Here is a 49451-nt window from a genome sequence, read left to right as displayed (position 1 = left end):
ACCAGTATTTAGATGGATAACTGCGAGAGGTCAGCTGTTCAGAAGTATACCATGGATGCAATATGCTGACGAACAGCCCTATCATAATAAATTATTCCGAATTTTTAAAGACCTAGCACTACCGAGCGCTGCATGGCCTTGAAGACATCACTGCAGCGCTCGCTCGGTCTCGGCAAAAAAAAATTAAACGATCACGGGCTCTCGAGCTACTGGGGTGAACATTTTCCCGAGACTGATCACCCTCGGCACAACCTGCTCGGCGAGACCAAGATCAAGCAGCATCAGATGGTCATCCCTATGATGAATGATCCCGTCGAGCAGTGCAACCAGCTCGGCATGGCGCTGTGCTGTGAGACGGCATTGAAAGATCGACAGCTGGAGCCATTCACCGTAGCCGTTCATCAGATTGTAGACCCGCCGCCATCGTTTCTGATCAGCGATGTCATAGGCGACTATATAAAGATGTTCGGTGTGCATGGCTACCTCGTGGTGAAATTGGGATACTCGGCAATCTCCCCCAGAAGATGCCGCGCCAAGAGCCTGGACTGCAATTCCAGCAACCTGCGGTAACTCAGCTTGTAACCGAACAAGGGATGGGTGACTTCCTGGCTCATGCGTCGTTCAAATGTTCCGATGAAACGCTTCCGGCCATCCTCGGTAAGCGCGACGCTGCCGGCGGCGCTGATGAAATCGGTAGGCCGCACCTCCCCATTGTTGATGGCCTGGATCACGCTCGAATCCGCGATGAGCGGCCGAAACGGCTCCATGATATCGAGGGCAAGCGCGGGACGGCCGTAGCGTGGCTGATGATAGAAACCCCGATACGCATCGAAGCCCACGGCTGTCAACACCATGGTCCATGCACGAACCAGTAGTGCATAGGCATAGGAAAGCAAAGCATTCACAGGATCGGTCGGCGGCCGCCTATTGCGGGTCGTGAAGTCAAATCGCATCGACACATTATCATGCCGGCTCAGCATTGCGGAGAAATGACCAAAATAGCGGGCAGCGGCCTGTCCTTCCGCACCCAGCAACTCGGGAAGATTCGCCGCCCGCTGAGCTCGGCGCAAATCATGAGGAAAACCGTCCATCACGTGCTCGGCACCCTCCTCGCGCTTCCAGTTGCGTCGCAATAATGTACGCTGATTCTGAATCTTGGCCATGACCAGGCCCTTGGCGATGCGCAGACATACGCTGTCGTCGAAGCTTGCACGGTACTGAGCAGTTCGGATTTCGACATTCTTGTGGCCCGTGCCAAAACTGTGACCCAGGAACCAACCGCCAAAGGAGTGCCACGAAATCGGGATACCACGTGCCATCAGCTCATGCAGCGTCGGCGTGGTGACATAGATGTTTCCCATCAGCACGAGTTGGGATACATCGATCAACCGTGCCGTCTGCATGGCCTTGTCCTCAACCGATATTTCGAGCACCTCACCCTTTTTCGCCACTTTTGCACCACGTGCCTGTACATAAACCGGCAGCGCCTCACTGCGAGCCACGGCCAGAGGACGCGGTGCCGTGTCCTCCTTCTTGAGAAAATTCACCTCATCCGGCAGGCAGATGCCGACCAGTGAGCAGCGAGGACATTTGGGACTGTCCTGGAGCGGGGGCGGGATACGTCCTCCCGCTGCGATAAGCCGCAACCCATCGATGGCATTTCTCGTCAGTGCGCGCAGTTCCTCGCAAAAAGCCACGCGTACCCGTTCGCGACTCTCAGCAAAATAAAGCATGCCCTCATCGCACTGATAGCCATGCTCTTCCAATATCAGACCCTGCACGCATAGTTGAACGCGTTCCGGATCATAGGCCCCTTGAGCCACATGAGGGCGCTTGCCGCGCTTGTAGTCGACGGGAGTAACGACATTGCCGTCTCCTTCCACCAGATCCATTCTCGCGATCAGTCCAAGCCGGTTCGACGAAAGCGTAATCGAGCGTGCATGCACGCGCTCCCCTGCCTCGACATCGGCTGGGTTCGGCAAATCACCCCCCGGCTTGTCAACCCGACGATGCGCATGCCGCCCTTCAACAGTATCCGACGACTCCGACCATTCCCCCTGAACCCATTCCAGATATGCCAGCCGGGGACAATACTGGTACTCGTTGACCATGCGCGCGGGCAACAACGGCAGATCGCCGGACAGCTCCGGAAACGGCAGCGGCAACTCCCTTTGTGGCTCATCCATAAATAATTCCGGTCTGACAATATACGTCTATGTCATACTAAGTTTTATCCCCTGTCCCTGCCAAGCGTTGCAAAGAAATTGATCGTAGACGGAATATTGATGAATACCGGGATCGTCCGCATACTCCGCATCAGCTCACTGTCTCATTGAATGTGAACAGCATGTTACTGATCCCTGTAGATCACCAACGCCTGTCCAGCCTGGTCATCGTTCAACGGTTGATGCAACGCTCGATATCTGTCCACGCTATCCGCACATGCCCGCACTTTAACCATCTCCACTTTCAATTCGCGATAGCGATGAATTCAGTCTCCCTACCCGTACCGCTTCAACGCCGCATCGAGGCTTTCCACCACTGCCAGGCGCAGAGAGGCGGGTGAGACCACCTCAACTTCCGGGCCATGCTTGAGGATATCCATGACGAGCTCGCGATCGTCCCGGTACGGAATCCTGAGTTCATAGCTTCCATCGGTCAGGAACTGGCCGGCCTGCCGCGGATGCCACCGCTCGTCGGCCACCCACCGCGCGCGCCCGGGAGAGAAACGCAGGATGGCGGTCTTGACTGCCCTGCCGCCGAAAATGCCGTAGGCACTCGCGTAGTGCTCGTCCAGCTGCTCGTCGGCGACATCATGCGCAGGTTCCCCGGTTTCCGACACATGTGCGATGCGGTCGACGGCGAAACAGCGTAGGCCGTTGCGCAGATGACACCAGGCGTCGAGGTACCAGTTGTCCCGATAATGCGTCAGGCGCTGCGGCGATATCGTACGTTCGGTCGTCCGATCGCGTTCGCGACCGTGATAGCGCATCTGCAGCATCCTGCGCTGCAAGGTCGCGCTGGCCGCGACATGGAACCATGATCCCGCCGGTCGCGCCGCCATCCCGAGGATTCGGATGCGCTGGACAGCCTCGTTCAGACCGAGACGGTGATGATCGAGCAATGCCTGGATGCGATGCGACAAGGGCGCCAGGTGCTCGCGCAGGAGACCTGAATCGAGGTTCTCGAACAAATGCCCGAATACCAGCAGAGCCTGCAGTTCCCTCGAATTGAACCAGAGGCCCGGCAGTTCATACGTACCGCCATCGGCATTCTGCTGGTAATAATAGCCCCCCAGTTCTCCATGCCATTCGATGGGCGCATTGAGGTAGTCCTTCATCGCCCGGATCAGGCGATAAACCGTGGGCTCCGTGCATTCAAGCTGCAACAGCAATTCCGCCCGCGTGACCGGAGTACGCCGGTTGCGCAGGATGCCGTGCAGCTTGTAGATTCGATCGAACTTGTCCAAGGCTGGGGCCAAGCCTGAGCCGACGTAAAATGAGTTTACCCTGGAGGTTTTTATATAATGCTGAGTATATTCTCATCAGTTTGTGCTGAATGTCAACAATATTTGCTTGCCTTTGAAGCAGCTGTCAGTCGGCCGAGCCGATATTCCAGCGTATTGGAGCCCCAGCATGGGACCATCCCGATCACGGATGGTGCCCATGCGAAGGCTCTGGTCTTTCGTCCGGCAACAATTATTCTCTGAATGGGATGCCGCGGGCATCGAAATGTCATCGACATTGAAAGTTGCCAGGGCGACAACCATCGGGCTGGATCGCGATCATGGCATGTCGCAATGGGCGGCATCCGTATCTGATTCATTGCCGGATACCGCTCCATTTCCGCACCGCGCAGAACGGGCCGTGAAAAATTCAATGCGATGCCTGGCCCTATTTCTGATCTGCTCGGTGCCCCTCGAAGGATGAATGCTACGGTTGTTGCAGGCCCCCCACCGGAAACCCACGCACCGGGTGCGCCTGATCTCCCGTATGCTGCTACACCGCCCTCCCCGCCTCCCTGGCGAGGCGCTGTGCCTCGCGCATCGCGCCCAGGAGGCCGACCTTCGGATTCGTCACGACGTGCACGGGGATCTCCTCCATCAGTCCGGAAAACCGTCCCTTGTCGCGAAACGCCTCGATGAACCCCCCCTCCCGCAACTGTCCGACTATCCGGGGAGCGATGCCCCCAGCCACATAGACTCCCCCACGGCTCAGCGCCGCCAGTGCCAGGTTCCCGGCATAGGCCCCATATATCCGGACGAACAGATCCAGCGCCTCCAGCGCAAGCGGATGGCGGTGATTGAGCGCAAGGTCGGTCACCTGTGCCGGCCCCTGGTGAGTCCCGTCACCCGCCTGGGCGATCATCGACGCGTCGGTTCCATGACGATCGACGATGAAATCGAAGATATTGACCAGCCCCGGCCCCGACAGCAGCCGCTCGACCGACACGTGCCCGAATCTTGCTCGCAGGTACTGCAGCAGCTCATCCTGCAGGGCGTTGCCGGGAGCGAAATCCATGTGTCCTGCCTCGCTGGACAGCGGCACGTGGCGATCCCCCTGCCACACCAGCCACGCTCCTCCCATGCCGGTACCCGCTCCGAGTACCACGCCCGTCCCCCGCGCCTCCGGCCTGCCGGGCTGCAAGGTCGCCAGATCATCCGCGGAGAGAATCCCGATGCCCAGAGCCACCGCCTTGAAGTCATTGATGAGACTGACGGCGGGAATCGAGAATTCGCTTGAGATGGCGGCACCGTCCATCACCCACGGCAAATTGGTGAGGCGCACCTGTTGCCGCGCGATCGGCCCCGCCACGGCGAAACAGGCCGAGACGGGGACGTCCGGCAGCCCTGTCGAAGCCACTTCTCTCAGAAAATCCGCAAGCATGCGGGAAAAATCCGGGTAATCGCGGCTCGGATAGCGCCGTTCACAGCACACCCGGATACCGCCTTCGACGGACTGCGCCGCCTGCAGCAGAACCTTGGTGCCGCCGATATCGGCACCGATGAAATATGCGCCCATCCGCTCCTCCTCTCAGGTTCGATCCGGCACGCCCTTGATCCAGCGCAGTGCCGGATCCTGGCGATAGAACAGCGCCAGTTGCGTATAGACCACCGGAAAATGCAGCTTTACCGCCAGCGGAATCTCGAAGAACGCCTCGCTCAGGACGGCAAAGAACTCCGCAGGGCTCTCGGCCGCGTAGGGATCGATGCCGGCACCCACGGCGGAATGGGCGCCCGCTTCGGGCGCGTCCCTTTCGATCGCCTCCACTTCCTCGCAGAAATCCGTGTACGCCCGACCGAAAGACTCGCTCCAGGCCTGTTGGCTCATGCCGGTATGCAACGGGGGACACCCGTTGGCGTCGCCGTTGAGCATGTCGAGCTTGTGAGCGAACTCGTGTATGACTACGTTGTAGCCGCGCCCCGATGCGGCTGCATCCTCCCATGACAGGATGACCGGTCCTCCCAGCCACGACTCGCCCGACGCCGGTTCGCTCTCATGATGCACCACCCCCGCTTCATCTGTATACTCGTAGGTACGGAGGAATTCGCCGGGATATACAATAACTTCAACCCAATCGTCATAGTAGTCCAGATCGAGATTCAGGATCAGGATGCACGCCTGCACCGCGATGAGTACGTGCATCTCCTCCGTGACGACCAGCGCGTGCGCCCCGCTTATCTGCTTGGCATGGAGAAACAGCGTGGCGCACTCGCGCAAACGCTTCAGTTCGACATGATTCAGGCCTCGTAGAAAATCCAGGCGACTGATCACCCTCTTCCACAGATCATCCGGAATCGACTGGTTTTCTAGGATACGGGCACGGTACCAGTTCTTGAAATTCCATGACATCAGCATATTCCAGACAGTGCCCCGACGCGCATGAGACATCCGGCTCCCGCCGAGGCTTGTGAAGCAACCCTCACCGTGGCTCGTCGGTGGGCTGTTCCGCCAGATCTCCCGAATCCACCTCGACCGCGTCGATGCGCGCAAAGCGCTGGCTGATCCGGCGGCTGGAAATATGTACCTCCTCCACGTCGTGGTTGGCCTGGCGGATGTGGTCGGCCAGTTTCTTCATGCGCTCGTCGAAGCGCACGAAGTCCCTGCCGAGCTTGGAAAGCTCGTGCTTGATGACATGCACCTGCTCACGGGTCTCGAGATCCTTGAGCACTGCGCGCGCAGTATTCAGCACTGCCATGAGCGTCGTCGGTGAAACGATCCAGACCTGCTTCTGCATGGCGTAGTCCACGACATCCGCGTGATAGGCGTGAATCTCGGCGAATACCGCCTCTGCGGGCACGAACATCACCGCGCCCTCGCATGTCTCCGGTGGCAGGATGTATTTCCCGGCGATCGCATCCACGTGCCTTTTCACGTCGAGCTTGAACTGCCTTTGCGCGGATTGCCGTCCGGCCTCGTCAGTATCCCGATCGAACATGCGGTGAAAGTTCTCCAGGGGAAATTTCGAATCCACGGCCACCATCCCGGTGGGTGGCGGCAGTTTCAGGACACAGTCTGCGCGGTAGCCGTTGGAGAGGGTATGCTGCATGGCATAGGCTGCCGTCGGCAGAATATTGCGTACCAGGGTCTCCAGCTGGACCTCGCCGAACGCGCCGCGGGAACGCTTGTCGCCCAGCAATTCCTGCAAGCTCACCACGTTGGTGGTCAGACTGTCTATCTTTTTCTGCGCCTCGTCGATGGCTGCCAGCCGCGCCATGACGCTGGTAAAGGTTTCGTTGGTCTTCCTGAAGCCCTCGTCGAGGCGATCGGTGACGCGCCCGCCGATCTGGTCCAGTCGCGTTTCCACGGTACCGCGCAACTGTTCGGTCGTCCTTGCGAGGGTCTCCGACAGACGGTCGCCCTGATGCGCGAACCCCTCGTGCATGTCCTTGAGCATATCGCGATGCTTCTCCTCGAGCATCGCTGCCTGGCGACCCAGCAGTTCCCGCACCAGCGTGGAGAGCATGCCAAGTCTGACCACCAGGAAAGCCATGGTGACGAGGAGCGTGGCAGCGGCAGCGATGATCAGCAGGTTATCGGACATGGCATTCCAAGGGAAAAGGGAAGGGAAGAAGTCTGGTGCCCCAAGGTCGGCGGGCCGGCACAACCGGAGGGGATCGAAGGACACCCCCGCTCACGCACGCCCATTCGTCAGGTGATGCCACCGTCACTGCTGGCGTACGCCCCAGGGATCGTAGCGCTCGTTGTTCAACTGGTGCCGCCTCCACTTGCTTCGATGCTGGGCCGCCCCCCCGTGGCCTGCGGCTTCGTCATCCCTGCTGTACTTCTGCTCCATCCTGTCCTTGCGGCTTGTCCGCCAGGTCTTGTTCGTTCTCTGCGGCTTTGATTTCTCGGTGGCGCCCTCCTGTTCCCAGGGCCTCGCCTCCCAGGGCTTCGCCTCCTGGTTCGGTTTCTTGCCCTTCAACCCCAGCCCGGGATCGTCCGCCTGTTGCGGCTCCGGGTTCCCTGCAGCCTCACGTTTCGAAAAGATATCCTGGTAGGCCAGAGCGACCCCCTGCCACCCCACCAGGGCGCAGGCGAAAAATGCTATCGAAAAGATTCTCATGAGACCCCCTGATGGAATGAATGGCATTCCCGTTCATCCTGGCAGGCACGCCGGTACGGGAATCATACGGTAACTTATAATCCTACGGCACCATGATGGCAAGCAGTCTATCGGATCGGACGCTCACGGCGCTCATTCGTCCAGGTATCCAATCCCGCCGACAGCCAGTACGGGATACATGCAGCGACCCTGCCGAACCTATGCGCGAACAGCGGCCGCAGAATTGTGGCGCAGTGCCTGGAGACGCGCCAGGCCGAAATGGATGAACGTCAAGCCCGCCAGCACCGGGGCAAACAGATTGAAGAAGGGGATGAACTGTACCAGACCCGTTACCAATCCCAGGCTCCAGAGCGATGAACGGCACGCCGAGAACAAGACCCGCATCTCCTCGCGATCCGCATGCTCCGCCAGCGCATCATAGCGGAACAGGCGCTGGTTCAGATAGGCAGCCGCGACGAAGGGAATGATCATTCCGGCACCGACCAGCCATAGCGGAATGGCGGCCAGCCAGATGACGATGAATACGGCGACGGCAACCATGGCATTGAGGAGGCTGCCCATCAATCCGCCTCCGCGCGCGCGGACGAGCGACGGATAGTCGCGCGCCGCCACCAGGCGTACCAGGGCGGGCATGGCGAACAGTGCGGTCATCACCAGCGCCGTCACGAACACCAGCGGCACGAAGAGCAACAGGTGGGCGACTCCCTGGAGACCATGGGCCATCCAGCGCGGTTCCACGCCTTCGAGCCAGTCCTGAATGCCGATCGCAGCAAGGCCCTCCGCGATCCACCCTGAGAAGGTTCCCCAGAACGCCACGCCCAGGATCAGCCATAGCGTCGCCGCCGCAAGTATCGGCCATACGACGATCCACAGCACCTGAAACCGGAACAGATCCCGGAAGGCGCGCACCAACGCGTCGAGTACCGAGGCCATGGATGATCCTCCTTCTCCGGATGAATCCCATCGAACGTTCGCTACCATACGGCATACGCACCGCATGTCCTGCACACCGTCTTCGAAAAGCAGGATCGTGCCTCATGCGCCCGGCGTCCCTATTCCCGTCGCCAGGTCGTACCCTGGGGGCCGTCCTCGAGGACGATGCCAGCCTCAAGCAATTCCCCGCGGATACGATCTGCCTCCCCATAATCCCTGTTCGTCCGCGCGACGAGACGCTGCTGGATCAGGCGCTCGACATCGGCCGAGTCGAGGACGGCATCTTCCCTGCCCATCGTATCCTGGAAGTGTTCCCGCGTATCCCGCTGCAGCAGTCCCAGCACGCCGCCCAGCGCCCGCAGCAGTCCCGCATCCCCCGGCGACCCGTCGCGGTTGATGCCGCTGGCGAGATCGAACAGCACCGCGATGGCCTCAGGCGTGTTGAAATCATCATCCATCGCCTCTCTGAAGCGCCGCGCCGAAGCCTGGCTCCAGTCGACGATCTCGGAAGAGCCGGTCGCCGTACTGTCCTTCAGAGCAGTGTACAGGCGATCGAGCGCGCGTCGCGCGTCATCGAGATGCTGATCCGAATAATTAAGCGGGCTGCGGTAGTGCGCACGCAGGATGAAGAAGCGTACCACCTCCGGCTGATAACGGCGCAGGATTTCACGTACCGTAAAAAAATTGCCGAGTGACTTGGACATCTTCTCGTCGTTGATGCGCACGAAACCGTTGTGCATCCAGTAGTTGGCGAAAGGATGGTCATTCGCACCCTCGCTTTGCGCAATCTCGTTCTCGTGGTGAGGAAACTGCAGGTCCTGCCCACCGCCGTGGATGTCGAAATGCCGGCCCAGGTAGTGCCCGCTCATCGCAGAGCACTCGATATGCCAGCCGGGGCGTCCGGCCCCCCACGGCGAATCCCACTGCGGCTCGCCCGGCTTGGCGGCCTTCCACAACACGAAGTCCAGCGGGTCGCCCTTGTAGGGATCCACGCATACCCGCTCCCCGGCCCGGAGATCCTCCAGCGATTTCCCGGAGAGCTTCCCATAACCTGGAAACCGGTGCACAGCGTAATAAACGTCGCCATTCCCCGCAGTGTAGGCCAGCCCTTTATCCAGCAGCGTACGGATCAGGACGATCATCCGATCCACGTGCAGGGTGGCACGCGGCTCCAGACTGGGAGGCAGGACACCGAGCGCCGCACTGTCCTCATCCATCGCCCGAATGAAGCGGCCGGTCAACACCTCGATGGATTCGCCGTTTTCCTGTGCACGCCGGATGATCTTGTCGTCGATGTCGGTAATGTTGCGGACGTATGTCACCTCGTAGCCGCTCGCCCGCAGCCAGCGCACCACCATATCGAATACAACCATCATGCGTGCATGCCCGAGATGGCAGTAATCGTAGACCGTCATGCCGCAGACGTACATCCCGACGCTCCCCGGGACCAGAGGAACGAAGAGCTGTTTCTCCCTTGCGAGCGAATTATGAATCCGGAGCATGGGGCAAGATTGTGAAACGCACAGGCTTCTTGGTAGAATCGGCAGGCATTCTGACGAAGATCGGATACTCTGGCAGCCAGTCGGACGCGAGGAATCGAAGTGGGAGGACGGGTTGGGCAAAAACGAATGACGGCGACTTCACGTGCTCAAGTGCCAATGGCAGGCATATTCGCTGAAAAATGACGCAGCATGGATTCCTGATGCCTTGCAGCCGATTTCCCCCCAGGCTGGTCAGGCTGCGGGACTGGCCCAACACAAAACCGAGGCAGTATAGCACAATGAAATCGCCAAATTTTCGCCGGGTCGATATGCTCCTGGCTGCCTGTGCCGCTGCTCTGCTGATGACGACCGCCACTGCCTTTGCCGATGAAAACGAAGAAGTCTCCAGGCTTTTCCGACAGGGCAATCTGGCCAAGGCACTGGAACGGGCCGACGCCTACCTTGCCAAGCACTCCAAGGATGCCCAGATGCGATTCCAGAAGGGATTGATCCTGACCGAGCAGAACAAGGTGGCGGACGCCAGCCGGGTGTTCGCCTCGCTGGCGGAAGACTACCCTGATATGCCTGAACCCTACAATAACCTCGCCGTACTGTATGCCAGCCAGGGCCAGTACGAGAAGGCCAGGAGCGCGCTGGAAGCGGCTCTGCGCACGCATCCCAGCTACTCCACCGCGCACCAGAACCTTGGCGGCATCTACGCCACGATGGCCAGTCAGGCGTATGACAAGGCCCTGCAACTCGACAAGGGCAAGGCGGTGGCGCAGACCCGGCTCTCGATGATCAGGAATTGGGGCGTGCAGGACCATCCCCGGGAAACCCAGCTTGCCCTCGCAGTCCCGGTGCCACCGGCACCCGATCCAGGCAAGGCCGCTGACAGGACACCAGCAAGGTCTGCAGAAAAATCGCTGGAAAATACCCCGTCGAAAACCGCCGCAAGAACGCCCGAGCACCCAGCCCCCGCCAATCCCTTTGCAGCCGTGAAACCAGCTTCCGCCCCACGAAACGACTCCAGCGACGTTCTCGGAGCGATCGACGCCTGGGCGAAGGCATGGTCGAGCAAGGATGTCGAAGCCTACCTCGGGTTCTATGCCGGCAGCTTCCGCCCGCCCAAGGGCGTGTCGCGCGCCGCATGGGAAAAGGGTCGCCGCGAGCGTATAGAAAAACCGAAATCCATACGCCTGGACATCACTCACGTCAAGGTCAGCTCGGTGGATGCAACCCATGCGCGGGTCAGTTTCCGGCAATCGTATTATTCCGATATCGTCAGAAGCACCACGGGCAAGACCCTTGAAATGGTCAAATCAGGAGACAGATGGCTGATCCATCAGGAGCAGATCGGACGATGAACGGACGACGGCTGGTCTTTCCCGGGCGAGATCGCGCACTGGGCAGAAACCTGACGGGAGCAGCCCTGCTGTCGGCGTGCTGCCTTGCATCGACGAGCGCATCCAGTGCGGATGACAGCCTGATTCTTTCCGAATTGTCCAGGGCCAATCCGGAGGCAATGCTCGTCAGGAGTCTGCAGGAAATTGCCGAGAACCGCATGGATGCCGCCCTGGACAGCATCGAGCAACTGCTCAGGATCACTCCCAATTTCCGGCTGGCGCAACTCGTCAAGGGTGACCTGCTGATGGCGCGTGCACGCGCCATCAGCGACCTTGGCGATGGCAATGGGATATCCCGGCAAAGCATCGTGGACCTGCGTGAGGAAGCCCGTGCCAGGGTGCAGCGTCATCGCGAGACCGTCCCGCGCAACATGGTGCCCAGGTATCTGCTGCAGATGCCGCCGGAACAGAAGTATGCCATCATCGCCGACACCCGCAGGTCCCGGCTCTATGCGTATCAGAATGTTGGGGGAGAACCCCGCTACCTTGCCGACTACTATATCAGCAGCGGCAAGAACGGATCGCAGAAGCTGAAGGAGGGGGACAAGAAGACTCCGGTCGGCGTGTACTTCATCACGGCCAATCTGCCGCGCGAAAAGCTTACCGACTTCTATGGTAACGGTGCATTCCCGATCGACTACCCCAACGAATGGGACAAGCGCCACGGACGCAACGGATATGGTATCTGGCTGCATGGAACCCCCTCGAATACCTACAGTCGACCCCCTCGTGCCAGCGATGGATGCGTGGTACTCTCCAACCAGGACCTCGATACGGTAAGCAAGCTGCTGCAGGTCGGCATCACCCCCGTCATCATCAGTGACGAGACGGAGTGGAGCACCTCCGGCGACACAGCCGCACTTCGCTCCGTGCTGGCACAGCAGTTGGAAAGCTGGCGGCGAGACTGGGAAAGCGGGAATATCGACTCCTATGTCCGGCACTATGGACAGGATTTCTCCAGCGGCAGCCAGGGGCTTGCCGAATGGATCCAGCACAAGCGTCAGGTCGGTGCGACCAAGAACTGGATCAGGGTGAGCATCGAAAACGTCGGGATGTACCGCTATCCCGGAAGGGACGATCTGGTGGTGATCGACTTTGACCAGGAGTACGCCAGCAATAACCTCTCCAACAGGATGAAGAAACGTCAGTACTGGATGAGGGAAAAGAACGAGGGTGGTTCATGGAAGATCATCTATGAAAACGCCGCCTAGCGATCATTGATAAACTTTTTTCCTCTGCTTCCATGAAGAATCCCATGCCATCCGCCAGACTTCTCTTCTTCACGCTGCTTTCCTTCTGCGTTCCGGCGACGACCCATGCCGCGGACCCCCAGATCGAGATCAGGACCAGCCTGGGTACGATCGTGCTGGAACTCTATCCCGACAAGGCTCCCAGGACAGTTGAGAATTTCCTGGGCTACGTGCGAGAGGGCCATTACGCAGGCACCCTGTTCCATCGGGTCATCCCCGGATTCATGATCCAGGGCGGCGGGTATGACAAGACCCTGAAAGAGAAGCCGGAAAAAGGACCCATCCGGAACGAGGCGGCGAACGGACTGAGAAACGAGACCGGCACCATCGCCATGGCCAGGACCTCGGATCCGCACTCCGCGACTGCCCAGTTCTTCATCAACGTCGCCGATAATACCTTCCTCGACCATACCGCACCAACGCCCAGAGGCTACGGCTACACCGTATTCGGGAGGGTGACCCAAGGTATGGAGATCGTCAACCGCATCGCCGCGACGCCGACGGGTTCGGCGGGTCCGTTCGCCGGCGATGTTCCCGTCACCCCGGTCGTCATCGAAGCGGCCAAGCTCCTGCCGGCCGCCACGACGAATACCACCACCCGATAAGGACCATCATGATCAGACTGCACACCAGCCATGGCATCATCTCGATCGACCTCGACGCCGAGAAGGCACCCCTGACCGCCCAGAACTTCATCGACTACGCCAGCAGCGGACACTATGACAACACGATATTTCACCGTGTGATCGATGGATTCATGATCCAGGGCGGCGGCTTCGAGCCGGGCATGAAACAAAAACAGACGCGCATGCCGATACAGAACGAGGCTGCAAACGGCCTCAAGAACAAAAGATATACCATCGCCATGGCCCGCACTTCCGACGTGCACTCGGCGTCGGCGCAATTCTTCATCAATGTCGCCGATAATCATTTTCTCGACCATACTTCTCCCACCCCACAAGGTTTCGGCTATTGCGTGTTCGGCGAGGTCGTCGAAGGCAGGGAGGTGGTGGATCAGATCCGACAGGTCCGTACAGGCAGCCGCAGCGGTCATCAGGACGTGCCTCTGGAAGACGTGGTGATAGAGCGGGCGGAAGTCGTCCGGTAGGATGCCCGACGACAGGCAGCAAATGCACGCATATCTTTCCTCGAGCCCATTCCTTTTCCCTGTCGCTGCGATGCCAATCCGGCGATCCGCACCCATTTTCCGGGGGTGGACGGCCATGGCCTGCTTCGCCGCATTGGCGATCCTGGCCGGTTGCGCCACGACGACCGCAGGTGGCGCGGTCGGTGCAAGCCGCTCCCAGCTGATGCTGATCTCATCGGAACAACTGGAGCAGACTGCCGCCCAGGGCTATGCCAGGATGAAGACGGATGCGGTGGACAAGGGTACGCTGAACCGGGATGAGGCGATGCTGCGGCGCCTGCAGGCGATCTCCCGCAGGATCGAGCCGCAGACCGGCATATTCCGGCGTGATGCGCCGGCGTGGAAATGGGAAGTCAACATCATCGAAAGCAACGAGCTCAACGCTTTCTGCATGCCGGGTGGAAAGATCATGTTCTATTCCGGCCTGGTCAACCGCCTGAAACTGACAGACGACGAAATTGCAGTCGTGATGGGCCACGAGATCGCCCACGCACTGCGCGAACATTCGCGCGAACAGATATCCCAGGCGATCACGGCGCAGGCGGCGATGCAGGTCGGGTCGGCAATGCTGGGTCTTGGGCGCAATGCGGCCCAGCTTGCCGGCATTGGCTACCAGACACTGATCGCCACTCACTTCAGCCGCACCGACGAGGCAGAGGCCGATCGTATCGGCCTGGAATTGACTGCCCGCGCGGGCTACGATCCGCAGGCCGGCGTCACCCTGTGGCGGAAAATGATGGGTGCCGGCTCCGGATCGCGCCCGCCCGAATTCCTCAGCAGCCATCCGACCGACTCCACCCGCATCCAGCAGATCGAATCACTCCTGCCTGTCGTCATGCCGCTCTACCGGGCTGCCCGGCCGGGCTAACCGACGGCCTCTTCCACGCGCAGCACCTGGAGATGATCAGACCCGAGGCGACTTGAATACGGAGGCGTCGAGCTGATATCTCTGCAGAAGCTTGTAGAATTCTGTCCGATTGCGCTTTGCAAGCCGTGCCGCCTGGGTCACGTTGCCATCCGTGATCTTCAACACACGCACCAGATAGTCTCTTTCGAATCCCCGGCGCGCATCCTCGAATGAGACCAGTTGCTCCTCCTCCTTGTGGATCGCGTCATACATGAGTACCGGCGAGACCAGCGGAGCGGTGCTCAGAGCCACGCACTGCTCCACGACGTTCATGAGCTGGCGCACGTTGCCGGGCCATGAGGCACTGACCATCATCTCCATCGCCTCCGGAGAGAAGCCGTTGATGCTCTTTTCGTACTTCCGGGAGAACGTGGCGAGAAAGTGATTCGCCAGCAGGGGGATATCCTCGCGCCGCTGCGATAGGGCGGGAATGGTCAGCGCGACGACATCCAACCGGTAGTAGAGGTCTTCACGAAAGCTCCCGTTGACGATCTCCGACTTCAGATCCCGATGGGTAGCCGAAATGATGCGCACATCCACCGGGATGGTATGCGTGGCGCCCACCGGACGGACCTGCCGCTCCTGGAGCACGCGCAGCAGCTTGACCTGGAGCAGCAGCGGCATGTCCCCGATCTCGTCCAGGAACAGCGTTCCCTTTTCCGCCAGCTGCAGCAACCCCTTGTGATCCCGTACGGCGCCCGTGAATGCTCCCTTGACGTGGCCGAACAATTCCGATTCGAGCAGCTGCTCCGGGATCGCCGCGCAGTTGATCGCCACGAACGGATGGTGGCGACGCTTGGAAGCCTCATGTATGGCATGCGCCAGCAGTTCCTTGCCCACCCCGCTCTCGCCGTAGATCAGCACGCTCGCGTCGCCATCCGCCACCAGCCTGGCCTTGGTGAGCAGGTCTTCCATGACGGCGCTGCGCGTGACGATGGTGTCGGACCACGCAGGCCCGTCCTCGCCCGCACCGCCGTTGCCGGGAACGCACCTGAGCGCCTGGCTGACGTGGGTCAGCAGCGTCTTGCTGTCGAAAGGCTTGGCGAGGTAGCCGAATACGCCGCGCTGGACTGCTGCCACGGCATCGGGAATGGTGCCATGCGCGGTCAGTATGATCACCGGCAGAGCCGGCAACGCGCGGTGCACCTGCTCGAACAGCGCCATGCCGTCCATGCCGCTCATCTTCATGTCGCTGATGATGAGCTGGGGACGCGTCACATCCAGGTAGTTGAGCGCTGCCTCCGCACTGTGAGCCACGTCCGTCCTGTAACCCGCCGCCGTCAGGCGGATGGTGAGGAGTTCCAGCAGGTCTGCATCGTCATCGACGACAAGGATTCTGGGGCGGATATCAGGCATGTGTCATACTCGGAGATACGGCAGTCATTGGCATCGCTTCATCCCGGGATTGGGTAGAAACCTGGAAAACGACGGAATAGATGCAGGGTGCGATTCGGAGGATCGCCGCCACGGCCGCAACCGCCAGCCCGCTCCCCGCCCGCAAGTCAAGGCGCCCTGAGGATAAGATTCCTTTCCATGCTCTTGATGGCCTCGATCTGCTTCTGCAGGATTTCCGCCCGCTTCTGCTCTTCCTTCAATTTCAACGACAATTCCTCTACGCTGCCGCCCAGCTTCTGTTGCTCCGCAAGCAGGGCCAAAAGCAGGTTCCTGAAACTCTGCAGGCCCGTCACCGGTCCGTTGCCGCGCTGCCAGTCGTTGAGCAGCTGCAATGCCGCGACAGGATCGCGCGAGGCGGTATTGGGCAGGATCAGCAGCACGATCAGCCTGGCCCGGTTCATGTCGCTCCTGTTGAGCGTAAAGTTCTGCCTGACCTTTTCATGAACGCGCGCAAGCTCCCCTGGCGGCAATCTGCGCACGGCGTCGTAGTACTGCATCAGATCCTCCAGCTGACCCGCCACGATCAGATCCAGCGGCAGAGGATCCGCTGCCGGATCCGGTGCCGCATCAAGCGGCACCGCCGAGACCGGCTGCGGGGTCTTGGAAACCTTGGGGGGAATGGAGCAGGCAGCCAGCGCCACCACGATTGTCGTCGCCAACAGGCGAGCCAGTATCACACGGTTCATGCGACCCTCTCGGAATCGCGAACCGGCAGGATGAATCGAAAATGCGCACCCGGGCCGGCATGCTGCAGCAGTTCCATGGTGCCTCCATGTGCATGCGCATATTCGCGCGCGATGGAGAGTCCGAGCCCGGTCCCCCGAACATGACCGTCGAATGCCTGTTGCCCTTGATAAAAAGGTTCGAATACGTTCTTGCGATCCATCTCGGCAACGCCCGTTCCTTCATCCCGGATGTCGAACTGCACCATCTCGCCGACCCGCTCCGCCCGGATATGGATCTGCCCGCCTGGTGGAGAGAATTTGACCGCATTCGACAACAGGTTGTCCATGATCACCTTGATCTTCTGCCGCTCACAGTCCAGGAGGATATCTGGACAGCATATATTCATTTGCAGGCCCTTGTTCATGATGGCAAGATTCTGATCCTGCAATACCTCCTCGAGGATTTGTGCCAGATTCATGCGCTGCTTCACCAGTGCCGCTTTCTCTGTCTGCAATGCGCTGTAGTTCAGCAGGTCCTCGATACGCCGCTGCAATTGTACGCTGTTGCTGTACAGAATTCTGGCTATCCGCTGCTGTTCCCCGGTCAACTCCCCCGCGATACCCTCCGCCAGCAGATCGGCGCCTTCGCGCATGGCGGTCAGGGGCGTCTTGAGCTCATGGGAAACATGCTGCAGAAACCGGGTCTTCTGTTCTTCGAGCTTGAGCAACCGATGGCGCAGCCAGTCCAGGCGTTCTCCCAGGTACCGCAGATCCTGCGGGCCATTCACCCGAATGGACTTGGACAATCCTCCCTCTCCCATGGTTCGGATCGCTTCGTCGATCTGGCGCATCGGATGCGCGATCCACAGCGAAAAAACGAATGCCAGCAGGATCGCGAAAGGAATCAGTGCAAACAGCTGCCATACGACCGTGATGCGGGCATTCGTCGCCATGTCCTGCATCTCTCCCACCTCGCGCTCGATCAGCGTATACCCTGCCGCCGAGAAGACTCTTGCGGCATCCCTGAGAGGAACGAACTTTCCCACCAAGGCGAGCAGTTCCTCCGGAGAATTACTCATCAGGGAGATTTCCTGAAGAATCGAGGCTTCCAATCCCTGCATCTCTTCCAGCAATCGCTTCTGCTCGGCATGCAGGGAGAGTTCAAGGAGATCGGCGACGGCGCTTCCGAACTTCTCGTGTGCGCGGAAGTAGTTTTCCAGCAGGGAGGTATCGCCAAGAATGTGCGTCTGCCTCACGGCGCGCTCCATGGCGGCGATCTCATCCGCAAGGACACGGCTGCCATGGGCGATCTGCGCTGCCCGATAGACGGCCTTTCGACTTTGGTCCGCCATGCGGTCGATGGAAAACGCACTGTCGACGAGCGCAATGATGGGGGGAAGTCCCACCAGTGCGAATCCGAGCAGGATCAGCTTCAGAAAATTCTTGGGCTTGTCCTGCAGCCGCGACCGCGAGGCGATGCCGGTGTCGCCATCTTCCCGCATGGTATCCCCATGAGCGACCATTTCTATCCTTTCTCCCGCACATCCGCCAAAAAAGAATCCTCGCGGACTGTCGGGCAAGCATGCGCCGGGCGGTTCCGGATCGGTTTCGCCAGACCGCTAGGGTTTCAACGGGAGATAGGGCTTGCAATAGTGTTTGTAGGGAAACTCCGGATTCCGGCGCGAGTTCATGAAAACGTCTCCCCCGTTCTTGACGCACTCCCTCATTGCATTGTTGAGGCTTGCATAGTGGGCATCCGGCTCCGTCTCCTTTGAAACCGGGGTGACGCTCTCGCGAATCCTGACACATGCGCCCACTTCCTGCGCTGCATCCGGACTGTCCTTCAGCGGCGGCAGGGGGCACAACTTACAGGGATTGCCCGGACACAGGCATCCGCTGCAAGCCGCCTGGGCCGGAGCGGCGGCCCACCCCGGCAGGGAGATCACCATGCACCACGCCATCCACCGTACCGTTCCGATCAATCGGGCCCGCACGCCGCTTCGCCTACCCGCCCGTTCCGGCATCATTTCTCCAGCAGGTGCCGCACGTTCTCCGGCGGACGGCACAGCACCGCCTCCTCGCCGCGCACCACGATCGGACGCTGGATCAGATCCGGATTGGCCACCATGATGCGCAGCAACTCGTCATCCGGTGGCTGACGCTCGTCAAGCCCCAGGCTGCGCGCCAAAGGCTCGTCCACGCGCAGTATGTCGCGCACCGACAAGCCCAGCTTGACGATCAGTTCGCGCAACGCCTCGACGGTCAGGGGCGTCCCGTAGTAGTCGACGGCATCGAATGCCTTTCCGCTGTCCTGAAGCAATCCCAGCGTGGCGCGACATTTGCTGCAGCCGGGCTTGTAGTAGATCGTGATGTTCTTCTCGGTCATGCAAGGTTCCTCGTCTTCACTCTTTATTCCCGCGCCGTACGGCAGATGTACGACGCTGCCGGCGCGTGGCATTCGTCCTCGAACGGTCCGCCACGGAGGACAGCCGGTCTCGTCAGGCATTACTTTAACAAATACTGGCGCACCCGTGGCGAAACGCGCCGCAAAAACGGTGCGGGTGGGGATCGCGACGCTCCGGTTGCGCGCTCGCCTTCCAGCAACGCGCTATCCGTGTCCCACGCCGCGGGTCTGCGCCCCTGTCGTCTCGTACGTGCCGCATACCTGCAACACATGGCGTGTCATGCTGAGTGCGAGTTCACGCTCACCCAGGAATACCGTACTTCCGCTCTCTCTGCTCAGCAACCCGGCCTCTTCCTCGTTGTGGGCACGCACCGTGACCTCGACCGAAGGATTCAGCATGTGCGCGATCTCGATCATGCGGCGGGATCGCAGCGTATCGGGAACCGCTATCACGAGTACCCTGGCGCGCGCGATGTGGGCCTGTATCAGTACCGCAGGATCGGCCGCGTCTCCCGCCACCGCATGGATGCCATGCCTGCGCAACCCCTCGACCATCTCACGATTCTGATCCACCACCACGAGCGCCAGACCCTGTCCGGTAAGGGTCTCGCCTATATGCCGGCCGACTCTGCCGTATCCCACGAGTACCACGTGGCTGGTCACGTAGCTCGAGGCCACCGATCCCGGCAGCTCCGCCAGGGGGTCGCCGGAACGCTCCAGAACACGAGCCACCCGGGAGCGTGAGCGTATCCATTCCTGCGCAGGTTCGATGATCCGGAACACCAGGGGATTGAGCGTGATCGAGATGAAGGCTCCCGCCAGGATCAGGCTCTGCGCCTCGACCGGCAACAGTCCAAGTGACACCCCGAGCGCAGCGAGAATGAACGAGAACTCGCCGATCTGGGCAAGGCTCGCCGATACCGTCAGTGCGGTATTGAGCGGGTAGCGGAACGCCAGCACCAGCAGGAAGGCTGCCAGCGACTTGCCGATGATGATGATGGCCAACGTCGCGATCACAGCGAAAGGCTGGTCGATAAAAACGTTCGGATCGAACAGCATGCCAACCGACACGAAGAACAGCACGGAAAAGGCATCCCTTAGCGGCAATGACTCCTGCGCGGCACGATGGCTCAGGTCGGACTCGCGCATGACCATGCCGGCGAAGAACGCGCCCAGTGCGAACGAAACACCGAAGAGCATCGCTGAACCATAGGCGATACCGATGGCCACCGCAATCACGCTCAGGATGAAAAGTTCGGTCGAGTGGGTGCTTGCCACATGCCACAGCAGCCAGGGAAACACCCGCTTCCCCACGATCAGCATGAGTGCGATGAATATCGCCACCTTGCCGAAGGTGATCAGCAGCGGCATCAGCCATTCCGCGCCGATGGGATGCGCCGCACTTTCGGCAGGCGCATCCAGCCAGCCAGCGAGTGGCGGCAGGAGCACGAGGACCATGACCATGGCGAGATCCTCGACCACCAGCCAGCCCACCGCGATCGACCCGTTGACGGACTTCAGCACCCCGCGCTGCTCCAGCGCCCGCAGCAGCACAACCGTGCTTGCGGTGGAGAGCGCCACACCGAATACAATCGCCGCCCCCGGATCCCACCCCCAGGCCGTGGCGACCGCCGCGCCCAGGGCGGTGGCCACGCCTATCTGGACGATCGCTCCCGGCAGCGCAATCCGGCGCACCGCGAGGAGATCATTCAGCGAAAAATGCAGGCCCACCCCGAACATCAGCAGGATGACGCCAATTTCGGCCAGTTGCGCGGAGAGTTCCATATCCGCCACGAAACCTGGCGTATTGGAACCCAGGATGACGCCTGCGACCAGATAGCCCACCAGCACCGGAAGCTTGAAGCGGTTGGCGAGCAGGCCCAGGAGCAGGGCAAGACCCAGGCTCACGGCGATCGTGGTGATCAGGGTGACGCTGTGGGGCATGGGCGTGCCGTCCGTCTGGGCAGTAAGAAGTTTGCCCTGCTGACGCGCTTCTGCTATGGAATCGCGGCGCGAGCGCCCTCAGCGAGGCAGAGGGTCACCCGGATGGACGATTCCGTCACCATGAGCGATGAAAACAGGGAATGCTCAGTGAACAAGATACCTCATAAACGGATGGGACAAAAAGGCAAATTTTCCGCTCCGGCATCCCGGGGACGCGATCAGGCTGCGCGCCGGGAGGATGCCCGCAGGCGCCAGCCGAGCAGTCCCAGGCCGGCAAGCATCATGGCCCAGGTATCCGCCTCCGGGATGGGTGACACTTCCCAGCCGATGTCCTGCAACGCCGCAAAGTCGAGTTCGGTAAAATGCTTGCGCTGTCCGGCAGCGATGGTGGGATCCAGCGCCGCTTCCTGGCCCAGGTAGCTGAGCCCGTCCCGCCAGTGGTCGTTGTCGCCGGCCAGGGGGGGAGGGTTGCCCAGGAGGGCGGTCGCGGCAGCCCCGGTGAAGACACCGTTGGAAACCAGATTCCCGTACGAATCGGCGGTACCGAAGCCCAGGATGTGACCCAGTTCATGCACCGCCACGGAAAACAGGTCGAATCCGGAGAAGGTCTCGTCCGTCGCGGGATCGGGATCGAAGTACCAGTTGGCGGCGCTGTCGAACGCGAGCGATCCGCCCCATGGCCCGAAGTCGGTCCGCCCGGCGAGCGGGCCGAGCGCCCCCGTCTGCCCCCTGCTCAGCACATTGTCCCTGAATTCGATACTGTTGACGCGATCGATGCCCACCCCGCCCGGACCGCCGGTGGCGATGGCACTGCCGGCGATCGCGCGGGCGCCGGTGAACACCACGATCTGGTTCTCGGCGACGCTGAATTCGCGAAGGGTTTCCAGGACGCCGCTGTCCGGCCGGAAGAACGTGGCGCTGAAGCTGTTCGATCCGGACGACAGGACCGCACTCAGGCTGTCCTCCAGGCGGCTCTCGAAGGTCGCGGCGGCGGCGTTGAGAATGTCCTGGCGATGGCTGTTGGCGCCGGTGAAGAAACCGGTGTCGTACCGGTAGTCGAAATGGATGTCGATGGCAGCCGAAACGGATGGGCTGGCGGCGAGCAACACACTGATGAGTACAGGAGTTGTGAATTTCATTTCACGTGCCTCTTGAGGGTTGAACTGCTCGGTGGGAGGGGTGGGTTACAGCGCTTGGAGTGGATCAATATACTTCAGGTCGAACTCCTTTGCAATCGCCGGATGGGTCATCGCCCCAGCGTGTGTATTGAGGCCGTGGCGCAGCACCGGGTCGCGGCGCAGAGCATCGAGCCCCTCATTGGCGAGATGCAGCGCATAGGGCGCCGTCTGAGCGTTCAGCGCAAAGGTGCTGGTGCGCGGCACCGCACTGGGCATGTTGGCGACACCGTAGTGCAGCACGCCGTCGACCTCGTAGGTCGGATCGCTGTGGGTGGTCGCACGCGTGGTCTCGACGCATCCTCCCTGATCCACCGCGACATCGACGATCACGGCGCCCCTACGCATGTTCGGCAGCATCCCGGCCGTCACCAGCCAGGGGGTGCGCCCGCCGGGTATCAGCACGGCGCCGATCACCAGATCGGCGCTGCAGACCATCTCCTCGATGTTGGATTCGTCGCTGATGCGCGTCTGCAGCCGCCCATGGTAGATGTCGTCCAGGTACTTGAGGCGGTCATGGCTGATGTCGAGAACGGTGACCTGCGCACCTGAGCCGACCGCGACCCGGGCCGCATTGGTGCCCACGATGCCCGCGCCCAGGATCGCGACGTTGGCCGGCGCCACGCCGGGCACGCCGCCCATCAGGACACCGCGGCCGCCGTAGGTCTTCTGCAGGTAGGTCGCGCCGATCTGGGTCGCCATGCGTCCGGCGACCTCGCTCATGGGCGTCAGCAGCGGCAGCTGCCCGCCATCGGTCTGGACCGTCTCGTAGGCGACGCCGGTCACGCCGCGCTCCAGCAGTGCCAGGGTAAGCGCCCGATCCGAGGCGAGATGCAGATAAGTGAAAAGAATCAACCCCGGATGCAGATATGCGTACTCGGCTGCGGTCGGTTCCTTGACCTTGACCACCATCTGCGCCGCCCAGGCATCCTCGGCGCGGGAGACGATGGTGGCTCCAGCGCCGAGATACTCCTCATCCGCGAGATAGCTGCCGTTCCCTGCCCCGCTTTCCACCAGCACCCGGTGTCCATGGCGCGTCAGGGTCTTCACGGCGCTGGGCGTCATACCCACCCGGTTCTCGTGATCCTTGGTTTCCCTGGGCAATCCGATCAGCATGCCGGCGCAACAAAAAGAAAGGGGTTCCTGAATATGGCCTGCCGGAATTCTACAGCGCCTTCACCATGTCCTCGACGACCTTCTTGGCATCACCGAACACCATCATGGTCTTGTCCATGTAGAACAGGTCGTTGTCGAGCCCCGCGTAGCCCGCCGCCATGCTGCGCTTGACCACCATCACGGTGCGCGCCTTGTGGGCATCCAGGATGGGCATGCCGTATATCGGGCTGCCCGGTACGTTCGCCGCCGGATTCACCACATCGTTGGCACCAAGCACCAGCACCACGTCGGTATTGGAGAAATCGCTGTTGATCTCGTCCATCTCCAGCACCTGCTCGTAGGGTATTTCCGCTTCGGCGAGCAGCACGTTCATGTGCCCGGGCATGCGGCCCGCCACCGGATGGATGGCGAAGCGCGCGTTGACGCCCTTCTCCTGCAGCTTGTGCGCCAGTTCCTTGACGGAATGCTGCGCCCGCGCCACCGCCAGGCCATAGCCCGGCACGATGATGACGCTGTCGGCATTGCCCATCAGGAATGCCGCATCGTCGGCGCTACCGCTGCGATAGGTCTTCTGCGCACCATCCCCCGCCGCGGCTGCCGCACCGCCGTCGCTGCCGAATCCGCCCAGTATGACCGAGAGGAACGGGCGATTCATGGCCTTGCACATGATGTACGACAGGATCGCTCCGGAACTGCCCACCAGCGATCCTGCGATGATGAGCATGGGATTGCCAAGCGAGAAGCCGATGCCGGCCGCGGCCCAGCCCGAATAGGAGTTGAGCATCGAGATCACCACCGGCATGTCGGCGCCGCCGATGGGTATGATGATGAGAAAGCCCAGCACGAAGGCAATGGCGGTCATGGTGGCGAAGGCTGTCCAGTTGGTGGTCTCGCTGAAGAAGAACCACAGGCCGAACCCTACCATGACGATCGCAAGCAGCAGGTTGACGATGTGCTGCCCCCCGAATATGATGGGCGCGCCGCTCATGCGGCCGGACAGCTTCAGGAACGCGATCACGGACCCCGACCAGGTCATGGCGCCGATGAAGGTACCGAGAAACAACTCGAGCTTGCTGCCCATGGGCAGCACTGCGGGCAACCCGAACGAGACCGGATTGTTGACCGCGGCGATGGCGATGAACACCGCCGCCAAGCCTACCAGCGAGTGCATGAAGGCGACCAGCTCCGGCATCGCCGTCATCTGCACGCGCTGCGCGACTACGGCGCCGATGGCGCCGCCCAGCGCGATACAGGCGAGAATCAGCGCCCAGTTCTGGGTGATCGTCAGCGTGGTGGCGACGGCGATGCCCATGCCCACCATGCCGAACAGATTCCCGCGACGCGCAGTCAGTGGTGAACTCAGGCCCTTGAGCGCCAGAATGAAGAAAACCGATGCGACCAGATACGCGAACGCAACAAAGTTTGCGGACATTTCCTAGCTTCCTTTCTTGTCTTTCTTTCTGAACATTTCCAGCATCCGCTGGGTCACGAGGAATCCGCCGAATACATTGATCGCCGCCAGCGTCACCGCAGCGGCGCCGAGCCACACACCCCAGTCGGTCTCCGCCGGGCCCGCGGCCAGCATCGCACCCACGAGAATAATGCCCGAGATCGCATTGGTGACCGACATCAGCGGCGTATGCAGCGCCGGGGTCACATTCCACACCACATGGTAGCCGACGAATACCGCCAGCACGAACACCGTCAGGTTGATGAGGGTTGGATCGACTTCACCGATCATGATGACTCCTTGGTTTCGTTCATTGTCTGTTGAGGTCCCGGGATATCTTGCAGGCCACCGTCATGCAGGAAGAGGAAAGCCGCGTCATGCCCATCAGGCCCTGGCAACGGTATTTCCGTCCGCGCATACCAGGGTGCCGGCGATGATCTCATCCTCGCGGTCGATCTTGAGTTCTCCGGTGTCCCCGTCGAGCATCAGGTTCAGGAAATTCATCAGATTGCGCGCATACAGCGCGCTGGCGTCCGCCGCCACCAGCCCCGGCAGGTTCGAAATGCCGATGAGGTGCACGCCGTGCTTCACCACCACCCTGTCCAGCTCAGAGAGGGGACAGTTGCCTCCCGCCTCTACGGCCATGTCCACGATCACGGAACCGGGCTTCATGGCGCGCACCGTTTCCTCCTTGATCAGGACGGGAGCCGGACGCCCGGGGATCAACGCCGTCGTGATGACGACATCCGCGGCCACCGCGCGCTGGTGCACCAGTTCGCCCTGCCGCCGCTTGTAGTCGTCGGACATTTCCCTGGCATATCCCCCCGCCGTCTCCGCCTGCGCCTTTTCCTCGTCGCTCAGCGGCACCTCCACGAACTTGGCGCCGAGGCTCTCCACCTGCTCCTTGGCCGCCGGACGCACGTCGAACGCCTCGATCACCGTGCCCAGGCGCTTCGCCGTGGCGATCGCCTGCAGACCCGCCACGCCTGCGCCCAGTACCAGCACGCGCGCAGCCTTCACTGTACCCGCCGCCGTCATCAGCATGGGAAAGAACCGCTGGTAGGTATTCGCCGCCACCAGCACCGCCTTGTACCCTGCGATATTGGCCTGCGACGACAGGACGTCCATGCTCTGGGCGCGGGAAATCCGCGGCAGCCTCTCCATGGCGAATGCAGTCAGGCCGTGCCGGGCCAGTTCATCGATGCTTCCCGGCTGATGGGGAGCGAGCAACCCCAGCAGCACGGCATCCTTGCGCATCAGTGCCACCTCCGCCGCCTTCGGGGCGCGTACCTTGAGCACGATCTGGGATTGCGCGTACAGCGCTGCCGCGTCCTCGACCAGCGTCGCGCCCGCCTCCTGGTACGCCTCGTCGGGCATGCTCGCCCCCGCCCCCGCCCCCGCCTGCACCAGGACGGTGTGCAGGCCCTTGACGGTGTACTTTTTCACCGTTTCGGGCGTGGCCGCCACGCGCGTCTCGCCTGCGCGAATCTCGACAGGTATGCCGATATGCATCGATGATCTCCCTAATATGTCCGGATGCCGCCCGCGATCGCCCCGACGATCCGGGGCATCTGATAGACGAGCCAATCCCGCCCGTTTCCACCGCAAAAGCGGGATTATAGATGAACCCCGGGAAACAGACTGCCCAAAATTGGGAAGCGACGCCTGTTCCGGGGCGCTTCGGATGCCCTGCTCAGGCCTCGACCCGGCTCGCTTCCTGTCCCGTTTCCTGTCGGGTTTCGTTGAGGCAGCGACTGATCCAGCGGGTCGTCAGCTTCTCCTGGACGCTGTTCTGGCGCAAGCGCGACGCCAGTCCGCCGAAATCGACCTGATCCAGCGGCTGATCCTGGTTGAAGCACGAAAAGACGTACGTGATCTCTCCCGTCTCGGGATCCTTGTGCGGTTGCAGGCACTGGGCGCAAATCTCCTTCATCATGCACTGCATCGGCGAATTGATCGATCCGATGGCGTAGTGATCGGTCTTCAGGTAGGGCTGGAGCTTGCTGCGCCGCGCCGCGCCCACCGCCGCCATCATCCGGTCGGAGCCGATGGCGATGATGCGGTCCGCGTCCGACAGCGGAATCTCCTGGTTGCCGAGCGCGCCGCTGCCGTAAGCGGCCATGGCGTCGACGATGTTGCCCACGAAGCTCAGGTCGTGCGGCCGGGAAGGCGCGAAGCCCGGCGCCTCGTCGCAGCACCATACCACGACGTCTGCAGCCGCCTCGATTTCCGCCACCTTGTAGCGATCGATCAGTTTTTTGTAGCCGGCGAAGTACAGGATCCGGGAACCCGCGGCGCGGGCGGCGGCACCGATGGAGAACAGAACCGCATTGCCGAGCCCTCCCCCTACCAGGACGACAGTTTCCTGGGGCAGGATTTCCGTGGGCGTTCCCGTCGGCCCCATCAGTATCACGGGGTCGCCAGGCTTGAGCCTCGCACACAGGTCCGCCGACCCCCCCATTTCCAGGGCGATCAGCGAGACCAGCCCGCGCGCCACGTCGACCGCCGCACCCGTCAGGGCGATGCCTTCCATCGCCAACCGGGTGTCGCCCACCGTGGGGGCTAGCGTGGCGAAATTCTGGAAACGGTAGAACTGGCCCGGGTGGAAGCGCTCCGCCGCCATCGGCGCGTGCACCACCACCTCGATGATGTTGGGCGTCAGCCGCTCCACCTTGTGCACGGTGGCGCGCAGGCGCTCGTTCATCTCGGCGAAGAACCGCGCGACGGATTGCGCCGAGGCCGGTGCGACGCGAGCGAGCATGCGGCTGACCACCGGATACCCCTGCTTCGCGCTGGACATGGCCTTGACCACGTTGCCCGAGTACGAAGGGTGCAGGTCGCCGAAGAAACTGATGAAGCGGCCGTCCTCGCAGCGGCTCAGCAGCACCAGCGGCATATCGGGCTTGGGATTTCCCCTGACGGGATTCGCCGGCTCGCCGTTCTCGTCACAGGCAGCGAAGTAGCGTCCATGCAGCTTGAAATTCTTTTCATCTTCCCGCGCAAGTACCGTGTTGGGCTGAGTCCCCGCCGCCACCAGCACTGCGCGCGCCGGCAGCTCGGCCTCCCCGGCGGCCTGCCATGTGCCGCTCTCGTCGAGGTTCTGCACCCTGAACCTGACCGACTGTGCATGCTGCCACCTGTCGATCTCCACCCGTATCGGCGTCAGGCCTTCGGCGAACCAGATGCCCTCCTCCAGGGCTTTTTCCACCTCCTCATGGTTGAGCGTGTAGGAAGGACTATCCACGAGCCGCTTGCGATAGGCGATGGTGGCCCCGCCCCAGGACTGGAGCAGCTCCAGCACATGCGGCGGCCGCCCTTCCTGCTCCGCCCGCCTGCGCTCGGCGCGGATGGCGCGGGCATGGCTCAGGAACTCCTCCGCGATGAGCCGCTCCTCCTCGTCCCACGCTCCCCGTATCGCCGCCTCACCCTGCACCGCGACCAGAATCTCGTAGCGGCGCAGGAACTTCTCCACCTGGACGGGATAGTACGCGAGCGCTTCCGTCGCGGTATCGATGGCGGTCAGGCCGCCCCCGATCACCACCACCGGCAGGCGCAGCTGCATGTTGGCGACGGAGTCCGTCTGGGCCGCTCCCGACAGCTGCAGCGCCATCAGGAAATCGGACGCCGCGCGCACGCCGCGCGCCAGTCCGTTGGGCATGTCGAGCACCGTGGGCCGCCCCGCCCCGGCGGCCAGGGCGACGTGATCGAATCCCATCGCCAGCGCATCGTCCGCGGTCAGCGTACCGCCGAAGCGCACGCCGCCGAACAGCGCGAACTCCTCCCGCCGCTCCAGCAGCAGGCGGATCAGCTTCAGAAAATTCTTGTTCCAGCGTACGGTGATGCCGTATTCGGCCACCCCGCCGAACCCCCCCGGCATGCGCTCGTCCAGGCTCTCCTCAAGCTCGCTCGCGTCACGCACCGCGGCGAACGGCACACGCCCACCCGCTCCGTCCACGCCGGAGAGCGCCGGAGGCAGGGGCTCGATCTTGAGGCCGTCGATCCCCACCACGGTGTGGCCGTCGTTCATGAGATGGTGGGCCAGGGTATATCCCGCCGGCCCCATTCCCACCACCAGCACCTTGCGGCCCGTAGCCGGCCGGGGTACCGGGCGCCGCAGGTTGAGCGGGTTCCAGCGGGTCAGCAGGCTGTAGATTTCGAACCCCCAGGGCAGCGCCAGGACGTCCTTGAGCGTACGCGTCTCCGCCTGGGGAATGTCGACCGGCTCCTGCTTCTGGTAGATGCAGGACTTCATGCAGTCGTTGCAGATGCGGTGGCCCGTCCCCGCGCACATGGGATTGTCCACGACGATCATCGCCAGGCCGCTGACGGCAAGGCCCTGAGTCTTGAGCTTGTGAAACTCGGAAATACGCTCTTCCAGCGGACATCCGGCGAGCAGGACACCCAGCTGGCTCTTCTTGAACACAGGCGGATCTTCTGGTGTCTTGGGCTTTTCCTTCAACCCCTTGGAGCAGGAATCCCGTCCCTGCTCGTGGCACCAGATACAGTAGTTGGCCTCGTCCAGCGCCCCCACCAGGTCGGTGCCAGGGTCGGTGAGCGCGAAGCCTTCACGGCGACGTATGTGATGCAGGCGATGGACGGTATAGCCCGCGGTGGTATCGGCATCCGTCTTCAGCAGGTGCAGGAAGTCGAGCTTGGCGGGCGCCTTGAACAGCACGCCCTCCGCATTGCGCCTGCGACCCGCTTCGGTTTTCAGCGCCCACCCCGCATAGAGAAGGGCATCTCTGAGCCGCCCCTCATTCGCGGCTTCATCCAGCAGCCACTCCGACACCCGCGTTGCAAATGCCAGTTCGGAGAAAGGCTCGCCGAATTCGGCGGCCAGCCTGGCCTCCAATTCGGTTCCATCCACCCCGGCCGCCTCGGCGTCGCTCACCTTGTTGGCGGCGCGGCGCTGAACGAATTGCCGCTTGCAAGCATACAACGGGGCCAGACGGTGGTGGCTGGTAGCCAGTATGGCGATCTCTGATTCGATGCCGAACAGCCTGGCGATGAAATCCTCCATCCAGGGCGCAACTTCTATCAGCAGCGCAGCCTCGTCCTTTCGGTCCAGGCTGTCGGGCTGGGCACGCGCATGATCCAGGCGCACGCGCAATCCCGCATCACCTTCCTCTAGAAAATGGAGGAACGCCTGGTCCAGCCTCACCAAGCCTTCGCGCTGGTATAGATCCGCAAAGGCCATGCTGAACCCCAGTTCGGGAAGCGTGCTCGATGCGGCGCCGGAACCGGATGCCGATTGTGTATGTATCATGATGATCGTCGATAGTGTGAAGATAAATCAGACAGGAGCAGCAAGCATTCGACCGCATTGGTCAGGACTGCGCGGACTTTCTCCCGCCGGAAAACACGAGAGCGGCAACGCACTCCTCGCACGCTGTCCGCCCTCATCGTACTGCTACGCTGTATCCGAACACTCTCTATGTCGGCCTTTCTCCCTGTATGGATCAATGCTGCCGATTCCGGTTGCGTAGTGGGCGGGCCGGTTTCAATTCAGCTCATCCCCGGAGCGGATCATGCCTGCCGCCACGGTATTGTTGTTGAGCTCATCGATGACGATGAAGCTGCCGGTGGCGCGGTTGCGGCGATACGAATCGCACAGCAGGGGCTGGTGCAGCTTCAGCACCACCTGGCCGATGTCGTTCATCTTGAGGGTCTCGACCGACTCATGGTTGAGCGTATTGATGTCCACGCGGCAATCGATGCGCGAGATCTGCGTCTTCACGACGCGCGTCGTGTGCTTGACGAGATACTTTCGCCGAAGATCCAGACTTTGTTCCGATAGCCAGCACAGGGTCGCCTCGCACTCGCGCGCCACCCGCGGAACATGCTCGCCGGTCCTCACCAGCATGTCGCCCCGTGAAATATCCAGATGGTCCTCGATGGTCAGCGTGATCGACTGGGGCGCAATTGCCCGCTCGATCGCGCCTTCGTATGTCACGACTTCCTTGATGCGCGTCGTCTGGCCCGAAGGCAGCACCGTGACTGCGTCGCCGACGTGGATGGATCCCGATTCGACTCGCCCCATGTAACCTCGGAAATCGTGCATTTCCTCAGTATGAGGACGACATACCCACTGTACCGGGAAGCGAAAATCCTCGAGATTGATGCGATGGCCGACGGGAATGGTCTCCAGCAGCTCCAGCAACGTCGCGCCCTCATACCAGCCAAGCATGTCCCCGCGCTCCACCACCATGTCGCCGTTCAGAGCCGACATGGGAATGTAGCGGATGCTGTCGAACCTGAGTCCGCTGGTAAAAGCCATGAACTCGTCGCGAATCCGCTCGAATGTCCTGCGGGAATGGCCCACCAGATCCATCTTGTTGACCGCCACCACCAGATGGGGAATTCCCACCAGGCTCGCCAGGTAGGCATGGCGGCGCGACTGGGTCAGCACGCCCTTGCGCGCGTCGATCAGTATGATCGCCAAGTTGGCGGTGGAGGCGCCCGTCACCATGTTGCGGGTGTATTGCTCGTGCCCCGGCGTATCGGCAATGATGAATTTTCGCCTGGGTGTGGCGAAGTAGCGATAGGCCACGTCGATGGTGATGCCCTGCTCGCGTTCGGCCTGCAGGCCATCCGTCAGCAGCGAGAGATCCACCCCCTCCATGCCGCGCCTCTGCGTCGTATGGGTGATGGCATTCAACTGATCCTCGAAGATGGACTTGGAATCGTGCAGCAAGCGCCCGATCAGGGTGCTCTTGCCGTCATCCACGCTTCCGGCGGTGATGAAGCGCAACAACTCGGCATGCTCGAGCGCAATATTCTCGACCGCCAGCATCTACATTCCTTCCATTGGCCTGCTCACCCGCACCTCACCTCCCGCATCTCAGAAATACCCTTCCTTTTTCCGCAACTCCATGGAAGCTTCCGAAGTCTGGTCGTCCATGCGGGTAGCGCCGCGCTCGGTGATCCGGGTGGTCGCGGTTTCGGCGATGATCTCGGCGATATCGGAAGCGGTGGATTCCACCGGGCAGGTACAGCTCATGTCTCCCACCGTGCGGAAGCGCACCATCACCCGTTCAACCCGTTCCCCCTCCTGCGGTTGCACCAGGTGAGAGACCGGCAGCAGCCCGTTGCCGCGGCGGATGACGTCGCGCATGTGGGCAAAGTAGATACGCGGCACCTCCAGCCGCTCCCGCGCGATATATTCCCAGACATCCAGCTCGGTCCAGTTGCTGATCGGAAACACGCGGATGTTCTCCCCCGGGTGCACGCGCGTATTGTAGATGTCCCACAATTCCGGCCGCTGGTTCTTGGGATCCCACTGGCCGAACTCGTCGCGAAAGGAAAATATGCGCTCCTTGGCCCGCGCCTTCTCCTCGTCGCGGCGCGCACCGCCGATGCAGGCATCGAAGCGGAACTCCTCGATGGCGTCCAGCAGGGTGACCGACTGGAACGCGTTGCGGCTCTGGTTCTCGGAGCGCAGCACCACCCTCCCCTGCTGGATGGAGGCCTCCATGCTGCGCACGATCAGGCGTTCGCCCAGTTCCCGTACGCGGCGGTCGCGGAATTCGATCACCTCCGGAAAATTGTGACCCGTGTCGACGTGCATCAGGGGAAAGGGGAAGCGGCCAGGTCGAAACGCCTTCTCCGCCAGGCGCAACAGGACGATGGAGTCCTTCCCGCCGGAGAACAGCAGCACCGGATTGGCACACTCGGCCGCCACCTCCCGCATGATGTGTATCGCCTCGCTCTCCAGTGCGTCCAGGTGATTCAGCCTTTTCACGGACGCATGCCGGAAGGGAAGGGGATTTCCCTGTGCCGCCGGATCCGGAGAAGTGCCGGTCCGTTCCTGTACGTCGCTCGCCAAAATGCTCATGCTCGATCCCGATAATGATTCATTCCACCCGCCTTGAGGCATCATCGCCCTGTCACCCGCATCCGGGTCGCGTCTATCCCGCGACCGGTGCCGCCTTGCGCCGCTTGTCCGGCGGATGCAGGCCGCACTCCTTGAGTTCCGGATTCTCCCACCACCACCGTCCGGCACGCACGTCCTCGCCAAGCGTGATGGCGCGCGTACAGGGCGCGCAGCCGATACTGGCGTATCCCTTGTCGTGCAGGGCATTGTAGGGAACATCGAACAGATGCAGGAAGTCCCACACATCCGATTGCTTCCAGTCCAGCAGCGGGTTCAGCTTCTGCAGACCATTGTCGGCATCGAACACCGATTCGGCCAGATCCCTGCGGGTCGGCGCCTGGTCCCGGCGCAAGCCGGTGATCCATGCCCGCTTACCTGCCAGCGCCCGCTTCAGGGGCTCCACTTTGCGGATATGGCAGCAGCTTTTGCGGAGATCCACGCTTTCATAGAACCCATTGGTGCCATTCCGGGAAACGTATGCCTCCACTGCGGCAGGTTCCGGAAAATAGACCGGAACCCGAATGCCGTAACGTTTCGATACCTCCTGCATCAGGCGATGCGTTTCTTCCGGCAGGCGCCCGGTATCCAGCGTGAACATGCCGATGGCGGGATAGTGTTCCGCGATGAGGTGCGTCAGCACCATGTCTTCCGCACCGAAACTGGTGGCAAAGACCACTGGCGCGTAGTCCGCCTGCGCCCGGTCCAGCAGGACCCGCACCCTGCCTATCCTGCCATCCAGATCCCTATCCCGGGTCTTGAGGAGCGCCCCCATTGCTGATCTAGGCGATGACGGACGGCTGTTCCCGCGACACGGCCGAGGACCGGGTAACGATTTTGAGGGGTGCCGGCAAGGCCCCGGTCAGGTCCAGTTGGCGATCGAATGTCAGGCAGAACTCCGCCACCTCCATGGTCCAGGCATCCAGCTCGGAAAACAATTCTGTCAGGCGTCCGTCGGTCAAGTCTTCGGCCGGTTGCGCAAAATCCTCGGCGAACTTGACCAATTGACGGGACAGGCGCGGCTTGGTCGGCAATACGCGGTGCAGCTCCTCGGCCTGCTCGAGCAGATCGTCGTAGCGCTTGCCCCCCAGCAGGTCGGTCATACCCTGACTGATCAGCCGGGCGATTTCGGCGGCACAATGGACGGCATCCACGAACTTGGACTGGAACTTGAGGGCGTCACGATAGTTTCTTTCATGAGCCGCCTCGTAGAAATTGGTGCCGATCCGGGCCTGCACCACTCCGGCGCACTCCCCGCCGCCCAGTTGCAACACCCGGAAATCCTCTTCCTGCCCGTGGTCCCGCGCGACCCGCTCCACGTCCTCAGGGGCGACGACCAGGAGATCCGCCAGGAGTTCGCCAAAAAACGTGCGATCCATCCGGTGCGCCCATGTGAAGAAGGTCTCGCCCCCTTCCCGACCGCTGTCGTAGGCGCCCTGCACCCGTTCGATCGCTTCCTGGATACGCGCCGTGGGTACGGAGGGCCCCTTGAAAGCCAGTGCGCCGCCTGCCATGGCATTGCCGCCGAAGTGCATCTGGTAGTGGGGCACGAGCCTGCCGTGCATGCGCTTGCCCTCCCCGTAGATGCCGATGTCGGCGGCCTCCGGCTGGGCGCAGCCGTTGTGGCAGCCCGATACGCGAATCTTCAGGTCGTGCTTTCCTCCGCTGAGCTTGGGACCGACGATCGTACTGGAGGTGATGCCGAGGCGGCAGGTCGAGGTGCCGGGGCAGGCGACGACATCGTCTCCCACCTGCGGCAATCCCAGTCCAAGCTCAGCTAGGGCTGCGCGCACCGATTCGATCCTGCTTTCGTGCACGCCGGTCAGGAACATGTTCTGGTCCTGCGTGGCGCGGATGTCGGGCAAATCGAACGTGTCACACAGATCGGCCAATCCACGCAACTGCCGCGCATCCAGGTTGCCCATGGGCACGCCGATCGGAAAGACATAGTGCCCCGACTGCTTCTGGGCGAACAGGCGCCGCGGCGCGCCCATGCCGGGGATCTCCCCGGTGGCGCTTCCCGCGCTCCATTCTCCCGCCGGGCGATCCTGCAGGGACAGAGCGGACCGGGCGCGCCCCAGTTCTTCCCGGTATTTTTCCACGAAGCCTTCCGGACCGAATTTGTCGACGAGGAATTTGATGCGCGATTTGGCGCGCTTGGCACGGTCGGAATAGCGGTTGTGCACCTGTATCACGGCCTCCATGACCGCAAACAGGTCTTTTTCCTCGACGAATTCCTCGACCACGACGGCCTCATGCGGCTTGTGCCCCAGCCCCCCGCCGGCAACGACCTTGAAGCCGAACCGGTCGCCACTGTGCACCGCGATGACACCCAGGTCGTGCATCATGCCCTGCGCGCAGTCGGCTTCGCAGGCCGACAGACTGATCTTGAACTTGCGCGGCATCTGCTGGGTCAGCGGATTGCGCAGAAAATGCTGCACCGTACCCTCGAGGTGCGCCGTCACGTCGACGTGCTGGCGCGGGCATACCCCCGACAGCGGGCAGGTGGTGACATTGCGTATGGTGTTGCCGCAGGCCTCGCGCGTCGTCAGGCCGCCCGCAGCGAGATGGCGCAGCGCTGCAGGGGTCTGCTCCAGCGGCACGTAGTGCATCTGGATGTCCTGGCGCGTGGTGATGTGCACCACATCGTGGCGCGAATAGGTCTCCAGCGCACTGGCGATGGTCCGCAGCTTGGATGCGCTCACACGCCCGCCCGGGAGCTTGATCCGTATCATGTTCACGCCTTCCTGCCGCTGGCCGTAGATCCCCATCTGCAGGCGGCCGGCGGTAAAGCGCGTGACATCCATCTTCAGATCGAGGTACTCCTGCACGGATTTGCCGTACGCCTCGATCTCGGCATCATTTGCGAGATTGTCCATGTAACTCATCTGCATTCTCCTTTGCCCGTCACCTGTCATCCGGTCTTCATGACGCCGGAAAGAAAATCCGTGGGGCAGTTTCCGTGCGGGAGCGCAGCAACGGGACCATTCTCGATCCCTCGCCCGCCTTCAGTCCCTTTTTCAACATGAACCGAACGAATCTCTTGATCCCCACACTTCCGTACCCGCCCCGGCACCCATGGATCCCCGTCTGAACCATGCATGATACAGCAGATATATATATCACGAAAGAATATTATGTTAGATTATTATAACCAAACCATATATCTCGGAATAGACGGTACCCTATGAAGCTGCAGCAGCTGCGCTATCTGCACGAGGTCGTGAGCCAGGGCCTGAACCTCTCCAAGGCCGCGGAGGCACTGCACACCTCACAACCCGGGATCAGCAAGCAGATACGCCTTCTGGAGAATGAACTGGGAGTGGATATCTTCGTCCGCCACGGAAAACGCGTAGTCAAGGTCACGCCGCCGGGGCAGGCCATCCTGGACATCGCCGAAAGAATGCTGAAAGATGCGAAAAATCTGAAACAGATCGGCCAGGACTTCGCCAACGAAGCCTCCGGTTCCCTTACCATCGCCACCACCCATACCCAGGCACGGTATGCCCTGCCGCCCGCAATCAAGCATTTTACCGCATGCTATCCTAAGGTGAAACTCATTTTGCGGCAGGGCAACCCGACCCAGATCGCCGAGCTGGTCACATCGGGGGAGGCGGACATCGCGATCGCGACCGAGGCGATCGAGTTGTTCGAGGAACTGGTGATGCTGCCCTGCTATCAGTGGAACCGCTGCATCATCGTGCCGCAGGGGCATCCCCTGCTCGAGCTCCGGACATTGACCCTGGAAGATATTGCCCGCCACCCCATCATCACCTACGATTTCGCGTTCACCGGACGATCGAAGATCAATCAGGCCTTCGACGCCAGGGGACTCAATCCCAACGTGGTGCTGACGGCCATCGACGCGGACGTGATCAAGACGTACGTGGAACTGGGCCTGGGCGTCGGCATCCTGGCAAAAATGGCGTTCGAGCCGAAACGCGACCACTATCTGCGCGCGATCGACGCAGGCCACCTGTTCGAGCCGAGCACCACCCGCATCGGCATCAGCCGCAACAGCTATCTTAGAGGATATGTCTATGATTTTATTGAAATGTTTGCACCACACCTCGACCATGCGACCATCCGGGCGGCAATGAGATGATCCATCCCCGCTTTCACACGCACCCGCATCGGCGTCCGGCGCAGTGAGCGCGATCAGGCTGTTGCCGGATCTGCTCATCAGCCAGATCTCCGCGGGGGAGGTCATCGGACGGCCCGCCTCAGCCCTCAAGGAACTGCTGGAAAACAGCGTGGATGCGGGCGCATCGGAGATAGCGGTCCATCTGCTCCAGGGAGGCGTGAAATCGATCCGCATCACGGACGACGGCATCGGCATTGCACCGGATGATCTGCCGCTCGCTCTCGCCCGCCATGCAACCAGCAAGATCGGTACGCTGGAGGAGTTGCAGGGCATCACCAGTCTGGGATTCCGGGGCGAGGCCCTGGCCAGCATCGCAGCGGTCTCGCATCTGACCCTGACGAGCCACAGGCAGGGAATGCCGTACGCATGGAGTGTACAGGCAAAGAATGGCCGGGCGTTGCCGCCCGAACCGGCTGCACTCACCCAGGGCACGGCGGTGGAAGTGCGCGATCTCTACTTCAACACGCCCGCCCGTCGCAAATTCCTGAAGACCGAAGCCACGGAATACGCCCACTGCGACGAGATCTTCAAGCGCATTGCACTGTCGCGCCCCAATATCGGCTTTACGCTGCAGCACAATGGTGGACTGCGCCGACACCTGCGCCCGGCGGATGCGGAGCGTCGCATCGCCGCGATCCTGGGGGACGAATTCGCCCAGGCCTCGATATCCATCGACGAGGAGGCGGCAGACTTGAGACTGTGGGGCGCTTCCGCGCTGCCGCACTACTCCCGCTCGTCCCGCGACAACCAGTACTTCTTCGTCAACGGCCGCTTCGTGCGCGACGGGCTCATCATCCACGCGCTGCGCGAAGCCTATCGCGACGTCCTGCATACCGAGCGCCACCCAGCCTTCGTACTGTTCCTCGAAATGAACCCCGGGGGCGTGGATGTGAATGTCCATCCCACCAAAACCGAAGTCAAGTTTCGCGACCCGCGCGCACTTCATCAGTTCGTGTTTCATGCGCTCGACAAGGCATTAGCGGCACCGCGATACAGCCCTGCGGCCGCTGCAAATACCGCTTCCGGCCCGGATTCGGGTCATGCCGGGAAGGGTGCGGCGGCGGATCCGTCCTCTCGGCAGCATGCCATCCCGTTCGCATCACCGGTGGGATCCGGCGGATCCCTGGCCTTTCCCCCGACCGCCGCCCAACCGCAAGCGTTCTATCGCACCCTGTTTGGTAGCGGTGCAACGCCTGCAGCGCTACCGGCGACATCCCCGGGCACCGATGCCGCTCCTGCCATGCCTCCGCTCGGATTTGCACTGGCACAACTGCTGGGCATCTACATCCTTGCCCAGAACGACCGCGGCCTGCTGATCGTGGACATGCACGCCGCCCATGAACGAATTCTGTACGAAAAACTCAAGTCGGCGCTCGACACCCGTCCGCTCGCAATGCAATCCCTGCTGATTCCCGTCACGTTCCAGGCGGACCATCTGGATATTGCCACGGTCGAGGAGAATGGCCCGTTGCTGCACGAGCTGGGGTTCGAAATGGCAGCGCTCTCCCCGACCATGCTGGCGTTGCGTGCGGTTCCCGTCACGCTCCAGCACGCCGATGTGATCAGGCTGGCGCAGGACGTCATCGGCGAAATCCGTGAATTCGGTGCCAGCCAGGTAATGACCGCGCGGCGCAACGAACTGCTCTCCACCATGGCCTGCCACGGCGCGGTGCGTGCCCACCGCACGCTGACCCTTCCGGAGATGAATGCGCTGCTGCGCGAAATGGAGGCGACCGAACGCTCCGGCCAGTGCAATCACGGCCGGCCCACGTGGCTTGAAATCAGTCTCGTGGATCTCGACAAGATGTTCATGCGCGGCAGATGAGGGCCGGGCTGCTGGGAGCGCTCACGCCGCGTGCCTTCCTGCGCCGGCACTGGCAGAAAGAACCTCTGCTGGTGCGCAATGCCCTGCCGGGTTTTGAGGGACTGTTGACACCGGACGAACTCATCCGCCTAGCCTGCCACGTGGATGCACGCGCGCGCCTGGTCATCCGCCGCGGAAACACGTGGCGCGTGAAGCACGGCCCCTTTGCCCGGCGCACTTTCGCCCACCTGCCCCAGGGGCAATGGACGCTGCTGGTCCAGGACGTCAACCATTTCCTGCCCGACGCCTGGAAGCTGCTGCTCGAGTTCGACTTCATTCCCCGCGCGCGCCTCGACGACCTGATGGTAAGCTACGCACCCGACGGGGGCGGCGTCGGCCCCCATGTCGACTCTTACGACGTGTTCCTCCTGCAGGGTGCGGGGCGGCGGCGCTGGCAGATATCCGCTCAGCAGGACACCCGCCTGGTCGAGGGGGCGCCGCTGAAGATTCTCCGGCACTTCGAAGCGGAGCAGGAATGGATGCTGGAACCTGGCGACATGCTCTACCTGCCCCCCGGCTATGCGCATGACGGCGTGGCGCAAGGCGACGGCTGCATGACCTGTTCGATCGGATTCCGGGCCCCGACCCACCAGGAACTTGCCACCCAGTTCCTCTTCCACCTCCAGGAGCGTCTCGCGCTCGGGGGCATGTACCGGGATCCGGATCTGGCGCCGACGGCACGACCGGGCCACATCGGCACCCCTGCGATCGAGAGGGCGGCTGCGGTGCTGGACCGAATCCGCTGGAACCGCGCCGATGTCGAGCATTTCATGGGGTGCCATCTCACGGAACCGAAGCCGCACGTCTTCTTCACGCCTCCGGCAGATCCTCTGGGCGAAAAGGCGTTTGCACGCGAGACGCGTCGCAATGGATTGAAACTGAACCTGAGGAGCTGCCTGCTGTATAGAAAAAAAACCTTCTTCCTCAATGGGGAGTCGTACACGGCGGATATCCGTGCGCGGCGATGGCTGAAGCGGTTCGCCGATGCACGTGCGCTGCCCCCGGGAAAACGCATCGACAGGGATGCGCTGGCACTGTGCCATCAATGGTATCTTCATGGATTCATTGAGATACCCGGCCAACCTTCGGAAGACGATGCATGATCCTGCCATCGGCATATGCGCGCATCGAGCGGCAGCACGATGAAAAACGATTAAACGTCATTTTCGTGCCGACCGAAAGCCTTGCCATCCGGCCGTTAACAGCTTATGCGTATCCTTGTGGATACGCCACAAAAACTGGACAACATATCCCAATTCTGCTATTAAAGTAGTGGTCTTTTCAGATTTGAAGCAGTGGCTTTTTCAGATTTGAACGACTGGTGCAGACGAAACAACCGGAAGCACTGTGCAACGTACCAACGTACCCGTGAGTCGTTATCAACACGTATCTACCTTAAGGAGATCAAAACACATGAAGTACTCGCTCCTCGCCGCCGCCCTGATACTGACACTGACCGGATGTGACCAGCTGAAGTCGCACGAGCCGGGGGAAGGAAAGCCAGGGCAATATCCCCCGAGCCTCTGGAATCGCGAGGGCCAGCTGACCGACGCAGAAATCGAAGCCGCGCAGAAGGAAGCCGAGGCGGCAGCGCAGCAGCAGCAGGCGGAACAGTAAGCCAGGTGCCCGGGAGAATGACGCCGCGCATGGTGTATGGAAACCAGCTGGCACCAAGAAAAAACCGCCCCTCCTCCAGGGGCGGTTTTTTATGATGAGGCATTTTGCGTCGAGACGCGCGCAAGCGGGTTACGGTTTGAACGGGTAGAAAGCTTTTGCTATACTGGGCTTTCCTGCAACGAACCATAGGATCATCGAATAATGAAATATTCGTTTCTTGCCGTCACCCTGGCGGTGCTGGCATTGACCGCGTGCGAATACAAGAAGCACCCCATGGACAAGCCTCCGCCCTCCGCCTCGGTCGAGCGCGATTCGGCCCCGAATTTTGACGACCTCAACGAACCCGATGCTCCTGCAGATGGCAGTACCGGCGCCGGTGGTGCTGCGGAAGACGGCAAGTAGAAATGAAGCGGAATGTCTGCAAGGCATTCCGTCCTCCGGCAGGAGTCGCCCGCTCCTCCCCTTCCGGGAAGGGGCCCGAAAACCGATCGCTCGGGTGAGCGCACTCCCTTCCGGGCATTCATTATTTTTGATACACGGGTATTCTTTTGTTATATCATCGTTCCTTCCATCCACTCTAATTTAAGGAAGCCATACATGAAACGAACACTTCTCGCCGCTGCTCTGATGGCTCTGGCGTTGACCGCATGCAAAAGGCCCGAACAGGCGCTGCCGGAAAATTCCACAACCTATGGCACTCGACTGGAGGGTGGCAGCACAATGGATGAGGAACGCTCCGCGATCGGGCAGTCGACCACTGCTGAGGACGTGGCCACGGCAGACGCCGAGGACGAGTATTCCGGGCAGGCCGTGCTTCCCGGCCATCAGCTTGACGGCAATGGCAATCCCCTGCCGCCGGGGCAGAGCGCCATCCCGGAGGGGCACTGACGCAAAAAAGGTAACACCCGACAAAGGGGCTGCCTCGAGCCACTCAGCAGGTACACGATTCCCTGTCGCATCCCTGTCCGGCCAGCCCCGTCTGCCCGTTGCGGCGTCGTCGCGCCCTCAGTGCTTCTCCATTCCAGCAGCGGCACACGCAGGTATCCGGCTGCCATTTGAAGAATCGCGCAGCTTCGTTATATACTTCGCGCTTTAGTTTTATCAACCTGACGAGGGCATCAAATAAAATGAGACCTACCCTTCCCCTTCTCGCGGCGACGCTGGTGGCACTGACCCTGGCCGCCTGTGGCAAGCCGAACCAGGCGCTTCCGGAACAGGAAAAGGAAAATTTCCAGAAGATCATCTCGGGCGGCGGCGCCTCCGACGCCTCGAAATCATCCTCCGTGGGCGATGAGGCATCGGCTGCCGTGGATGCCGCCAAGGATGGCATCGATGATACCGTCGATGCAGCCAAGGATGCCGCTGCGGCAGCAGGCGAGAAACTGTCGGACGCAGCCGACGCGGTCGCGGAAAAGGCGGAAGAGGTCAAGGATGCAGTGGGCGACGCCGTGGGCGCGGGCGTGGATGCAGTGAAGGAAGGCGCCACTGATGCGAAGAACAGCACGCTGGATGCACTGAAGTAATCCCGCACGCCGGGTGACCACGTGGTCGCCCGGCACCTCTGCCGAAGCCCTCACACTATCTGGCGCCAGCCGAATCCCTCGTCCTGGTCCGCCACGCCGATCCAGTCCAGTCCGCAACCCAGGACACCGCTCAGCACGGTCTGCGCCAATCGCGGCGTGTTGTTCTTCCGGCTCAGATGCGCGGCGATGACATGCTGCAGGCGGGAACGATCGAGGCTGGCGAGCAGGCTTGCAGCGACGGAATTCTCGAGATGCCCGAGGCGGCCCCCGACCCGCGCCTTGAGGCTCCGCGGATAGTCACCGTGCGCAAGCATGCCGGCATCATGGTTGCATTCGAGCACCAGCGCAGCGCATCCGCCCAGCACTGCTTCGATGTGCGGCGTGGAACATCCCGCGTCCGTCAGGATGCCGAGGCGGCGGGCTCCATCCCCGAACATGAACTGCGCAGGCTCGCGGGCATCGTGCGGAACGGGATAAGGAGTCGCTTCGATGTCTCCGATGGAAAACGGCGCATATCCCTCTATGATATTCACGATGGGCAGCGAGGCGGCGGCCCCCATGGCGTTCAAGGTGCCATGCGTCAGCCACACGGGGATGTCATACCGGCGCGCCAGCCTCGCGACGCCGCCGACGTGGTCGTCATGCTCATGGGTGACGATGATGGCGTCGATCGTGGCGGGCTCGACCCCCAGCCGCGCCAGCCGATACAGGGTCTCCTTCAAGGAAAAACCACAATCAAGCAATACCCGGGTCTGTCCGACCTCCACGATCAGGCCGTTCCCCTGCGAACCGCTTCCTAGACAGGCGAAGCGCATGCCACGATAGGGAGAGCATTGCGGGTGAAGAGACGCATACCCCGGATCTTAGCACTCCTGCTTCCTCCGGAGACGCACCCCGCAGGAAGTCCTGCATTTTTTCCGCAAGCCGGCGCTCAGCGCTCCGCAGGGACAAGGGACAGATCGCCTGCCAGAATCGCCCTGGAGATTTCTCCGGCTGAGAGCGGCCGTGCCAGGTAGTAGCCCTGAATCTCGTCGCAGTCCCGCATGCGCAGGAAATCGAGCTGCTCCGCACTCTCCACCCCCTCGGCCACCACCCTGGCATCGAGGCTATGCGCCATGCCGATGATGGCGGTCACGATCGCGGCATCGGCACGGCTAGTCACCACATTGGCAATCAGGGAGCGATCGATTTTGAGCACATCGACCGGAAGCCGTTTCAGGTAGGCGAGGCTGGAATATCCGATACCAAAATCGTCGATCGAGATCCGGATACCGGTTGCTTTCAACCGCGCGAACGCATCGATCGTTCTGCGGGCATGCATCATCAGCGAGCTTTCGGTCAGCTCCAGCTCGAGCAGGCGGGCGTCGATGCCATTCTCCCTCAATGCCCGCTCCGCCTGTAGCTCGAATTCGATCAGGCGGGGATCGATTCCGCTCTCATGAGTGGCCTGGACGACATCATGGCCAGGATCACCTTGAGTGAACTGTCTGGCCGATACATTGATGGAAATGGGAATCTCGCCCGCTCCCAGACGCTTCCATTCGGCAATCTGCCTGCAGGCGGCCTGAATCACCCAGACCCCTGCCTCGCCGATCAACCCCGTCTGCTCCAGGATGGGTATGAATTCTTCTGGTGCCACGAGCCCATGCCCCGGACGATTCCATCGGATCAGAGCCTCCACCCCGGTCATGTGCCTCTCGGCGGAGAGCGCCATCTTCGGCTGATAGTGCAGGACGAATTCTCCCCGATCGAGCGCCTGGCGCAGACCATTTTCACACGCCGCCCGTTCCATGGCATGCGCGTTCATGCCCGGCGCGAAGAAGCGGTATGTATCCCTGCCCGCCGTCTTCGAACAGTGCATGGCACTGTCGCTCTTTCTTATCAGAATGTCCGCGTCCGCAGAATCGACCGGGTATACGCTGATTCCGATACTCGCGGTCAGGACGATCCGATGGCCCGACAGGGTGAAAGGCCGGCGCAGCGCTTCGCGGAGCTTGCCCGCCACCACGCCGGCATCCTCCGAACCTTCGGGCGTATCCAGGATGCATCCGAACTCGTCGCCATCCAGGCGGGCGATCATGTCCCGAACCCGCAGGCATTGCAACAGGCGCAGGCTGAACTGGCGCAGCAGTTCGTCGCCGGACGCGCGTCCCAGGGTATCGTTGACGCGCTGGAAGTGATCGATATCCAGCGTCAGCACCGAGACCATGCGCTGCCCGTATCGCGCCTGGGCGATGATCTTCCTCAGTGTCTCATGAAACAGCACACGGTTGGGCAAGGCAGTCAGCGCATCGTAGCGCGCCAGCGGCGGCTGCCGATCCGTTTCCCGCCGCTGCCTGAGATCATCCATTCATCCCCTCGCTCCTGCTCATTCCCCCAGGGTGCTTCCATCCGGGCCCTTTGAAGACATGCAGCATTCAAGATACAGGCACCCGGTATCCGACAAGCATGATTCATGCCAGAATGGGCGCATCGGATCCGATGGAATCGACTCGAACGGCCGTGTCGCATGTGCCAGCCCGCTGCTGGAGGCTCAGGCATCGGTGCGATATCTGCCGCCCATCGCCCGAAAGAAGGAATGGCTCAGCAAACCCGGGCATCTGTTGTAAAATTTGCCGATCCCGGCAACGCCTTGGCGTATCGCATCCACGCCACGACACCGACCGCCCGATCAGGCGCTACATGCTGCACGACATGATGGAATTTCTGGCGCATTGCGGCATCACCGCCCTCTCCCTGTGGCTGGCGAGCCTCGTCTTCCATGGCGTCTCATTCGCCAGCCGGAAATCCCTGCTGGTATCGGCCCTGCTGCTGGGAATCGCCAACGCGGTGATCAAGCCCGTGATCATCGTCCTGACGATCCCGTTGACACTCGTGACGTTCGGATTTTTCCTGCTGGTGATCAATGCGCTGATGCTGCTCCTGGTATCGACGCTGGTGCCGGGATTCCGCATTTCCGGATTCTGGACGGCGTTCTTCGCGAGCATCCTGGTCACACTGCTCAGCCTGTTCGCGGGAGCGTTCCTGTTCGACCCGAACGGATACCCGGCAGACACCGCGCTGCATCAGGGCGTGATGATCTGAGGTCATCCGGCGAAGGGCGCGGAAAAGTCAGCGTCAGCCGGGAACCTGGCGAATTGACGTCTGCTCCAGGCGGTCGATGTCCAGCAGCAATGACAGTTGCACCGCATCGATGGCCGGCCCGAACGGCAGAATGCCCAGCAGGGGGCCATCCAGTCTTTGCGCCAGCGTGCCGATATTCTCGTCGAGCATCGCCAGCTCCGGCTCGATGCAGTTGGCCACCCATCCCGCAAACGGCAAACCCGTATCGCGTACCGCTCTGGCGGTCAGCAACGCATGATTGAGGCAACCCAGCCGCATGCCCACCACCAGTATGACGGGAAAACCCAGTGCCACCGCCATATCGGCGCCATCCCGATCCGGGCCGAGCGGCACCAGGAAGCCCCCCGCCCCCTCCACCACCACGCGTTCGGCCATGCCCTGCAACAGGGCGGCGGCGGCGCGGATGACATCCATGTGGATCACGACGCCGGCCCGCTCCGCAGCGATGTGCGGCGCGATCGCCGGGGCAAAGGCGTACGGATTGGCCTGACGGCGCGAAACCGCCACGCTGCTTGCCGCCTGCAGCAGTTCCACGTCCCGGTACGACCCGTCCTCGCGTCCGGCCACCACGGGCTTCATGCCGACCGTCGTCCTGCCACGCGCACCGAACGCGCGCAGCAGTGCGCAGCTGACCCGCGTCTTGCCCACGCCGGTATCCGTACCGGCGATGAAATAGCCCCTCGATTCCCCTCCAGCCATATCCCCTGGTCCTGTCCGATTCCCGCCGGATCCGGCAATCCGGGCTATATCAGTCCGAGCTGCCGCCTGAGCTCCGGCGTAACGATGGATGTGCGCGGCTGCGGTTTCCAGGCGTGGCCATACACCACCTCGAAGGTTGCCGGCAGCTTCCCGTCCGTGCGCAATGCCTCGTAGGTGTCGACAGCCCGCTGCCATCCGCGCCTTCCCATCAGGCCCCGCCGCCTTCCCTGCAGTACGGTGTGGGCGCCGATGGCCTTGAGATCCCGCATCACCGCAGCGGCATCGTCATATGTCAGAGTGAAGTACTCCATATCCATGACGGGCGTGGCAAAGCCGGCATGCACCAGCATGTCGCCGATATCGTGCATATCCAGGAAACGGTTGACATGATTGTAGCGATCCGTGCCGCGAAAGGCCGCGCGCAGCTCCTTCAGGGTATCGGGCCCGAAAGTGCTGAACATGAACAATCCGTCGGTTTGCAGGATGCGGTGGATACCGCCCAGCGTCGGTCCGAGATCATTGCACCACTGCAGCGCCAGATTCGACCAGACCAGGCCGGCGCACGCATCCCGCAGCGGCATCTGCTCCATGTCCGCGCACACGTAGCGCGTGCGCCCCTTCTGGCCGGCCAGCAGCGCTCGCCACCGGGGGGGAGCCAGGCGGCGCGCCTGTTGGTGCATCGGCAGCGCGATGTCGAGCGCCACGACCGTCGCACCGGCATAGCGCCGCCGGAGTTCGCGGGAGCCGCGCCCCGTGCCGCTGCCGACGTCGACGATGAGGCCGGGCACATGCCTGACGTAGTCGAGGCGCGACAGCATGCGGTCGCATATTTCCCGCTGCAGGATCGCCGCCTGATCATAGCTCGCTGCCGCTCGCCCGAAAGCATTCCGTACCTGGCGCTTGTCAGCATCGTGGGTGTGATTCATTCCAATCCATTCAAATCCTGGCCACGAGCGCCGCGGGAAACAGCAGGGGCGCATGACCGCGGGAGGGAAGCAACTCCAGTTCCGAATCCGGCAACCGCTGCTGCATCCACCTCGACGCGGCTGCGGGAATGATCGCATCATTCTCGCCGTGCAGCAGCAGTGTCGGCTGGATCACGCGCGGCAGCGCTTCGCGCAGATCAATAGTCAACAGGCTCTCCAGGCCGGCCAGCAGGGTACCCTCATCCGGGAGATTGCGTTCCGCGAGCACCGCCCGCAACCGCCGTGCCGTGGTGGCGGCATCGGCATCGCCGAGCGCCTGCAGGGCGATGAACCGGTCGAGCGTCGCAATACGATCCTGCTTCAGCCCATGCCCGAACTGCCGCAGCACATCCTCCTCCATTCCCCAGTGCCACTCATCCCGCCTCACGAAGCAAGGCGTCGTCGATACCAGCACCAGCCGATCGACGCGGTCGGGCCGGCGCAATGCCAGCGCGAGCGCGATCTGCCCCCCCAGCGACCACCCCCATACTGTGCAGCGATCCGGCAGGATTTCCGATACCTGCTCCACCACCTGTTCGAAGGTGCCGAAACTCCGCAACCGGCTCCCCCCATACCCCGGCAGATCCACCCGATGCACGCGAAAGCGCGGCACCAGCTGTTCGCACAGCTCGCGCCAGACACCGCCATGCATCGCCCAGCCGTGCAGCAGCACCAGATCCGGGCCCGCGCCTATGGATTCCACGTGCAGGCTCATGCCTCAAGCGCCATCCAGCCCTCTCAGCACCGCCCCCAGCCGCCGCACATCCTCCACCTCGTGGGCCGCGGACAGCGAGATCCGCAGTCGCGCCGAACCCTGCGGCACGGTGGGCGGGCGAATCGCCGGCACCAGCAGGCCGTGCTCGCGCAGTGTACGGCTCAACGCCAGCGCGCGTGCGCTGTCCCCGATCAGCAACGGCTGGATGGGCGTATCCGACGGCAGCAACCGCCAGCGTATCGGCCGCACTTCCTGCTTCAGGCATGCCACCAGCTGTGCAAGCCTTTCCCGACGCCATGCATCCGTCTCGATCAGGTCCAGGCTGGCCAGCAGTACATGGGACAGCAGCGGCGGCGTCGCGGTCGTATAGACATAGCTGCGCGCGTGCTGTATCAGGGTCTCGATCACCTCCGCTTGTGCCGCGACGAAGGCGCCGAACACCCCCGCGGCTTTGCCCAGCGTGGCCATGTAGAGGATGCGCGGAGAATGGAGCCCGAAGTGCGAAACCGTCCCCCGTCCCTGCGATCCCAACACGCCGAAACCGTGGGCGTCATCGAGCAGCAGCCAGGCGTCGTACCGCTCGCACAGTGCCAGCAGATCGGCCGCGGGTGCGATGTCTCCATCCATGCTGAATACGGCATCGGTCGCCACCATCCTGTTCTTGACACGGCAGGCGGCCAACCGGCGCTCCAGCACGGCCAGGTCGAGGTGCGGATAGCGGACGAGCTGGGCACGCGCGCCCAGCACCGCATCGTTCAGGGATGCATGGTTGAGCCTGTCGCCGAATACCACACCGTCGCGGCCCATCAGACCGGCGATCACACCGGCATTGGCCATGTAGCCGGTCGAGAACAGCAGTGCCCGGGGAAAACCGGTGAAACGCGCCAGCGCCTCCTCCAGGGCATGGTGGACCGAGAAGTGGCCACTGATGAGATGAGAGGCCCCCGCCCCCACGCCGTGGCGCCGAGCCCCCTCGCAGGCCGCCCTGATCAGTCCGGGATGATTGGCAAGACCCAGATAGTCGTTACTGCAGAACGCCAGGCATTCATGCCCCGCCACTCGCACGCGGGCCTGCTGCGGGCCGTCCAGAACCAGGCGGCGGCGGTACAGGCCTTCCTCCTCGCGCGTGCGCAACTGTTGGCGCAGCCGATCCTGCGGACCGGTGCCGTCGGCATCCACCAGGATTCTCCCGTCTACATCGGTCGCAGGCCGAGCTTGTCGAGCAGGGCCCGATCCTGCGCCGCCTCAGGGTTCTCCGTCGTCAGCAGCTTGTCCCCATAAAAGATCGAGTTCGCCCCCGCCAGAAAACACAGCGCCTGCACCGCCTCCGACATCTCCCGACGCCCCGCCGACAGCCTCACCAGCGCACGCGGCATCGTGATCCGCGCCGCCGCCACCGTCCGCACGAATTCCAGCGGATCCAGCTCCGCCGTCCCATGCAGCGGCGTCCCCTCCACCTGTACCAGATGGTTGATCGGCACCGACTCCGGATACGGATCCAGGTTCGCCAGCTGCGCGATCAGCCCCGCGCGCGCTGACCGGCTCTCTCCCATCCCCACAATCCCCCCGCAGCACACGTTGATCCCCGCACCACGCACTTTCTCCAGCGTGGCCAGCCGATCCTCGTAACCACGCGTGGTGATCACTTCCCCATAGTACTCCGGCGAAGTGTCCAGATTGTGGTTGTAGTAGTCCAGCCCCGCTTCCTTCAACTGTTCGGCCTGCCCCGCCTTCAGCATCCCCAGCGTCGCACACGTCTCCAGCCCCAGTCCTTTCACCGCCCGTACCATCCGCGTCATCTGCTCCAGATCACGCTGCTTGGGACCACGCCACGCCGCACCCATGCAAAACCGTGTCGCTCCCCGGGCCTTGGCCGCACACGCCGATTCCACCACTTCCTCCAGCGACAGCAACCCATGACCCTCCACCCCCGTGTGGTAGCGCGCCGCCTGCGGACAGTACCCGCAGTCTTCCGGACAACCCCCAGTCTTCACCGAAATCAGCGTCGACAGTTGCACCGCATTGGCCTCATGGTATTGACGGTGCGTCTCCTGCGCACGGTACATCAAATCCCCGAACGGAAGATCCAGCA

The 49451-nt window shown here is 62.1% G+C and carries 46 protein-coding genes; 14 read left to right on the top strand and 32 right to left on the bottom strand.

All coding sequences use genetic code 11. The features are described from left to right. Positions 1 to 183: 183 nt before the first annotated feature. The 3 genes from cas2 to BT108_RS11405 form a co-directional block, all read right to left on the bottom strand. Positions 184 to 477, bottom strand: coding sequence for a CRISPR-associated endonuclease Cas2 (gene cas2, locus BT108_RS11415; protein WP_072294680.1), 294 nt, complete (start codon positions 475 to 477; stop codon positions 184 to 186). A gap of 2 nt (positions 478 to 479) precedes the next feature. Beyond that, positions 480 to 2186, bottom strand: coding sequence for a CRISPR-associated endonuclease Cas4/Cas1 (locus tag BT108_RS11410; protein ID WP_072294677.1), 1707 nt, complete (start codon positions 2184 to 2186; stop codon positions 480 to 482). Positions 2187 to 2500: 314 nt separating this feature from the next. Continuing rightward, complete coding sequence (locus BT108_RS11405) at positions 2501 to 3481, bottom strand: helix-turn-helix transcriptional regulator (RefSeq protein WP_255369710.1); 981 nt, start codon at positions 3479 to 3481, stop codon at positions 2501 to 2503. Positions 3482 to 3665: 184 nt separating this feature from the next. On the opposite strand from BT108_RS11405, the gene BT108_RS13590 reads away from it, so the two are divergent. Further along, on the top strand, positions 3666 to 3929 hold the full coding sequence (locus tag BT108_RS13590) for a hypothetical protein (RefSeq protein ID WP_143142482.1): 264 nt from the start codon (positions 3666 to 3668) through the stop codon (positions 3927 to 3929). Between the two features lie 69 nt (positions 3930 to 3998). On the opposite strand, the gene glk is transcribed toward BT108_RS13590, so the two are convergent. The 6 genes from glk to cysS form a co-directional block, all read right to left on the bottom strand. Next, the gene (gene glk, locus BT108_RS11400) at positions 3999 to 5021 is read right to left on the bottom strand and encodes a glucokinase (protein ID WP_072294673.1); all 1023 of its coding nucleotides are present in this window, start codon (positions 5019 to 5021) and stop codon (positions 3999 to 4001) included. 12 nt (positions 5022 to 5033) lie between these two features. Continuing rightward, positions 5034 to 5852, bottom strand: coding sequence for a M90 family metallopeptidase (locus BT108_RS11395; protein ID WP_072294690.1), 819 nt, complete (start codon positions 5850 to 5852; stop codon positions 5034 to 5036). 70 nt (positions 5853 to 5922) lie between these two features. Beyond that, on the bottom strand, positions 5923 to 7044 hold the full coding sequence (locus tag BT108_RS11390) for a DNA recombination protein RmuC (RefSeq protein ID WP_072294671.1): 1122 nt from the start codon (positions 7042 to 7044) through the stop codon (positions 5923 to 5925). A gap of 123 nt (positions 7045 to 7167) precedes the next feature. Next, entirely contained in the window at positions 7168 to 7566 is a 399-nt protein-coding gene (locus BT108_RS11385) for a hypothetical protein (protein ID WP_143142481.1), read from the bottom strand. A 198-nt stretch (positions 7567 to 7764) separates the two neighbouring features. Beyond that, positions 7765 to 8499: an EI24 domain-containing protein gene (locus BT108_RS11380; protein WP_072294667.1), complete on the bottom strand. Its 735-nt coding sequence runs from the start codon at positions 8497 to 8499 to the stop codon at positions 7765 to 7767. Between the two features lie 119 nt (positions 8500 to 8618). Beyond that, complete coding sequence (cysS, locus tag BT108_RS11375; RefSeq protein WP_072294665.1) at positions 8619 to 10001, bottom strand: cysteine--tRNA ligase; 1383 nt, start codon at positions 9999 to 10001, stop codon at positions 8619 to 8621. A gap of 341 nt (positions 10002 to 10342) precedes the next feature. Here cysS and BT108_RS11370 point away from each other — a divergent pair, with 341 nt between their 5' ends. The 5 genes from BT108_RS11370 (at position 10343) to BT108_RS11350 (ending at position 14651) form a co-directional block, all read left to right on the top strand. Then, complete coding sequence (locus tag BT108_RS11370; protein ID WP_255369709.1) at positions 10343 to 11347, top strand: nuclear transport factor 2 family protein; 1005 nt, start codon at positions 10343 to 10345, stop codon at positions 11345 to 11347. After that, positions 11344 to 12597 (top strand): L,D-transpeptidase family protein, encoded by a 1254-nt coding sequence (locus BT108_RS11365; RefSeq protein WP_072294661.1) that lies wholly within the window; start codon positions 11344 to 11346, stop codon positions 12595 to 12597. The genes BT108_RS11370 and BT108_RS11365 overlap by 4 nt, the downstream gene beginning before the upstream one ends. 44 nt (positions 12598 to 12641) lie before the next feature. Further along, positions 12642 to 13241: a peptidylprolyl isomerase gene (locus BT108_RS11360; RefSeq protein ID WP_072294659.1), complete on the top strand. Its 600-nt coding sequence runs from the start codon at positions 12642 to 12644 to the stop codon at positions 13239 to 13241. An 8-nt stretch (positions 13242 to 13249) separates the two neighbouring features. Then, positions 13250 to 13744: a peptidylprolyl isomerase gene (locus BT108_RS11355; RefSeq protein WP_072294657.1), complete on the top strand. Its 495-nt coding sequence runs from the start codon at positions 13250 to 13252 to the stop codon at positions 13742 to 13744. A gap of 115 nt (positions 13745 to 13859) precedes the next feature. After that, entirely contained in the window at positions 13860 to 14651 is a 792-nt protein-coding gene (locus BT108_RS11350; protein ID WP_072294654.1) for a M48 family metallopeptidase, read from the top strand. A gap of 36 nt (positions 14652 to 14687) precedes the next feature. Here the strand turns inward: BT108_RS11350 and BT108_RS11345 are convergent, their stop codons facing one another. The 16 genes from BT108_RS11345 to BT108_RS11270 all read right to left on the bottom strand — a co-directional run bounded on the left by BT108_RS11345 (position 14688) and on the right by BT108_RS11270 (position 35597). Continuing rightward, the gene (locus BT108_RS11345) at positions 14688 to 16046 is read right to left on the bottom strand and encodes a sigma 54-interacting transcriptional regulator (RefSeq protein ID WP_072294652.1); all 1359 of its coding nucleotides are present in this window, start codon (positions 16044 to 16046) and stop codon (positions 14688 to 14690) included. Positions 16047 to 16192: 146 nt separating this feature from the next. Beyond that, entirely contained in the window at positions 16193 to 16771 is a 579-nt protein-coding gene (locus BT108_RS11340) for a dihydrolipoamide acyltransferase (RefSeq protein WP_143142480.1), read from the bottom strand. Beyond that, a complete protein-coding gene (locus tag BT108_RS11335) occupies positions 16768 to 18273 on the bottom strand; it encodes a sensor histidine kinase (protein ID WP_083566410.1) in 1506 nt (501 codons plus the stop codon). Before BT108_RS11335 ends, BT108_RS11340 begins: the two co-directional genes overlap by 4 nt. A 96-nt stretch (positions 18274 to 18369) precedes the next feature. Then, entirely contained in the window at positions 18370 to 18699 is a 330-nt protein-coding gene (locus BT108_RS11330) for a hypothetical protein (protein ID WP_255369708.1), read from the bottom strand. A gap of 74 nt (positions 18700 to 18773) precedes the next feature. Continuing rightward, positions 18774 to 19136, bottom strand: a complete 363-nt coding sequence (gene arsC / locus BT108_RS11325) for an arsenate reductase (glutaredoxin) (protein ID WP_072294649.1) — start codon at positions 19134 to 19136, stop codon at positions 18774 to 18776. A 222-nt stretch (positions 19137 to 19358) separates the two neighbouring features. Continuing rightward, positions 19359 to 21098 carry a cation:proton antiporter domain-containing protein gene (ybaL, locus tag BT108_RS11320; RefSeq protein ID WP_072294647.1) on the bottom strand — a complete coding sequence of 580 codons (1740 nt, stop codon included), beginning with the start codon at positions 21096 to 21098 and terminating at the stop codon, positions 19359 to 19361. A gap of 218 nt (positions 21099 to 21316) precedes the next feature. Further along, positions 21317 to 22237 carry a matrixin family metalloprotease gene (locus BT108_RS11315; protein WP_072294644.1) on the bottom strand — a complete coding sequence of 307 codons (921 nt, stop codon included), beginning with the start codon at positions 22235 to 22237 and terminating at the stop codon, positions 21317 to 21319. Positions 22238 to 22282: 45 nt separating this feature from the next. Then, entirely contained in the window at positions 22283 to 23389 is a 1107-nt protein-coding gene (gene ald, locus BT108_RS11310; RefSeq protein WP_072294641.1) for an alanine dehydrogenase, read from the bottom strand. A gap of 49 nt (positions 23390 to 23438) precedes the next feature. Next, positions 23439 to 24821 (bottom strand): NAD(P)(+) transhydrogenase (Re/Si-specific) subunit beta, encoded by a 1383-nt coding sequence (locus tag BT108_RS11305; RefSeq protein WP_072294640.1) that lies wholly within the window; start codon positions 24819 to 24821, stop codon positions 23439 to 23441. Between the two features lie 3 nt (positions 24822 to 24824). Then, positions 24825 to 25130: an NAD(P) transhydrogenase subunit alpha part 2 gene (locus BT108_RS11300; RefSeq protein ID WP_072294639.1), complete on the bottom strand. Its 306-nt coding sequence runs from the start codon at positions 25128 to 25130 to the stop codon at positions 24825 to 24827. A gap of 93 nt (positions 25131 to 25223) precedes the next feature. Beyond that, positions 25224 to 26351, bottom strand: a complete 1128-nt coding sequence (locus BT108_RS11295) for a Re/Si-specific NAD(P)(+) transhydrogenase subunit alpha (protein WP_072294638.1) — start codon at positions 26349 to 26351, stop codon at positions 25224 to 25226. Between the two features lie 181 nt (positions 26352 to 26532). Continuing rightward, positions 26533 to 30105 (bottom strand): FAD-dependent oxidoreductase, encoded by a 3573-nt coding sequence (locus tag BT108_RS11290; RefSeq protein ID WP_072294637.1) that lies wholly within the window; start codon positions 30103 to 30105, stop codon positions 26533 to 26535. A 234-nt stretch (positions 30106 to 30339) separates the two neighbouring features. Further along, positions 30340 to 31632 (bottom strand): sulfate adenylyltransferase subunit CysN, encoded by a 1293-nt coding sequence (gene cysN / locus BT108_RS11285; RefSeq protein WP_072294636.1) that lies wholly within the window; start codon positions 31630 to 31632, stop codon positions 30340 to 30342. Between the two features lie 48 nt (positions 31633 to 31680). Continuing rightward, entirely contained in the window at positions 31681 to 32673 is a 993-nt protein-coding gene (gene cysD, locus BT108_RS11280) for a sulfate adenylyltransferase subunit CysD (RefSeq protein ID WP_255369707.1), read from the bottom strand. A gap of 73 nt (positions 32674 to 32746) precedes the next feature. Further along, positions 32747 to 33484 (bottom strand): phosphoadenylyl-sulfate reductase, encoded by a 738-nt coding sequence (locus BT108_RS11275; protein WP_072294635.1) that lies wholly within the window; start codon positions 33482 to 33484, stop codon positions 32747 to 32749. Between the two features lie 7 nt (positions 33485 to 33491). Beyond that, positions 33492 to 35597 carry a nitrite/sulfite reductase gene (locus BT108_RS11270; protein WP_072294634.1) on the bottom strand — a complete coding sequence of 702 codons (2106 nt, stop codon included), beginning with the start codon at positions 35595 to 35597 and terminating at the stop codon, positions 33492 to 33494. Positions 35598 to 35896: 299 nt separating this feature from the next. Here BT108_RS11270 and cysB point away from each other — a divergent pair, with 299 nt between their 5' ends. From cysB to BT108_RS11235, 7 genes are all read left to right on the top strand, one after another. After that, complete coding sequence (gene cysB / locus BT108_RS11265; RefSeq protein ID WP_072294633.1) at positions 35897 to 36814, top strand: HTH-type transcriptional regulator CysB; 918 nt, start codon at positions 35897 to 35899, stop codon at positions 36812 to 36814. 43 nt (positions 36815 to 36857) lie between these two features. Next, positions 36858 to 38678: a DNA mismatch repair endonuclease MutL gene (gene mutL / locus BT108_RS11260; protein WP_072294631.1), complete on the top strand. Its 1821-nt coding sequence runs from the start codon at positions 36858 to 36860 to the stop codon at positions 38676 to 38678. After that, on the top strand, positions 38675 to 39820 hold the full coding sequence (locus BT108_RS11255) for a cupin domain-containing protein (RefSeq protein ID WP_072294629.1): 1146 nt from the start codon (positions 38675 to 38677) through the stop codon (positions 39818 to 39820). The genes mutL and BT108_RS11255 overlap by 4 nt, the downstream gene beginning before the upstream one ends. 310 nt (positions 39821 to 40130) lie before the next feature. Further along, complete coding sequence (locus tag BT108_RS11250; protein ID WP_072294627.1) at positions 40131 to 40334, top strand: hypothetical protein; 204 nt, start codon at positions 40131 to 40133, stop codon at positions 40332 to 40334. 201 nt (positions 40335 to 40535) lie between these two features. After that, the gene (locus BT108_RS11245; RefSeq protein WP_143142478.1) at positions 40536 to 40736 is read left to right on the top strand and encodes a hypothetical protein; all 201 of its coding nucleotides are present in this window, start codon (positions 40536 to 40538) and stop codon (positions 40734 to 40736) included. A 195-nt stretch (positions 40737 to 40931) separates the two neighbouring features. Then, positions 40932 to 41222 (top strand): hypothetical protein, encoded by a 291-nt coding sequence (locus BT108_RS11240; protein WP_072294625.1) that lies wholly within the window; start codon positions 40932 to 40934, stop codon positions 41220 to 41222. A gap of 239 nt (positions 41223 to 41461) precedes the next feature. Continuing rightward, on the top strand, positions 41462 to 41857 hold the full coding sequence (locus BT108_RS11235) for a hypothetical protein (protein ID WP_143142477.1): 396 nt from the start codon (positions 41462 to 41464) through the stop codon (positions 41855 to 41857). A gap of 50 nt (positions 41858 to 41907) precedes the next feature. On the opposite strand, the gene BT108_RS11230 is transcribed toward BT108_RS11235, so the two are convergent. Beyond that, positions 41908 to 42672, bottom strand: coding sequence for an MBL fold metallo-hydrolase (locus BT108_RS11230; RefSeq protein WP_072294623.1), 765 nt, complete (start codon positions 42670 to 42672; stop codon positions 41908 to 41910). Between the two features lie 116 nt (positions 42673 to 42788). Then, positions 42789 to 44207 carry a putative bifunctional diguanylate cyclase/phosphodiesterase gene (locus BT108_RS11225; protein ID WP_072294622.1) on the bottom strand — a complete coding sequence of 473 codons (1419 nt, stop codon included), beginning with the start codon at positions 44205 to 44207 and terminating at the stop codon, positions 42789 to 42791. Positions 44208 to 44539: 332 nt separating this feature from the next. Between BT108_RS11225 and BT108_RS11215 the strand changes: the two genes are divergently transcribed. Continuing rightward, complete coding sequence (locus BT108_RS11215) at positions 44540 to 44941, top strand: phage holin family protein (protein ID WP_072294620.1); 402 nt, start codon at positions 44540 to 44542, stop codon at positions 44939 to 44941. A gap of 33 nt (positions 44942 to 44974) precedes the next feature. On the opposite strand, the gene bioD is transcribed toward BT108_RS11215, so the two are convergent. From bioD to bioB, 5 genes are read right to left on the bottom strand one after another with little or no spacing between them, the layout of a single operon-like run. Next, complete coding sequence (gene bioD / locus BT108_RS11210; protein WP_072294619.1) at positions 44975 to 45679, bottom strand: dethiobiotin synthase; 705 nt, start codon at positions 45677 to 45679, stop codon at positions 44975 to 44977. A gap of 44 nt (positions 45680 to 45723) precedes the next feature. Next, a complete protein-coding gene (bioC, locus tag BT108_RS11205) occupies positions 45724 to 46605 on the bottom strand; it encodes a malonyl-ACP O-methyltransferase BioC (protein WP_072294618.1) in 882 nt (293 codons plus the stop codon). A gap of 10 nt (positions 46606 to 46615) precedes the next feature. Beyond that, complete coding sequence (gene bioH / locus BT108_RS11200) at positions 46616 to 47359, bottom strand: pimeloyl-ACP methyl ester esterase BioH (protein ID WP_072294617.1); 744 nt, start codon at positions 47357 to 47359, stop codon at positions 46616 to 46618. 3 nt (positions 47360 to 47362) lie between these two features. Beyond that, on the bottom strand, positions 47363 to 48544 hold the full coding sequence (gene bioF, locus BT108_RS11195; RefSeq protein ID WP_369817120.1) for an 8-amino-7-oxononanoate synthase: 1182 nt from the start codon (positions 48542 to 48544) through the stop codon (positions 47363 to 47365). Positions 48545 to 48552: 8 nt separating this feature from the next. After that, complete coding sequence (bioB, locus tag BT108_RS11190; RefSeq protein ID WP_072294616.1) at positions 48553 to 49449, bottom strand: biotin synthase BioB; 897 nt, start codon at positions 49447 to 49449, stop codon at positions 48553 to 48555. Positions 49450 to 49451: the final 2 nt, after the last annotated feature.

It is taken from the genome of Nitrosovibrio sp. Nv17 (genome assembly GCF_900119085.1).
Classification (GTDB): domain Bacteria; phylum Pseudomonadota; class Gammaproteobacteria; order Burkholderiales; family Nitrosomonadaceae; genus Nitrosospira.
This window is presented reverse-complemented; position numbering and strand designations above follow the sequence as displayed.

Coding starts and splice junctions, on each gene's coding strand:
- cas2 (WP_072294680.1), bottom strand. CDS start 477: ATGCACACCGAACATCTTTATATAGTCGCCTATGACATCGCTGATCAG.
- BT108_RS11410 (WP_072294677.1), bottom strand. CDS start 2,186: ATGGATGAGCCACAAAGGGAGTTGCCGCTGCCGTTTCCGGAGCTGTCC.
- BT108_RS13590 (WP_143142482.1), top strand. CDS start 3,666: ATGCGAAGGCTCTGGTCTTTCGTCCGGCAACAATTATTCTCTGAATGG.
- glk (WP_072294673.1), bottom strand. CDS start 5,021: ATGGGCGCATATTTCATCGGTGCCGATATCGGCGGCACCAAGGTTCTG.
- BT108_RS11395 (WP_072294690.1), bottom strand. CDS start 5,852: ATGTCATGGAATTTCAAGAACTGGTACCGTGCCCGTATCCTAGAAAAC.
- BT108_RS11390 (WP_072294671.1), bottom strand. CDS start 7,044: ATGTCCGATAACCTGCTGATCATCGCTGCCGCTGCCACGCTCCTCGTC.
- BT108_RS11385 (WP_143142481.1), bottom strand. CDS start 7,566: ATGAGAATCTTTTCGATAGCATTTTTCGCCTGCGCCCTGGTGGGGTGG.
- BT108_RS11380 (WP_072294667.1), bottom strand. CDS start 8,499: ATGGCCTCGGTACTCGACGCGTTGGTGCGCGCCTTCCGGGATCTGTTC.
- cysS (WP_072294665.1), bottom strand. CDS start 10,001: ATGCTCCGGATTCATAATTCGCTCGCAAGGGAGAAACAGCTCTTCGTT.
- BT108_RS11370 (WP_255369709.1), top strand. CDS start 10,343: ATGACGACCGCCACTGCCTTTGCCGATGAAAACGAAGAAGTCTCCAGG.
- BT108_RS11365 (WP_072294661.1), top strand. CDS start 11,344: ATGAACGGACGACGGCTGGTCTTTCCCGGGCGAGATCGCGCACTGGGC.
- BT108_RS11360 (WP_072294659.1), top strand. CDS start 12,642: ATGCCATCCGCCAGACTTCTCTTCTTCACGCTGCTTTCCTTCTGCGTT.
- BT108_RS11355 (WP_072294657.1), top strand. CDS start 13,250: ATGATCAGACTGCACACCAGCCATGGCATCATCTCGATCGACCTCGAC.
- BT108_RS11350 (WP_072294654.1), top strand. CDS start 13,860: ATGGCCTGCTTCGCCGCATTGGCGATCCTGGCCGGTTGCGCCACGACG.
- BT108_RS11345 (WP_072294652.1), bottom strand. CDS start 16,046: ATGCCTGATATCCGCCCCAGAATCCTTGTCGTCGATGACGATGCAGAC.
- BT108_RS11340 (WP_143142480.1), bottom strand. CDS start 16,771: ATGAACCGTGTGATACTGGCTCGCCTGTTGGCGACGACAATCGTGGTG.
- BT108_RS11335 (WP_083566410.1), bottom strand. CDS start 18,273: ATGGTCGCTCATGGGGATACCATGCGGGAAGATGGCGACACCGGCATC.
- BT108_RS11330 (WP_255369708.1), bottom strand. CDS start 18,699: ATGGTGATCTCCCTGCCGGGGTGGGCCGCCGCTCCGGCCCAGGCGGCT.
- arsC (WP_072294649.1), bottom strand. CDS start 19,136: ATGACCGAGAAGAACATCACGATCTACTACAAGCCCGGCTGCAGCAAA.
- ybaL (WP_072294647.1), bottom strand. CDS start 21,098: ATGCCCCACAGCGTCACCCTGATCACCACGATCGCCGTGAGCCTGGGT.
- BT108_RS11315 (WP_072294644.1), bottom strand. CDS start 22,237: ATGAAATTCACAACTCCTGTACTCATCAGTGTGTTGCTCGCCGCCAGC.
- ald (WP_072294641.1), bottom strand. CDS start 23,389: ATGCTGATCGGATTGCCCAGGGAAACCAAGGATCACGAGAACCGGGTG.
- BT108_RS11305 (WP_072294640.1), bottom strand. CDS start 24,821: ATGTCCGCAAACTTTGTTGCGTTCGCGTATCTGGTCGCATCGGTTTTC.
- BT108_RS11300 (WP_072294639.1), bottom strand. CDS start 25,130: ATGATCGGTGAAGTCGATCCAACCCTCATCAACCTGACGGTGTTCGTG.
- BT108_RS11295 (WP_072294638.1), bottom strand. CDS start 26,351: ATGCATATCGGCATACCTGTCGAGATTCGCGCAGGCGAGACGCGCGTG.
- BT108_RS11290 (WP_072294637.1), bottom strand. CDS start 30,105: ATGATACATACACAATCGGCATCCGGTTCCGGCGCCGCATCGAGCACG.
- cysN (WP_072294636.1), bottom strand. CDS start 31,632: ATGCTGGCGGTCGAGAATATTGCGCTCGAGCATGCCGAGTTGTTGCGC.
- cysD (WP_255369707.1), bottom strand. CDS start 32,673: ATGAGCATTTTGGCGAGCGACGTACAGGAACGGACCGGCACTTCTCCG.
- BT108_RS11275 (WP_072294635.1), bottom strand. CDS start 33,484: ATGGGGGCGCTCCTCAAGACCCGGGATAGGGATCTGGATGGCAGGATA.
- BT108_RS11270 (WP_072294634.1), bottom strand. CDS start 35,597: ATGAGTTACATGGACAATCTCGCAAATGATGCCGAGATCGAGGCGTAC.
- cysB (WP_072294633.1), top strand. CDS start 35,897: ATGAAGCTGCAGCAGCTGCGCTATCTGCACGAGGTCGTGAGCCAGGGC.
- BT108_RS11255 (WP_072294629.1), top strand. CDS start 38,675: ATGAGGGCCGGGCTGCTGGGAGCGCTCACGCCGCGTGCCTTCCTGCGC.
- BT108_RS11250 (WP_072294627.1), top strand. CDS start 40,131: ATGAAGTACTCGCTCCTCGCCGCCGCCCTGATACTGACACTGACCGGA.
- BT108_RS11245 (WP_143142478.1), top strand. CDS start 40,536: ATGAAATATTCGTTTCTTGCCGTCACCCTGGCGGTGCTGGCATTGACC.
- BT108_RS11240 (WP_072294625.1), top strand. CDS start 40,932: ATGAAACGAACACTTCTCGCCGCTGCTCTGATGGCTCTGGCGTTGACC.
- BT108_RS11235 (WP_143142477.1), top strand. CDS start 41,462: ATGAGACCTACCCTTCCCCTTCTCGCGGCGACGCTGGTGGCACTGACC.
- BT108_RS11230 (WP_072294623.1), bottom strand. CDS start 42,672: ATGCGCTTCGCCTGTCTAGGAAGCGGTTCGCAGGGGAACGGCCTGATC.
- BT108_RS11225 (WP_072294622.1), bottom strand. CDS start 44,207: ATGGATGATCTCAGGCAGCGGCGGGAAACGGATCGGCAGCCGCCGCTG.
- BT108_RS11215 (WP_072294620.1), top strand. CDS start 44,540: ATGCTGCACGACATGATGGAATTTCTGGCGCATTGCGGCATCACCGCC.
- bioD (WP_072294619.1), bottom strand. CDS start 45,679: ATGGCTGGAGGGGAATCGAGGGGCTATTTCATCGCCGGTACGGATACC.
- bioC (WP_072294618.1), bottom strand. CDS start 46,605: ATGAATCACACCCACGATGCTGACAAGCGCCAGGTACGGAATGCTTTC.
- bioH (WP_072294617.1), bottom strand. CDS start 47,359: ATGAGCCTGCACGTGGAATCCATAGGCGCGGGCCCGGATCTGGTGCTG.